Source organism: Plectonema cf. radiosum LEGE 06105, assembly GCF_015207665.1.
Classification (GTDB): Bacteria; Cyanobacteriota; Cyanobacteriia; order Cyanobacteriales; family Nostocaceae; genus Rivularia; species Rivularia radiosa_A.
Map to the genome: position 1 here is coordinate 1 of NZ_JADEWL010000056.1, position 40,885 is coordinate 40,885.

General features: G+C 37.3%; 35 protein-coding genes. 14 read left to right on the forward strand and 21 right to left on the reverse strand.

The window, feature by feature from the left end:
- Positions 1–227 precede the first annotated feature (227 nt).
- From IQ247_RS16810 to IQ247_RS16830, 5 genes are all read right to left on the reverse strand, one after another.
- Positions 228–800 carry a DUF3727 domain-containing protein gene (locus IQ247_RS16810; RefSeq protein ID WP_193921928.1) on the reverse strand — a complete coding sequence of 191 codons (573 nt, stop codon included), beginning with the start codon at positions 798–800 and terminating at the stop codon, positions 228–230.
- A 153-nt stretch (positions 801–953) separates the two neighbouring features.
- The gene (gene ruvX, locus IQ247_RS16815; RefSeq protein ID WP_322745516.1) at positions 954–1,451 is read right to left on the reverse strand and encodes a Holliday junction resolvase RuvX; all 498 of its coding nucleotides are present in this window, start codon (positions 1,449–1,451) and stop codon (positions 954–956) included.
- A gap of 4 nt (positions 1,452–1,455) precedes the next feature.
- Complete coding sequence (locus IQ247_RS16820; RefSeq protein WP_228059806.1) at positions 1,456–2,700, reverse strand: GNAT family N-acetyltransferase; 1,245 nt, start codon at positions 2,698–2,700, stop codon at positions 1,456–1,458.
- Positions 2,701–2,944: 244 nt separating this feature from the next.
- Positions 2,945–3,160, reverse strand: coding sequence for a hypothetical protein (locus tag IQ247_RS16825; protein WP_193921932.1), 216 nt, complete (start codon positions 3,158–3,160; stop codon positions 2,945–2,947).
- A 261-nt stretch (positions 3,161–3,421) separates the two neighbouring features.
- Positions 3,422–4,996, reverse strand: coding sequence for a pentapeptide repeat-containing protein (locus tag IQ247_RS16830; RefSeq protein WP_193921934.1), 1,575 nt, complete (start codon positions 4,994–4,996; stop codon positions 3,422–3,424).
- A 580-nt stretch (positions 4,997–5,576) separates the two neighbouring features.
- Here IQ247_RS16830 and IQ247_RS16835 point away from each other — a divergent pair.
- A complete protein-coding gene (locus tag IQ247_RS16835) occupies positions 5,577–8,558 on the forward strand; it encodes a zinc-dependent metalloprotease (protein WP_193921936.1) in 2,982 nt (993 codons plus the stop codon).
- A 153-nt stretch (positions 8,559–8,711) separates the two neighbouring features.
- Here the strand turns inward: IQ247_RS16835 and IQ247_RS16840 are convergent, their stop codons facing one another.
- From IQ247_RS16840 to IQ247_RS16855, 4 genes are all read right to left on the reverse strand, one after another.
- Positions 8,712–9,131, reverse strand: coding sequence for a DUF488 domain-containing protein (locus IQ247_RS16840; RefSeq protein ID WP_193921938.1), 420 nt, complete (start codon positions 9,129–9,131; stop codon positions 8,712–8,714).
- A 28-nt stretch (positions 9,132–9,159) separates the two neighbouring features.
- Positions 9,160–9,933, reverse strand: a complete 774-nt coding sequence (locus tag IQ247_RS16845) for a DUF8758 domain-containing protein (RefSeq protein WP_193921940.1) — start codon at positions 9,931–9,933, stop codon at positions 9,160–9,162.
- Between the two features lie 244 nt (positions 9,934–10,177).
- Positions 10,178–10,912: a DUF1995 family protein gene (locus IQ247_RS16850; protein WP_193921942.1), complete on the reverse strand. Its 735-nt coding sequence runs from the start codon at positions 10,910–10,912 to the stop codon at positions 10,178–10,180.
- Positions 10,913–11,145: 233 nt separating this feature from the next.
- On the reverse strand, positions 11,146–12,303 hold the full coding sequence (locus IQ247_RS16855; protein WP_193921944.1) for a cysteine desulfurase family protein: 1,158 nt from the start codon (positions 12,301–12,303) through the stop codon (positions 11,146–11,148).
- Positions 12,304–12,559: 256 nt separating this feature from the next.
- On the opposite strand from IQ247_RS16855, the gene IQ247_RS16860 reads away from it, so the two are divergent.
- Entirely contained in the window at positions 12,560–14,185 is a 1,626-nt protein-coding gene (locus tag IQ247_RS16860) for a DUF655 domain-containing protein (RefSeq protein WP_193921946.1), read from the forward strand.
- A gap of 421 nt (positions 14,186–14,606) precedes the next feature.
- On the opposite strand, the gene IQ247_RS16865 is transcribed toward IQ247_RS16860, so the two are convergent.
- Together IQ247_RS16865 and IQ247_RS16870 are read right to left on the reverse strand one after the other, a co-directional pair.
- Complete coding sequence (locus tag IQ247_RS16865) at positions 14,607–15,272, reverse strand: Uma2 family endonuclease (protein ID WP_193921948.1); 666 nt, start codon at positions 15,270–15,272, stop codon at positions 14,607–14,609.
- A 178-nt stretch (positions 15,273–15,450) separates the two neighbouring features.
- Complete coding sequence (locus IQ247_RS16870; protein WP_193921950.1) at positions 15,451–15,600, reverse strand: hypothetical protein; 150 nt, start codon at positions 15,598–15,600, stop codon at positions 15,451–15,453.
- On the opposite strand from IQ247_RS16870, the gene IQ247_RS16875 reads away from it, so the two are divergent.
- A complete protein-coding gene (locus IQ247_RS16875; RefSeq protein WP_228059807.1) occupies positions 15,599–16,036 on the forward strand; it encodes a transposase in 438 nt (145 codons plus the stop codon). The two genes, IQ247_RS16870 and IQ247_RS16875, sit on opposite strands and share 2 nt — an antisense overlap.
- A gap of 264 nt (positions 16,037–16,300) precedes the next feature.
- Here the strand turns inward: IQ247_RS16875 and IQ247_RS16880 are convergent, their stop codons facing one another.
- The gene (locus IQ247_RS16880) at positions 16,301–18,016 is read right to left on the reverse strand and encodes an AAA-like domain-containing protein (RefSeq protein ID WP_322745517.1); all 1,716 of its coding nucleotides are present in this window, start codon (positions 18,014–18,016) and stop codon (positions 16,301–16,303) included.
- Positions 18,017–18,340: 324 nt separating this feature from the next.
- On the opposite strand from IQ247_RS16880, the gene IQ247_RS16885 reads away from it, so the two are divergent.
- Positions 18,341–19,528: an NAD(P)/FAD-dependent oxidoreductase gene (locus IQ247_RS16885; RefSeq protein ID WP_193921952.1), complete on the forward strand. Its 1,188-nt coding sequence runs from the start codon at positions 18,341–18,343 to the stop codon at positions 19,526–19,528.
- A 126-nt stretch (positions 19,529–19,654) separates the two neighbouring features.
- Positions 19,655–20,302, forward strand: coding sequence for an HAD-IA family hydrolase (locus tag IQ247_RS16890; protein WP_193921954.1), 648 nt, complete (start codon positions 19,655–19,657; stop codon positions 20,300–20,302).
- Positions 20,303–21,121: 819 nt separating this feature from the next.
- Here IQ247_RS16890 and IQ247_RS16900 read toward each other — a convergent pair.
- Positions 21,122–21,835: a Crp/Fnr family transcriptional regulator gene (locus IQ247_RS16900; RefSeq protein WP_193921958.1), complete on the reverse strand. Its 714-nt coding sequence runs from the start codon at positions 21,833–21,835 to the stop codon at positions 21,122–21,124.
- A gap of 291 nt (positions 21,836–22,126) precedes the next feature.
- A complete protein-coding gene (locus IQ247_RS16905; RefSeq protein ID WP_193921960.1) occupies positions 22,127–22,828 on the reverse strand; it encodes a Crp/Fnr family transcriptional regulator in 702 nt (233 codons plus the stop codon).
- 276 nt (positions 22,829–23,104) lie between these two features.
- On the opposite strand from IQ247_RS16905, the gene IQ247_RS16910 reads away from it, so the two are divergent.
- The 3 genes from IQ247_RS16910 (at position 23,105) to IQ247_RS16920 (ending at position 26,004) form a co-directional block, all read left to right on the forward strand.
- Complete coding sequence (locus IQ247_RS16910) at positions 23,105–23,242, forward strand: hypothetical protein (RefSeq protein ID WP_193921961.1); 138 nt, start codon at positions 23,105–23,107, stop codon at positions 23,240–23,242.
- Between the two features lie 741 nt (positions 23,243–23,983).
- Complete coding sequence (locus IQ247_RS16915; RefSeq protein WP_193921962.1) at positions 23,984–25,324, forward strand: efflux RND transporter periplasmic adaptor subunit; 1,341 nt, start codon at positions 23,984–23,986, stop codon at positions 25,322–25,324.
- A 218-nt stretch (positions 25,325–25,542) separates the two neighbouring features.
- Complete coding sequence (locus tag IQ247_RS16920; RefSeq protein WP_193921963.1) at positions 25,543–26,004, forward strand: hypothetical protein; 462 nt, start codon at positions 25,543–25,545, stop codon at positions 26,002–26,004.
- Between the two features lie 127 nt (positions 26,005–26,131).
- On the opposite strand, the gene IQ247_RS16925 is transcribed toward IQ247_RS16920, so the two are convergent.
- From IQ247_RS16925 to IQ247_RS16940, 4 genes are all read right to left on the reverse strand, one after another.
- Positions 26,132–28,837 carry a glycoside hydrolase family 10-like protein gene (locus IQ247_RS16925; protein WP_193921981.1) on the reverse strand — a complete coding sequence of 902 codons (2,706 nt, stop codon included), beginning with the start codon at positions 28,835–28,837 and terminating at the stop codon, positions 26,132–26,134.
- Between the two features lie 94 nt (positions 28,838–28,931).
- Positions 28,932–30,251, reverse strand: coding sequence for a TIGR03279 family radical SAM protein (locus IQ247_RS16930; RefSeq protein WP_228059808.1), 1,320 nt, complete (start codon positions 30,249–30,251; stop codon positions 28,932–28,934).
- Between the two features lie 57 nt (positions 30,252–30,308).
- Positions 30,309–31,121 carry an undecaprenyl-diphosphate phosphatase gene (locus IQ247_RS16935; RefSeq protein WP_228059812.1) on the reverse strand — a complete coding sequence of 271 codons (813 nt, stop codon included), beginning with the start codon at positions 31,119–31,121 and terminating at the stop codon, positions 30,309–30,311.
- Between the two features lie 218 nt (positions 31,122–31,339).
- Positions 31,340–32,176: an undecaprenyl-diphosphate phosphatase gene (locus tag IQ247_RS16940; protein ID WP_228059813.1), complete on the reverse strand. Its 837-nt coding sequence runs from the start codon at positions 32,174–32,176 to the stop codon at positions 31,340–31,342.
- Positions 32,177–32,761: 585 nt separating this feature from the next.
- Between IQ247_RS16940 and IQ247_RS16945 the strand changes: the two genes are divergently transcribed.
- From IQ247_RS16945 to nadB, 3 genes are all read left to right on the forward strand, one after another.
- Complete coding sequence (locus IQ247_RS16945) at positions 32,762–33,439, forward strand: DUF3120 domain-containing protein (protein ID WP_375341234.1); 678 nt, start codon at positions 32,762–32,764, stop codon at positions 33,437–33,439.
- 235 nt (positions 33,440–33,674) lie between these two features.
- Positions 33,675–34,115: a photosystem II complex extrinsic protein PsbU gene (psbU, locus tag IQ247_RS16950; RefSeq protein WP_193921987.1), complete on the forward strand. Its 441-nt coding sequence runs from the start codon at positions 33,675–33,677 to the stop codon at positions 34,113–34,115.
- Positions 34,116–34,311: 196 nt separating this feature from the next.
- On the forward strand, positions 34,312–35,988 hold the full coding sequence (gene nadB / locus IQ247_RS16955) for an L-aspartate oxidase (RefSeq protein WP_193921989.1): 1,677 nt from the start codon (positions 34,312–34,314) through the stop codon (positions 35,986–35,988).
- 15 nt (positions 35,989–36,003) lie between these two features.
- On the opposite strand, the gene IQ247_RS16960 is transcribed toward nadB, so the two are convergent.
- Both IQ247_RS16960 and IQ247_RS16965 read right to left on the reverse strand, forming a co-directional pair.
- Entirely contained in the window at positions 36,004–36,270 is a 267-nt protein-coding gene (locus IQ247_RS16960) for a hypothetical protein (RefSeq protein ID WP_193921991.1), read from the reverse strand.
- A 649-nt stretch (positions 36,271–36,919) separates the two neighbouring features.
- On the reverse strand, positions 36,920–37,096 hold the full coding sequence (locus IQ247_RS16965) for an Asl3888 family RNA-binding protein (protein WP_193921993.1): 177 nt from the start codon (positions 37,094–37,096) through the stop codon (positions 36,920–36,922).
- A gap of 676 nt (positions 37,097–37,772) precedes the next feature.
- On the opposite strand from IQ247_RS16965, the gene IQ247_RS16970 reads away from it, so the two are divergent.
- The 3 genes from IQ247_RS16970 to IQ247_RS16980 all read left to right on the forward strand — a co-directional run bounded on the left by IQ247_RS16970 (position 37,773) and on the right by IQ247_RS16980 (position 40,249).
- Positions 37,773–38,267 (forward strand): NUDIX hydrolase, encoded by a 495-nt coding sequence (locus IQ247_RS16970; protein WP_193921995.1) that lies wholly within the window; start codon positions 37,773–37,775, stop codon positions 38,265–38,267.
- Between the two features lie 141 nt (positions 38,268–38,408).
- Complete coding sequence (locus IQ247_RS16975) at positions 38,409–39,227, forward strand: alpha/beta fold hydrolase (RefSeq protein ID WP_193921997.1); 819 nt, start codon at positions 38,409–38,411, stop codon at positions 39,225–39,227.
- 332 nt (positions 39,228–39,559) lie between these two features.
- On the forward strand, positions 39,560–40,249 hold the full coding sequence (locus tag IQ247_RS16980) for a hypothetical protein (RefSeq protein ID WP_193921998.1): 690 nt from the start codon (positions 39,560–39,562) through the stop codon (positions 40,247–40,249).
- Between the two features lie 11 nt (positions 40,250–40,260).
- Here IQ247_RS16980 and IQ247_RS16985 read toward each other — a convergent pair.
- On the reverse strand, positions 40,261–40,885 hold a 625-nt coding region (locus IQ247_RS16985; protein WP_193922000.1), incomplete at its 5' end, for a pantothenate kinase.

The following is a 40,885-nucleotide window of genomic DNA, read 5'->3' on the forward strand; positions in this document are numbered from 1 at the left end:
GGTTAGGAGTTAGGAGTTAGGGGTTAGGAGTTAGGAGTTAATTTAATTCCGATTCTTTGCGCTTGATGATGTAAATGTTTGCTGAGATATTATTCATTTATATATAAAATAAACTCTTGTGGTACGGTGATTATCGCTCGTTTTTCATCATGTTTTATGCATTAAAAAGACGTAGCAGTGCTACGTCTCTACATTGGTTCAATTAACAACAAAAATTTGAATAATTCTTAATCAACCTCGTTAAAAAGATGCTCTTCTAAGAATGGTTGGAATTCGCGAAACTCTTCTGGTGAGAGCAACTGCGGTTTTCCTTCTGAAGATATGCGAGCAAAAAATAGCAATGGATCTAATGGTGTATAAATTGCGTATTCTTGTTCTTCGTAATAAAAACTTGCGAGTAACTGTAACTGTTCTGGTTCTAAATCTGTTCCTTCGTCTTCAATTTCTAAGGTAAAAATATCTGACTCTTCAATAGGAGGCAATTCACCCGAAGCTGTTAAAGCGTAGGCTGTGTTTTTTAACACTAAATTTTGTTCGGATAAAACAGCTTGGGCAGTACTAAAAATTCTTTCGATTGTAGCATCATCCTCTACAAGAACGGCTTCTTCTGTCTCACCGTCGGTTTCCCAAGCAAAAATTTCTACAGGTGAGTCAACAGGAAGCAATAAAAAGTACTCTTGCTCATCTACTTCAAGTGAATGCTCAACATAACATTCAAGTGACCTTCCAGCTTCATCAGTCAAGGAGATGGAACTTTGATTGGAACGCTCGTTGTCTTCAGGAAATGGAGATGGATACATAGCCGAGTAAAAGCACAAAAATTAATATCAGCTTGAAATAGATTACTCTATCATTCAGCAAAAATTCTTAACGACAAATGGCTGACGATAGAAAAATGCTGACTCTTATTCTCAGAATATCATGACAAAAGCTATCAAAATTAACCGTTTATTTTAAGGGGTTTTTTCTCTATCCGATTTTTTTTTCTGTCTTCTGATATCCAACCATTGTTGCAGAATTAAGGCTGCGGCAAATCTATCAATTAATCCTTTATTACGAGAAGGAGAAATTTTTTGGGCAATGATCATTTGTTCCGCTTGATACGAGGTTAAACGCTCGTCTACGTATTCTACTGGTAATTGCAAAATTGTTGTTAATCTTTTCGTAAATTTCTGGACATGACGTGCTTGGAAACCCAGGGAACCGTCCATAGAATAGGGTAGCCCAACTACCAAAACCTCGACATCTCTTTCTTGGATTATTTGCTTGATTTGTTCGACATCTCGCTCGAAAGAACTGCGGTGTAATGTAGTAATTCCACTGGCAATTAAACCAGTGCGATCGCAACCGGCTATCCCAATGCGTTTATGACCAACATCCAATCCTAAAGCCAATACATCAGAAGTTGCTTTTGTGCTGCTTGGGGCTTCTCTTCCCTCTGACTCCACCACATTACTACTCCTCCTGAGTATCGGTTGAAGGCGTTGAGGAACACCCTTCTACGCTACCTTTTTTGTAAGATAGAGCAATACTATCTGGGATAGATTTTTTTAATTTGGCTCTATCTAAAATTTTTTGCTGGATTTTTTCTTGCTTCCACAACATTCCCCCTGGTATGGGTTTGCGTGCGGGTTGCAATCCTTGCAGCATTTCCGGTAGCTGAATTCCTTCTAAGGAAACAAATTTTGATTCCCTTACTTTGTGCCATACGGAGCGAGACATGATTAATGTGTGTTCTATGCGACTTGCTCCGATTTGCTCCAGATATTCTTCCCCTTCTGGCTGATAATCTGCTGAAGCCACTTTCAGCGAAGCAGCAGGAAAATCTTGGGTAATGCGAGCCATCTGAGATAGTAACTCTGGATACAGCCAAGTATATGCTGGATGAACAGTTAAGGTGGCAATGTGGAATGTTTGTCCTTTGCGATCGATTTTCAGTTGAAAATAGCCAATCGCTGCTTTTCTTTGGGGTTCAAATACGTAACCGCTAACTACTTCTGATTTTGTTAACCACTGTTTGAGTGCATCAGCTAAAGCACCGAATAAGCCAGTTTTAAAGTCATGGGTTTGACGATCAAATACTTGACGCACCAAAGGCGGCATTGATGCGGTATCGAGCTGATACAACAACTGAGCATCTGCATTGCTTACGGGTAGCAGATTGGGTAAATCTGGTTCGGCTTGTGCCAATAACGCTAATAATTCTGGTTCAATTTGCCAATATGTCATTTCAGCCAAACGCTGAAACCCATTTTGACGATAAAGAGCTAGAGCTTCTTTATCATTGACATTTGCTTCCAAAATCCAGGTACGAGCTTCTAATATTGACTCAAAGCAGTAGCGCAAAAGTTGAGAACCGATGGTTTGCTTGTTAAGAGTTTTCTCTAACATTACTCTGTCTACGCGCCAAGTACTGCGTGTTTTATTAAATGGTGATACTTGGATAATCCCTAACATAGTACGTCCTTGTTCTGCTACATAAGCGCAAAGACGATGTTGTAAAGGATTCGGAAACCAACTGAGAAACTTTAGCAATCCAAAATTACGACGCAGTTTTTGCGACTCCTGAGTCGCAAAGTGTTCTTCATTCGGGTTTTGGGCTGCGAATGACTCTTGGGAGAGACGCTCGATATCATCCAAGTCCCGGTATTGAACTGGTCGAATAACTATATTAATATTCTGAGAAAGTAATGATCTCATTTTCATCTTTGTCCGCTATTAAGCCTTAATTAAATATAAATAATCTGAGTAGGAGGGAAGTGCTGCAATTATATTAACGGCTTTGGGCTATTAGCCGTTGCGTCAAAAGAATGATTTTGATAAATTTTACGATTAAAAGCAGTCCCTAGAGAGAATAACACGTAAATGTTCTCCCTACTGAACTGCTTTTATTGTATTTTAATTTAGTTAAGTTTTGTATAAGTTTGTATAACTTTGTATAAGCTTAAATTGCTTGCCGAGATTGGCGAGAAACCAGCTTTTCAAAATCAACCTGGGTTTGATGAAGTAATTCACCCCGGCTATCTTTTGATGTTTGTTTTAGGCTTGGAACCAGGTTACGAGCTTGGCATATCATATGGAACTGTAAATGAGCCACATATTCGCTAAACTCTTCATTTACTGGATTATTTCCCCTGCGGGTATTTGATTCCGTTGCCACAATATTCTCCTCTTGAATCACGATGCTTTTAGAGCATATCAGAACTTAGTATTTTATTTCATCGAAGATATTTATTTTGCAATGAACTTTAACGGTTTAGAGAAAAACTATGGCAAAATGTAAATATTAATTAACTTATGTTAAGTAGGTAGAAAAATGTATCGTGCCTGGACAAGAAAGTAGAAATAAGTCCTTGAGAGGGGTTTACATTTTGTTACACAGTAATATTAATTTGTGCTTACCGACTTAACTGATAACTGTTCACTGCTGAGATTTTTCCTTTAAAGCTTCGGGGAGATTTACAGCTTTGTCCAAACCCTGAGCATTTTCCCATGCTGAATTTTCATTCCAAGTCACGTCTTGCAAATTCGCTTCACTTAGATCAGCACCGTTTAAATTTGCTTGGTTAAGAGTTACTCCACTCAAATCGGCTTTTCTAAGAATTCCTTGACTTAAATTGACATCGCTGAGGTCTGCACCTAAAATAATTGCTGAGTGTAAATTTGCACCTTGAAGGTTTGCACCGTTGAGTTTGGCGTAACTGAGGTCTGCTGCAATTAAGATAGCTTCTCTAAGGTTGGTACTAAATAAAATACAATCGCTCAGATTTGTACCTTTAAGAGTAGAACCCCTCAAGTTAGCACCACTCAGGTCGGCACGACACAAATCAGCGTAACTGATTTCTGCGCCAATCAAGTTGCTCTCGCTCAAATTTGCGCCGAAGAGTATGGCATTTCTCAGGTTAGCGCCACTTATTATAGCATCTCGAAGATTTGCACTGGTTAGGTTGGCGTTACTCAAATTCGCACCGCTCAAATTCGCACCGCTCAAATTCGCACCACTCAAATCCGCACCACTCAAATCCGCATCACTCAAATTCGCACCGCTGAAGTTAGAGTGAGTCAAATCGCTACGAATTAAATTTGCTTCTCTAAGATTTGCTCCGCTCAAATTCGCATCACCAAGATCAGCATTACCAAGATTGACTTTTTTTGCTTGTAACCCAGTCAAATTAGCATTACCTAAATAAGCTCCCATCAGGTTTGCACTGCTAAAATTCACTCCTGTAAGGTTGGCATCTCCTAAGTAAACACCTTCTAGTTGAGCATAATTGAGAAATGCACCTACTACGTTACTAAAATTACCAATTTCAATCGAATCGCTGTAATTAATTACTCGCAACAGCTTAGATGTAAAAAAGTTGCTATTATCTGGCTTTGTTGAGGGGTAAAAACTAATTTCTGTTTGCAGATGATGATTTTGCGATCGCAATCTTTGATGTATTTCCAAAAGCAAAATCATTACATTTAGTCCAGTATTTATATCTACTTGTCGCAGCCCAATTACCACATTTTGTGCTTGTAATTGCAACATTTGCTTTTGAGGTAAGTTATCAGAGGGTGCAGCATCAATAAATTCACCATCACACCAACGACGATAAAAATCTTCTAATTTTCTAAACAGAATTACCGGGTTTGTATTTTCACTATCAATAAACCTGAGAATTACTGCTGCGACAATTTCTGGTTCCAATGTAATGTTACTAAACATCGCGTAAATTTCTTCCCAAAACTGTCGCTGATTTAAATTCAGATTAGCTCTCCAACCACTGCTTGTTTGCCCCCAACTGATTAGACTTTCTTGCAGTTTCTCCTCAAAAGTTAATTCACCAAAATCTTTTTTCGCAATTTCAACTTTTTCTTGTTGTTGGCGATCGCTATTTACTGCAATCAAAATTTTTGTGGTTTCTCCCGATGCTCTATGCCGCAACTCTTCCAACCACGATTTTCTCACACAAGTTCTCAAAAGCTGTTTAAGAAGTTCTATCTGCACCATTTGTATGTTTTTACACTATATTATGAATATTGTTAAACAAGCTTAGCTGAACATTTTATTCGTCTCAGTAAGTTTTTCAACCACAGTCAGCTAGTATGATTTACTACTATTAAATAATTGAATATTGGGTATAATAACGGTTATTACTGTGGAACAATGGGTAAGTCCTCCTATTTTGAGTAAAATCTCGATTTAAATCTTTTTTCGTGTTTAAAAAACACAATTGCCGATATTTGATTGTTATACTATTTTGCCAGTATATTTTCTGTTAGGTTTTGAGGATGATAGGTATTACTTGCAACTATTGCAATTGTTAGGAAGAATACTACAGCAAAAAGGGACAAAAAATTCAAAAATGTTATATTAACCTGACTTAAAAAGTTTTCTGCTTGATATTAGACATTTAGTACAAAAATTATCCTCTTTTCAGCCATTTTGAATGGTAGTGTTATTTTCGCCGACAGGAGCGGGAGCGATTGGAGGAAGTTATGAGGAGCAAATTAGTAGAGAAAGGCTCCCATAATTTAAGGGACTTAAAAATTGTAAATCAATTGGGTATGATAACCTGGAGATGATTTGGATGAGAAAGAAGAGCATTTATGATTATATAAATATAATTCTGTTGCAGGGTTTGTATTTAGCAACAGCCACTTTTGGAATTAAATCGCTGGTTGCAACCGCTCAACAAACCACAACGCGATCGCGAGTTGGAGAAGAAAACATTTTGAATCATCAACCGAATCGTCATCAAATAATAGAAAAATTGAATAATGCTTCTGTGATAAACGAAGTTAATCAAAAGTATCGAGAAAAACTACCATTAGGGAAAGTATGGGTAGTTGGTGAACAAAAAGAAGTACGACCAGAATCATTTACTTGGGTAGTAAATGACACAAGAAAGGCAGCGCAACAGCCTTATTTAGAATTAGATAAACAACAGAAGAAACCTGAAACTAAGCCATCGACAACAGCGAAACCAGCAGCGAAAGATAGTTTTAAAAATTTTGATACTGTAATTAAAGATACTGATATTTCCAAAGGTTTGTTTACTCTTTATAGAGATAAAGAAAAAAATAAAATATATTTAGAAGTTCAGCCAACCCAGCTTAATAAAAATTATTTAGCAACAGCAACTTTAGAATCGGGTATTGGTGAAGCCGGAATTTACAGCGGAATGCCTTTACAAGATTTTCTATTTTACTTTGAACGAGTAAATAATAATTTAAACTTTGTAGTTCGTAATGTGAACTTCCGTACTCAGGAAGGAGATCCCCAATCACGTTCTTTGGCAAGGTCTTTTAGCGATTCTGTACTTTATCGAGTTAAAATTCAAAGTATTCATCCCCAACGTAAAAGTATCTTGATCGATTTAGGGGATTTACTACTTGCGGATTTAGCTGGATTATCTGGGAGTTTGGGAGTTCCGGGAACCCAAGAGGAATCTTATTTTGGTAGTGCCAAAGTTTTTCCTGAAAATATCGAAATTCAGTCAATTTTGAACTTTTCGGGGGGTAGTAGTAAGACAAAAAACCCCAAATTGATGACTTTGGCTGATAAACGTGGTTTTACATTAAAGCTACATTACAGTCTTTCTCAACTACCGGATAATAATTATCGTCCCCGTTTAGCCGACGAAAGGGTGGGTTATTTTATTACTGCTTATCAAGATTTATCTAGTAAAGATCCGAGGGATTCTTTTGTGCGCTATATAAATCGCTGGAATTTAGAAAAAAAGTATCCCAATGCAACGATTTCCGAACCAAAGAAACCGATTGTTTATTGGATAGATAACGCTACACCCTATGAATATCGGGAAGCAATTAAAGAAGGGGTTTTAATGTGGAATCGAGCCTTTGAAACGGCTGGGTTTAAAAATGCCATAGAAGTTAAGCAAATGCCTGACAGTGCTACTTGGGACCCCTCAGACATCCGTTATAATACCATTCGTTGGATTAATACCGTAGATGGATATTTTGCCATGGGACCATCTCGTGTTAATCCTTTGACTGGAGAAATTTTAGATGCGGATATTTTGCTCGATGCGAGTTTAGTTACTTCTCTTAAGAAAGATTATCAACAAATTGTTCAACCGACGCAATCTGAAAATCGGACTTCTTTATCAGCAATGATGCAGAATCGTCTGTTATGTAAAAATAGTTTGAATGTAGAAGATACCGATTCCCAACAGCTTGGGGAAATCGAGGGATTTGTAGAGCGTTTATCGCAATTAGCGGGTAAATACGACCTTTGTTACGGAATAGAAGCTACAAACCAATTTGGTTATGGGAAATTAGCACTTTCGCTGCTCAGAGATTTACCACCAACGAGTCAGCAAACTAAAGACTATATTCATCAATATTTACGTCTAATTGTTGCTCACGAAGTTGGTCATACTTTGGGTTTGAGACATAACTTCCGGGGTAGTACAATGTTATCTCCTAAAGAAATGAACGATAGGAGTATTACTAGTATTAGGGGTCAAGTTTCTTCAGTCATGGACTATATTCCTCCCAATATTGCTCCTGAAGGTGTTAAGCAAGGTGATTATTTTCCCAGTATTATTGGACCTTATGATGCATGGGCAATTAAATATGGTTATGCTGAGTTTAAAGCTACATCTACCACTGCTGAAAAGCCATTTTTACAAAAAATCGCCGCAGAATCTTATAAACCAGAGTATAGTTATTCCACAGACGAAGATGTTTACGATTTAGACCCTACTGCCGACGCATGGGATAATAGTTCTAATGTGTTGCTTTATTCTAAGTGGCAGATGGATAATGCTCGCCAAATGTGGGATAGAATAAATAAGCGCTATCCTTTGGAAGGAGAAAGTTACAGCGATGTACGTGACCGATTTGGTGCAGTATTAAGTAACTATTTTCAACAAGTTTACTATACTTCAAAATACATCGGTGGTCAGTCATTCTACAGAGTTTACGCTAGTAAAGACCAAAATCGACTACCATTTGAACCTGTAGCTGTAGAAAAACAACGGCAAGCTTTAGAAGTTTTACAAAATTATATTTTCGCCGAAGATGCTTTAAACTTCTCCCCAGAATTATTGAATAAATTAGCACCATCTCGCTGGAGACATTGGGGAAGCAATCCTCAAGTTGGTCGTTTGGATTATCCCATCCATGATTTAATTTTATTCATGCAGAACATGGTTTTATCTGATTTACTTTCTAGCGATCGCCTTTCTCGTCTCAAAGATATTGAGTTGAAGAGTGAAGAAGGGGAAGCTCTGAGTTTACCTGAATTATTTAATACGCTTCAAGATAGTATTTGGACGGAAGTATTGAAATCTAAAGATAAAAATTTGGAAATTTCGAGTTTGCGTCGGGGTTTACAGCGAAAATATTTAGATATTTTGACTAATATGGTGTTGCGAAAAGTTAGTGTTCCCGAAGATGCTCGGACATTAGCATGGTATAAATTACGTCAATTGAACGATAAATTAGAAGAAGTTAATTCCAAAGATGAATATACCAAAGCGCATTTATTAGAAACACGTCAGAGAATTAATAAAGTTTTAGATGCTCCTTTACAAACTAATTAAAAAGTAAAAATATAGATACAATTACATATCCAAGACACTGATATATATGTTTTCAGTGTCTAAAAAATCTATTAATATCAAAATTTTGTTTTTAATTCAATTATTTAACCTCAAAATATAATTACTGATATATGAACAATTAATTTGAATACTCTATTCTAAATGTTTAACAGGAATTGTTGTTAATTGTTCTAAACAACTAGCAACCTCAGTTCTGTGACAACGTTCTGGATTCATTTCAGCACACAATATTAAAACATTACTTTTTTGAACAATTTCTGCAATTTCTTGTAAATCTTCACTCGCAGCTTTTTGATTTGCAGGAATCCAATTTTTATTACCAGATGTGTTACCTAATGCTGTTTTCGATATATATTTAATGTCGTTTTTTTGACATAGGTCACTGATTTTTTCTCCATACCATTGACGACTCCAAGCACGTGGAACTGTTCTTACGTCAATAACATACTCAATATTAAATTTTTTTAAATAATCTAAAAAAATATCGTAACTTTTACGATTTCCGTATCCAAATGTCAGGATATATCTACCTGAAATATCTGTAATATTCATCTGCCCTTACCTTTATATTTTAATTGGTTTATTTCAACATAGGATAAAATATTCCAATAATCATAAAACTGTTTTTATGATTTTTTAAGTTCCCTACTATAAAGTATAAATCTTTTTTTACTAAAAATTCATCCTCCAGCTTTTGCCGTACTTTTTCTAAGGCTTCTTTTTCTTTATTTTCTAGAGTTTCTTCATTTGACCTATCTCTACAGTTTCTATATAGTTGTTGTATTTCCCAATCACTTATTGTAAGCCTATGTTTGTCATCATCTTTAGAGATAAACTCATAACCAAAACTATAAGGAATTTTATCTAACTCTATTGAAGGTTCAAACAAATCCCCTTGGTCTAGAATCGCTTGTTGTTTAAGACTCCATTGTCGTGCTGTAGACTTACAAAAGTATTTATTTATACTTTTTGGTTTAATAATTCCAAGGGATTTACCTTGTTCTTTAATCTCTCGGATAGATTTAAATTCTAATGGAAGAACTAATGATTTTCGTTCTTCCCAGTTTTTCTTTGTATCAATTTTTCGTACTATTTCAATTGAAGAATCATCTATACGAAAACTCTCTTCTCTATAATCCTTATCATTTCTTTCTATTTTTGCACTTATAATAGACCATCGAGGGTATTTTTTGTCAAAATCAAGTTGACGAAAACGAATGGGATAAATACGAATCCATTGCGTAGGTTCTTCATTTTCATCTAATAAAATTCCGGCTGTACATACGCTTTCTCTGTATTTTCTACTAATTGAAGGGTATGTTTTTGTTGCAATTAAAATTTTTTTTCTTTCCATAATTGTAATCTATTGTTACGCAATCAGAAATACAGCAAATTTTCGCTACGAGGTTAACAAATAACCGAGATAGAGGCTTATTTGCTCTCTGTCTATTTAGTGTTTGTAGCATTCGAAAAGCCATTACCCTACAAACCACGAATATTTACAACCCAATTAACGGGACTACTTTTTTCGTTTAAGTCCCGTTAATAATTGCTCCACCCTGTCGTAGTTTACTCTTGTGTTAAGAATAGGTTTTGTGTCAAGTTCTCAAAGCCCTAACAAAACGTTGCAAACCTTTAAATATATTCTGACTTTTGGCTGCTACAAATTCACCTTCACCTTGTGGTTGTCCGTCGGATATAATTGCATCCAATTCATCACCAGAAGGTTTTTTGGGTAATTCAGCAACTTTTTGATAATCACCGTCTTTTTCTACCCAAACTGACCATAATCCAGGATAACAACGAAATACCGCAGCTTCTTCAAATATGGGACGAAGATAATAACAAGATTCAATCGTATTAATAAAACGTTGGCGAGTTTGTCTTGCTGTATAGCCAATACCGACAATACTCGCATCTTCCAAACGAGGAGCAAATATCACAAAAGGACGATTTTCGCCGATATATTCGCATATTTTTTCTAACTGCGGTACTTCCACCGAGGTAGGTTGAACAAACAAGAAAATTTCATCTTCTGGTTGAACTTTTGACTGTAACGAAGCCATCCTACCAGTACCAATATCTAAAAGTTGAAAAGGTACGTCATTCCAATCACGACGAGCCAAAGCTGCACTACCAGCATCGGCAAATAAAATCTTTAACTTATCACCATATTCTGCAAAAGCTGGTAAAAATTGTTCTGCGACTGGTAATGCTTTTAATTCCGGAAACAGTAACTCAACTTGTAGACGAGTATAACCATCTGCAAGAGCGGCTTGAGTTGCTTCACGAGCTTGAACAATTGCCTCTTCTAATGTTCTGGGAAGTTGCATTTTTACTGTTGATAGTTGATAGTTGATAGTTGATAGTTGATAGTTGATAGTTGATGGTTGATAGTTGATGGTTGATAGTTGATGGTTGATAGTTGATGGTTGATAGTTGATAGTTGATGGTTGATAGTTGATGGTTGATAGTTGATAGTTGATAGTTGATGGTTGATGGTTGATGGTTGATAGTTGCCTCTAACCTTTGACCTTTGACCTATAACCTTTAACCTAAATTAACCTTAGACCAAAATGGGACTTTCAAGACGACTCATGACTTGCTGTAATACCATTGCTACCCAGTCAACATCTGACATCGTAGTGTAACGTCCCAGGGTAATACGAATACCTCCCATTGCTGCACCTCTAGAATAGCCCATTGCACTTAGTATGGGGCTAGGACTCAGTTTACCACTATGACAGGCTGAACCGGCACTGATGCCTATTCCTGCTAAATTCAGTTGACGCACAATGGTTTTACCGCTGAGTTTTTCTCCATCAGCATATTCCAAGCAAAAACTCGCATGGTGCGGTAAACGCTGCATCAAATCACCTGTAGGCATTAAACCGTTGACATCAGCTAACTGTGAAAAAAGGCGATCGCGCAATTCGATTAACCGGGGTGTTTCTATTGGTAATTCTTGGGCTGCTAATTCTGCTGCTATCCCAAATCCCGCAATGATTGGTACAGCTTGAGTACCGGAGCGCGATCGCATTTCTTGTCCACCACCACACAGTAATGGTACTAACTCGATTCCCGGACGAATGTACAATGCTCCAGTACCTTGAGGACCATATATTTTATGACTAGAAAGACTAAGTAAATCTACAGGCAAATTTTGCAAATTTATGGGCAATCTTCCCGCTGCTTGTACCGCATCTGTATGAAACAAAACTCCAGCACTACGAGCAATTTTACCTAATTCTTCAATCGGCTGTACTGTACCAACTTCACTTTGTCCATAAATAATTGAAATCAAAACGGTGTTGTCTTGCAAAGCAGCTTTTAATTCGATTGGATTGACTCTACCTTTAGCATCAACACTCAAACGAGTAACTTGCCAACCCCAGCTTTCGAGCAACTTTGCAGGCTCTGAAACCGCAGAATGTTCAACGTTAGAAATAATTATATGTTGGGGTTTCGCATATGAACGAGCAACTCCCATAATTGCTAAATTATTGGCTTCCGTACCCCCGGAAGTAAAAACAATTGATTCGGCAGGAGCATTAATTAAACTAGCAACCTGCATTCTCGCTTGTTCTAAAATAGTCGCCGCTCGTTGTCCCCACTCATGTAAACTAGAAGGATTTCCCCATCCTTGAGTTAATACCGCTTGCATCATCTCAATCGCTTCGGGACGAGTTGGGGTTGTAGCACTGTAATCTAAATAAATTTGCATAAAAATTCGGTTATGACATTGGAAAAAGCTGCTTTTTTCAGCTTATATAGTTTTACAAGAGAAATTCTTGTAGATATCTTCTTTTTAAGCCAAGTATGGCTCAGTTTTCCGTAAAGATTCTTTAAGGTTCGTAGTTGGGCTTGAGCGCTCTTCCCAAGTACACCAGGGCAAACTGATTCCTGCACTTAGAAATTATCCCCTCAATTTTGGGAAAGATAAATTTATTAATTTAGTATCTATCTTTCTTTAGAATCCCGTGCAAATTTTCTTTATTCATAAGCGTCTATATTCTTTATTATTACTAATATTTTCTCTCACTGGTTGTCAACAACCAAAATCTCATAATCAAACTTTAAAACCATTGCCCCAAGATTCATTAATAAAAGTTTATTTTAATCATTCTCAAACTTCTGAATATCAAGAACCTTACCGTCAAAAATTACGTGCAGGAGATAATCTAGAACAAATAATTATTGAAGCTATTTCTCAAGCAGATTCTACAATAGATGTCGCTGTACAAGAGTTACGTTTACCAATAGTCGCTCAAGCATTAGTTAACAAACAACAAGCAGGAGTCAAAGTTAGAGTAATTATGGAAAATAACTATAGTCGTTCTTGGAGTGATTTTACACCGCAGGAATTAGCAAAGTTAACACAAAGAGAACAACAGCGATATCAAGAGTTTCAGAAATTTGTCGATACCGATGAAGACGGTAAATTATCACAACCAGAAATCAATCTTCGAGATGCTTTAAAAATCTTACAGAATGCCAAAATACCTTTAATTGATGATACTGCTGATGGTTCAAAAGGTAGTAGTTTGATGCATCATAAATTTGTGGTTATAGATAACCGTTTCGTAATTATCACTTCGGCTAATTTTACATTATCAGATACTCACGGCGATTACAGTAATTATGATAGTTTGGGTAATGTTAATAATCTACTTAAAATCGATAGTGTAGAACTAGCTGATATTTTTACAAAAGAGTTTAACATCATGTGGGGTGATGGAGTTGCAGGAAAATTTGATAGTAAATTCGGTTTACAAAAACCTCAACGAGATTTTCAACAAGTTGTTTTAGGAAATAACAAAGTTACGGTTGCTTTTTCTCCAACTTCTCCAACCTTACCTTGGATTGAAAGCAGTAATGGATTAATTGGTAAAATGTTGAATTCAGCAGTAAATTCTATTGATGCAGCATTATTTGTGTTTTCAGCCCAGCGTTTGAGTAATATTCTAGAAACACGGCACAAACAAAAGGTGAAAATTAGAACTTTATTAGAGCCGGATTTCGCTTATCGCTCTTATAGCGAAGGTTTGGATATGGTGGGTGTAGCTTTGAGCGACAAATGTAAATATGAGCTTAATAACCAACCTTGGCAAAATCCGATTAAATCTGTTGGTGTTCCTTTGTTAACGAGCGGTGATTTACTACATCATAAATATGCTGTTATCGATAAAAAAACAGTTATTACAGGTTCTCATAATTGGACAGAAGCAGCAAATACAGGTAACGATGAAACTGTTTTAGTTATTGAAAATCCCCAAGTTGCCGCTCATTATGTGAGAGAGTTTGAAAGGCTTTATAGTAATGCTGAATTTGCTATCCCTCAAAGAGTAGAGAAAAAGGTTAAGCAGCAAGAAAAAGAATGTAAAGAAATCAAAGCCCCATCAACCTTTGTCGAAAAGGAAATTATTAATGTAAATACAGCTACGGTGGAAGAATTGGTTACGCTTCCTGGGGTAGGGAAGAAGTTAGCGCAGCGGATTATTCAAGCACGTGAAGAAAAACCTTTTGATTCTTGGGAGGATTTGGAGAGGGTGAAGGGTGTTGGGGGTAAGATGCGGGTGAAGTTGGAGGAGAGGGTGAGTTTTTGAGAAAATTAACCTCACCCCCTTCCCCTCTCCTTATTAAGGAGAGGGGTGTCCGAAACTTTGGTAGGTTGGGTAGAGCGATAGCGAAACCCAACATTATGCGGATTTTGTTGGGTTGTGCCTTCGGCACACCTACGGTGAACCTTCCTGCTATATAAAAACTAGACAAGTCTAGACTTTTATTTCTTGTTTCAACGGGGGCATGGGAGCGGTTAACCCTCAACAAGCTTACACGGTTAAGCCATCCGCGTGATTGTTAAACATCTTGATGTAGCTACGGTTTTTGCATATCAATCAAGAAAGCTTTTCTAAGATTTTAGCAAAAAACGAAGCATAAAATACATCAAAAAAATATAGACAATTGTCCCGAATTGACATTGCTTGTCTACAAAAAAGGTTACTAGTCAAAGCTCAACCCAACCTACTAACTTGCAGCTGAATCAAAAACTTGTTGAGCAGTTATATTTAGTTGGGGAAAAGTAGGAGAAACGATGCGATTATCGCCAGTAAAAGCATTCATTTGATATTCGTTATCGATTAATTCGCATACAAAAATAGTTGGTTGCTTTGGATTGCCAATAAACTTACGTCCACCCAACGCTGCATAATCAACGGACACTTGCTTCAAGCCGGGGAACCCGTCCAACGCAGTGTCCTCAGCAATCCAATATTCGGGAATGCCCATTTCTTCATAATCCCCAAATTTATTGTAGTAGTCGTCGCGCCAATTGGAACTAACTACTTCAATTACTAATGGAACAGATTCGGCTTGAGTAACCGTGGATGACTTTTTCCACAAAGGTTCTGAAGCAAGATTATGGAAATTCAACAGTAATAAGTCAGGTAAGTAAGCTGATTCGGCAGATGGTGTTTTAACGTAGCCAGTTTTAGGAATTCCGTATGGTAAGTTAAGACGGTCAAACTCTACAGTTAGTTTACGTGATAAAAACGCAATAACTTTTTCATGTTCTCCGCTCGGTGGAGGCATCTTAACAATTGCTCCTTTATGTAATTCGTAGCGTTTGTCGTCGTTTGGAAGCCATTCGATAAATTCATCAAAGGTTAGGAGTTTGGGTAAAGCTTGAGTCATGGTTAACGCTTCCGAATATATTTAAATTTATCAATACTCTCTAATTTAAGGTTAGTTTTTTAAACGCAGAGGAGCGCGGAGGTAAACGCGGAGGTTCGCGGAGGTTTTTTAATGTCATTGCGAACGCTTCACTATCTCCTTCGGACACGCTTCGCTAACGTTCCCCTGGCAATGACGATTATTTGTGTCGTTGAACTTTCAACTGCACTGCTTGACGAATACAATTCCAATCTTGCTCGGTTAACGGTGTTGCAATTCCAGAATTTAAGCCATCTAGTAATAAAGTCTCTAAACGTTGCACTGTGTTAAGTTTTTGGTCTTGACTCATGTCCAGAAAACCCCGCGATATTAAACCCGGATACTGCTACCACATTACCACTCGCTGTAATAATCGTGAATTCAAATTAACCCGTCACGAATGTCGAGAGGTGTTTCTCTACGCTATCAAAAAAGCGATCGATAAATTCAATTTCAAGCTTTATGCTCTGTGCATAATGTCGAATCACGTTCATTACTTGCTCGAACCAAATCAACCAGAAGATTTACCCAAAATCATGCACTGGCTCAACTGGTACACTGCTATGTGTTTTAACCGGATGCTCAACAGAACTGGTCACTTTTGGGAAAAGCGATATCACAGTACGGGATTTGCTAATACCGATAAACGAAGAGCTTTAAATACTCTACGTTACATCCACGCAAACCCCAAAGCTGCGGGAATGCAACAAGGTTTGTTCTACGATTTTAGCAATTACAGGTTGTAGATAGCGAAGTGAGCCAGGTAGCAGAAAAGTTTGTGATGGCTAATTGTTATGACCCCAAAATTGCGGCTCAGTTTTTCGACGATGCTTGAGTAATTGAGTCACAAGTTTAATAATTTTGACCTTTGACCTTTAACCTTTGACCTTGTGGCGGTTGTGGCTAACGCCACGCTGCGCTAACAGCAACGCCTATTTTTAAACCCGTGTAGACGGGTTTCGTTTGTGTAGCTGCGGTTTTAACCGCCAGATTCTTAAAGTTAAACAACATTACAACACCCGACGGAAATAATCGCGATATAGTTGACACCTTGGTGTTACATGATTGTTCTCACGAATCACCAATCCTAAACTGTGTAATTTATAAATTTCCATAGAATCTAATTCCACTCCCGCAGTTGAGTTAACTACTTGTTTAAAAGCTTGTACTAAATCCGGTGCTGAACGTAGTATATCTAATACATAACGCAGGTGATTGCGATAAATTCCAGCTTCTGTTGTTGCCGATCGCAATAAATTTTCTAAGGTTGTCTTTCCCGTTACAATGTCATACATTGCCAACCGTAACAGATAGGGATGTCCTCCGATCATTCTGATTAATTCTGGGAGCATACTATCTTGGGAATTAATACCATGTCTTATTGCTAAATCTTCTACTTGCTGCTGATTAAACTCTTCTAATTCCACAGGTACACCTGCATTAAAGGGTGATTGATGGTAATCCAAGGGAATATAAACTTCGGTAGAATGAGCTAACACCAACCGCAGTTGTTTCCAAAGTTCAGAAATCTTGCCTTTTTCATGCCAAGAGCGCAACATCCCGAAGAAATCTTCTACTATTTCGCTATAGGGAAATAATCTATCGACTTCATCTAAAACTAATACTAAAGGAGAATTTATTGGTTTTAAGATGTACTTTTTAAAATAAGCCGTACAGTTGTCATTACTGCCTAAAAATGCTGTATTCCAAGCATTATCGACTTGATTATCTAGCTCAAGCTCTAAAGATACTTTGCTACATAACCAGCGGAGAAATTTATCTAGATTGGTAATTACTTCCTTATTTACCCCACCCAAATCCAAATAAACTGCTTGATAATTCAGTTTTTCTCCCTCAGCAACAATCCGTCTTGCCAGAGAAGTTTTACCCATTAACTTTGGCGCTTTGATCCGAATTAAGGCAGCAGATTTTTCTAAAGTTTGATAACAAAGAGACTCAATCCCATTTCGTTCTAAATAAAAAAGAGAATCAAGCGCTACAGCACCATCCGGATATTCCAACGACTGCATACAAATATTACTCCCTTCCCGCAATCTCTCTTCATCTCTTGCCTCAGCGCCCTCAGCGTCTCTGCGGTTTTTTACATCCAAAATAATTCCATCTTTCGCTCGCATATACAGTACTGGTGTCGCAAAATCCCGCTTATCAAGTCCGACTTCCATCGAAATCGCATTGCGAGTTGATTGAATAGCTGCATCAACCGGATATCCTAACGCTAAAGTACGGTAAAACTCCGAAGCGAACAGCTTGGCAGTAGAATCAAGTATAGAATATTGCATTGCTACAACTGCGGGTATTCCCCGACGGACTAAATTTGGTGCTGTACCTTTCATAGCTTGATTTGAAGATACCGTCGCACCTTGACAGGAATTGAGAATAACCAAACCAATATTGCGATCGCCTAAAAAGAAATTGGCGAAACTCTCATCATCCAACAATTTGGATTTACCATTATTATCTACAAGCGCAATGAAGCCTTGATTATTTTCAAATACACCATGTCCGATAAAGTGAAAGACATTGTAAGGCTTTTCTCGCAGCTTTTGGTTAATATTTTGGATAGTAGCAGCTTGTAAAATATCTAACTCAATTCCACCAGTTTCTATATGCTTCCCTAGTGCTTCACGGATTAAATTTTCTTCACCAACGGCGTCTAAGCTCGCTAAATCAGTGGGAGTTGAGATAACTCGCTGCGCTAACAGCACCCTACTTTTGTATGTAAAGTGTAATTTAATACTTTAACTGGCGACTATAAGTCGCGGCTACACAAACAAAACCCGCCTGCGCGGGTTTTAAATTAACTAGTCCACGCAGGTGGACTTTGTTTGTGTAGTAGCGGTTTAAACCGCCGGATACTTTTTAAACTTGAAAATCCAACATTCCTTTCTTATTAATGGGTTCATATTTCATCAACTTATGCACTTAAGGGATGAAAATAAGAAAAATAGTAATTCTCGGTTAATGGCACAACACAGACACAAATAATTACACTAATAGTACTCCCATTAGCTTGCTGACCTATTAAACCGATGACCGAAAAATCTAGAATTTGTATCCTTGGTGGTGGCTTTGGTGGACTTTACACCGCTTTACGCTTAGTTCAACTGGATTGGGGAGAATCCCAGAAACCGGAAATTGTCCTAATTGATCAAAATGACCGCTTTTTATTTTCCCCTCTGCTATACGAATTACTTACCGGGGAAATGCAAAGTTGGGAAATCGCTCCCCCCTATGAAGAACTTTTGCAAAATACAGGTATCCGCTTTTATCAAGCAACGGTATCTGGTGTTGATGCTGACCAAAAACTAGTATATTTAGAAGATGGTGCGGATATTCCCTACGACCGTTTGGTATTAGCTATGGGTGGGGAAACACCTTTAGATATGGTACCAGGAGCCGATAAATATGCTCATGCTTTCCGTACTCTGGCTGATGCTTATGCTTTAGAAGAAAAATTGCGAATACTCGAAGAGTCTGACAAAGAAAAGATTCGTGTGGCAATTGTTGGTGGTGGTTATAGCGGTGTGGAATTAGCTTGCAAATTAGCTGATAGACTTGGGGAAAGAGGACGTTTCCGATTAATTGAAATGGCTAATGAAATTCTCCGCAATTCTCCAGAATTTAACCGCGAAGCTGCAAAGAAAGCTTTAGATGAGCGGGGTGTGTGGATTGATTTGGAAACGAAGGTAGAATCTATCGCTGCTGATGATATTTCTTTAGAATACAAAGGTGTTGTAGATTCCATTCCTGTAGATTTAGTAATTTGGACAGTAGGAACAAGAGTAACTCAAGCGGTACAAAATCTTCCTGTTAAACATAACCAGCGCGGAAAAATCGCTACCACACCAACTTTACAAGTAGTAGATAATCCCGATATTTTTGCTTTAGGAGACTTAGCAGAAACATTTGACGCAGAAGGAAAACAAGTTCCCATAACCGCGCAAGCAGCTTTCCAACAAGCTGATTATGTTGGCTGGAATATTTGGGCAAGTCTTACCAATCGTCCTTTACTTCCCTTCCGTTATCAACATTTAGGCGAATTTATGTCCCTGGGAGTAGATAACGCAACCCTTACAGGTTTAGGGATAAAAATGGAAGGAACATTTGGATATATTGCCCGTCGTCTTGCTTATCTTTACCGTCTCCCAACTCTAGAACATAAACTAAAAGTTGGTTTTAATTGGTTAACTCGTCCTATTATAGAAACACTCTTGTAAATTGGTAATGGGTAATGGGTAATGGGTAATGGGGCATTGGAAAAATTATTTAACAACTATCCACTATCCATTAACTCCGACTCTTTTAATCTAAAATCTAAAATCCAAAATCCGAGTCACAGGTGGATGAAACAGCCGAAAGTTATTTTTTTAGATGCCGTAGGTACACTCTTCGGTATTAAAGGTAGTGTTGGTGATGTTTACAGTCAAATCGCTAGGGAATTTGGCGTGGAAACCTCCCCGGCAACTTTGAATCAAACCTTTTTTCAAAGTTTTAAAGCTTCACCACCTCCGGTTTTCCCTGATGTACTAGAACAAGATATTCCACAACGCGAGTTTGTATGGTGGGAGCGGATTACTCGTACCACCTTTGAACAAGCTGGTGTTTTACAAAAATTCGATGACTTTTCGGCTTTCTTTAGTGAAGTTTATATTCATTTTGGTACGGGTGAACCTTGGTTTGTTTATCCCGATGTCCAAAAAGCTTTAAATAACTGGCAAAAAAAAGGAATAGAATTAGGCATATTATCCAATTTCGATTCCCGAATTTATTCTGTTTTACAATCTTTACAACTCAGAGACTATTTTCGTTCCATCACCATTTCTACCCAAGCAGGTGCAGCTAAACCCAATCCAAAAATATTTGCGATCGCGCTCTCCAAACACAATTGTTTACCCGAAGCTGCATGGCATATCGGTGACAGCGTAAAAGAAGACTACGAAGGAGCTAAAACTGCTGGGCTTAGAGGTATTTGGCTAAATCGAAATCAGTGAACAGTTAAATAATTTGTCAAATAAATATTCTGTATTTTCTCAAGCTTCTTGTTAAATTACCTTTGTATGGGGAACCAATTGGCTGAAGCTTGCTTTAATTCTGTTAAATTATATTTCGATTTCCAACCGCAGTTAAAACAGTGAAATCCAAATGTACGATTTGTGATATATTCAAAATATTTTACTTTATTAGAACTGCAACAGGGACAAGTTCCCATAAGTATCAGTGATTTTAATTCTTCTTGTTTCTCCTGTTGGTGTTCGGACATCTATCTATCCTTCTAAATTTCATTGTGGCTCGTTTATTTCAGCTACAAAATTTGGCTGAAAATCATTATGTTGATTAACAGATTATTCGCAAAGTGATGATTTAAGTTTATGATCTAAGTTGATTATTTAATTTTTTTTATTTAAATTCAAAATTTTAATTGAGAAATATCTCATCCATGAAGATAAACTGGAATATGAATTGTTCTCATCCTCACTATGCCCAAAAAATCATGTTTTTATGTAGGTAAAATTTTTATTGATTGATTTATTTCGATTTTACCTACTGTAAAAGTATTGCCTATTTGTGAATTTACTGAATTTACTTGAACTTAACATACAGCATATGAACGAGTCGGAGTTAATCTAATTAAAGATATTTCTCGCTTTTCATCAGTGAGAACTATTTTCCTCTTTTTTGTCATTCAAGAATAGTCGAAATCAAAAATATTAAAATTTTAACCTTTAATCGTGTAAATCGATTTAATGATTTCTTTAGAATCCCATAATGATTTCCCAGGTGTCTGTACGCTAACGTACTTAGTGACGGGATTATTTGGATTTAAGCAAGCGATCGTACTCATTTTTAATTGCGTGATAGCACTCACAGGCTGTAGATTTAAGCGCAGTGCGGTTAAGAATGCTAATTTTGCCCCGCGTATAGCTAATCATTCCAGCTTGTTGGAGAGTACCAGCTGCAACTGTAACACCAGAACGACGAGTACCCAACATATGAGAAATAAATTCTTGGGTGAGGTGCAATTCATCTTTCATAATACAGTCTTGTGCTGTGAGCAACCAACGAGCAAGTCTTTGTTCTATATTATGCTGTCGATTACAAGCTGCATTTTGGGAAGCTTGGGTAAATAATGCTTGTGCATACAGTAATAGCAGTCTTTGTAATTCTCCTCCTCTTTTGAACTCGCTTCTGAGTACGTTAGCATTTAGTTTCATCGCAGTACCATTCATCTGTACAATAGCGCGGCTGATGGTCGAACAACCCCCCAAAAAAACAGGTAAACCCACCATACCTTCTTTACCTACTAAACCAATTTCTGTTGTGGAACCATTTTCCATGATTGAAACTAAGGAAATCATTGCTAAGGTAGGGAAATAGACTTCTGTCATTGTTTCTCCGGGTTCGGATAAAACTTCCCCAGCCATCAAATAAATATTCTCTAAATGAGGAGCTAGGTGTTGGTAATCCTCTGAAGGTAAAGCTGCTAGTAATTGATTAACTATTGCACCATCAATATCTTCGGACATATCAAATAACACAATCTTCTTGGTTGAGTCGCATCTGGAAAATTACCTAACGACACAAGAAGACCAAAAAAACCTATCTGCTGATGTCCAAAGGTATTTTCCTTGGAGAAACTACAGTACTAGCATTTCGTCAATACCAGCTTGAAAAAAGAATTCTACAGGTAGATTCCCCTAAAACCAGACTTTTCGCTGCTCTCACCGTATCTCCGTATACAAAAGAATACCTCGATATCCTAAAAAAACAGTACGTTATCGTACATATAATGGTTAAAGTTTAAGAAAATATAAAATTTAAGAGTTCGGGCTGTCATTTAGCAACCGCCTAAACTCGTTTTTGATTAAGCTATAACATTCGCAGGCTGCTTGTTCTAGCTCTTTTCTCTTCAAAATGGTAATAATTCCTCGACTGTACTTGATTAATTCTGCTTTTTGCAGCGCGATCGCAGCTTCTGTAACGCTAGCACGACGAACTCCGAGCATTTCGGAGATAAACTTTTGGGTGAGCGGTAGCTCATCTTGGTTTACGCAATCATGAACTGATAGCAGCCAGCGAGCAAATCTTTCTTCTATGAGATGATGAGATTTACAAGCGGCTATTTGAGATACTTGAGTTAATCTTGCTTGGGTATAAAGCAATAAGTTTTTCTGTAATTTTTCTCCTCTAGTAAATTCTCCCCGCAATACATCAGCATCCATTTTCATGGCATTTCCTTCAATTTGGACGATGGCACGATTTGTAGTCACATTACCTCCTAAAAACACGGGAATACCCACCATTCCTTCATTACCTACCAAACCGATTTCTGTAGTTGAACCATCTTTCATCATAGAAACTAAAGAAATCATTGCTCTATTGGGAAAGTAAACTTCTTTTATTAGTTGGTATGGTTCGTAAATCACTTGTCCCAAAACTAGATTCACAGGTTTTAGGTAAGGAATAAGCCGCTGATATTCCCCAGGAGGTAAAGCCATCAGTAGTTTATTTTTCAACATAGTAAGGCAAGTCAAACATGGGGATTATAAAGCTCTTTTAGTTGAAGTATAATCCTATTGTTGATTTTAGCTATATTGGTTGACATCTTTTAATTAATTTATCTAATTTATCTAATTTATCTAATTACTATTTATTCTATTAATAAAATAGCATTTTTCTCAGATAATCTAGCAAGTTTACATTACAATAAAAGTAAGGTGTGAATGCAATATTCAGTTAATAATTTGCATTTTCATCGATTTTTTGTTTTGTGATATTTTTTTTAGTTGCTAAATATGGCTGATAAATCTGACCGTCAAACGCGAATTATGGAGCATCTTGCTCGCAGTACAAACGACTTTATTAAACCTAAGCTCAATTCTAATGAGCGAAAACAGCAAATATTAGAACATATTCGCTTAACTAAAGGTTAAAAAATTTTCAAGGTGGGAAATTCCCGCCTTTTTTTATGTTTTCTATAGTGATAATTGATCAATCAACCTTACTTTCGTTGGTTTTTATAGCATTTTGCAGATAAATGAGGTACAGCATTATATTATAAAGCAATGCGTGGGATGGAGAGAAAATAAGCGGGAGATGTTCTTCCCTTGACTTGTAAGCCGCACCCTTGCAGGTGAAAGGAGTATCCCTGCCCGTCCGAATCTGCCTCATAAAGATGAAATATGCTGTAAGTAAGTCCTACTTTTAAATAAGAAATCTGAGTAGTTATTAATTAATTATTTGCTTTGACTAACTAATAAGTAGTTTTACCATAAATAATGTCTTGAATATTGCAATAAAATAAATTTATGATTTTTATTCTGATTTTTATTATTTATATGCAAATAAATCATAAATTTTAGATAAAATGAATTTATAAAAATATTTAATATTTTGCGTCAGGGAAAGTTGACGGTTGTTTTATCATGCTTTATTTAAGTTAACTGTATCTTTTTATATATTTACATTTAGAATTTATATTTATTTGTGCTAACTAATAGTTTCTAAGCAACTTACAAACTAACCTTCTTGTGACTATTGCGTTTTTTTTCTTCAAAACTGAGAATTGATGATTAAAATCTAGGTTATAACCAATACAAAATAGTAACTTGTTGATCTAAAAATTCAATTTTCAACTTAGTAGCGCTTCAATTGTCATCAGTTATCAAAAAGCCATGAAAACTCCAGAATCTCAAACCAAACTTCAAGGAAACAACCCGGAGAAACCTGCGCGATCGCGACGTTTATGGCAGCGTTTACTTTTAATATTGTTACCAGTAACGTTAACCGTTGGTGGAGTTGCGATATTGTGGTATTTGCTTGCTTACAAAAACAATTCGTCTTCAACTACCACCGTACAACAATCAGCAGTATCAGTCAAACTAGCTGAAGTAGAAGCAGGTGAAATAAAAGAAAGTTCGGAATTTATTGCTAGTCTACAATCCTTACGCTCGGCTAGTCTCCAAGCAAATACTCAAGGTAAAGTATCTCAAATATTCGTAAAAGTTGGCAGTCAAGTTGCAGCACAAGCACCTTTATTAGAGATAAATTCCAACAATCAATCTATTGAAATTAGTAATACAACTAGTAGTAATCTTGCTAGTCTACAAACCACTGAGCAACAATTACAAAACGCTAATAATCAGCTTCAAGTATTAGAATCTCAACGGTTATCATTACTGAAAAATGTCAGATTAAATCAAGAAAAATACGAAAAATATTCTAACTTAGCTGCACAAGGAGCTATATCAAGACAAGCTAAAGATGAATACGAACAACAACTCACAGCAGCTAAAACAAACTTGAATAATTTAGATACCCAAATCAAAACACAGCAAGTAACAGTATCTAATTTAGAAAAAATTCTGCAACAACCACAGATAAATCCTCAAAGTAAAATTCCACAGCCAACACCACAGCAGCTTCAAGATTATAAAATTAATGCTCCCTTCGCGGGTACCGTAACAAATATTTCAGTAAAAGTTGGAGATTTGGTAAACCCTGCAACTCGGATTGCTATCGTCACTCAAAATCAACCTTTAGAAGTTGATATCCCGGTTTCCTTTGAAAAGAAAACACAACTACGTAAAGGAATGCCGGTAGAATTAATCAATGCTCAAAGTGAAAATATTGGTACAGGGAAAGTATTTTTTATTGCTCCAGAAGTTAATCAGGATACTCGCACGGTACTAGTTAAAGCTTTGTTTGACAATAAAGAAGGCAAGATGGAAGCGGGACAATTTGCTAGAGCAAGAATCAATTGGAGTCAGGATTCTGGCTTGTTAATCCCCACTGAAGCAGTGTTTCGTATTGCTGGGGAAGCCTTTGTATATGTAGCCGAAAAATTAAATCCCACTCTCACAACCCCCCAATTAGTAGTTAAGCAAAAACAGGTAAAATTAGGTAAAGCTGTAGACAACAAATTCCAAGTAATCGAAGGATTGCAGCCAGGAGAAAAGGTTGTTGTTTCCAAATTGCTGAATATTAAAGATGGTGAGATTGTAATGGCTCAGTAGTGAAAATTATTATAAATAAGTTTTGTGCGAATTTTGATCGGTATCTTACCATAATTCTCATACAATTTGATTTTCACAATGCCATGCAGTCATTACGATTGAGCGTTCTAACAATGGTGTAAGTTCTTTCCATCGCTGCCCTCGTTCAAATGTGTCCGCGAAGAGTCTCTTAATCGCCAAAAGCATATATCATACAAATAAATTAATAGAAATTAACAATGGTAGAACGTCCAATTAAAAAATCCGAGCGTCAGGTAAAACCCGATGTTGAAATTAGTTCTGAAATTAGTACTGAAATTAGTTCTCAAACCAGTACTGAAATTAGTTCTCAAACCAGTACTGAAAAACGAAATTTTGTCCCTCCTGTAAAAAAAGATCGCGATCGCGAACAAGAGAATCCTAGAGATAGAGGAGAAGGTAGAGGAGAAGGTAGAAGAGAAGGTAAAGGTAAAGGTAAAGGTAGAGGTAAAAAATCATCTGATAGAGATGAAATCAAAGCCCCGCTCAATCCGGCTTTAGCACGCCCTCCCAAACCTTCCAAACCTCCTGCTAAAGTTGAACCGGAACCCGAAGAAGTATTAGAGACTGTTGCTGAAGAATCTCAAGATACAACCGAAGCAACTTCTGTTGCTGTTGCAGAAGAATCTCAAAATTCTAGTGATGAGCAAAATAATTCCTAATATTTTGTGCTTGTTATAAAGTTATTAGAGACGCGATGTATCGCGTCTCTACAAAGTTTTTGGGTTGCTAAATTTTTTGATCCGAATCGTATTAAATCTTAACTCCTAACTCCGGTGGTACTAACTCCTAACTCTTGTTAATTGAACGTTCTCCGAAATTGATTAATCTTTCAATGGTGGCAAGACGATTTTCCCATACTCCAACTTGATAGGAATTATTTAAAGCGTGTTGACGCATAAATATTCTAAATTGAGATTGAAAGCGGGTTAATGATGCTTTCGTGGTTTGTAAATTCGCTGTTGATGGAGAGGTTGCAAGTTGAGTTAAAGCGTTTTCTAAGATTTCTGCTTGAGCGTTAAATTCTGAAATACTGCTGTTAGACATTTGTAACTGCTTGTTTTGCAATACAAATTCCCATTCTTGTTGTAGGGAAGTGTAACGCAAAGCAGCGGTTTTAAATGGTTGACGATAGGGAATTGGTTCTTGTGTTTCAGTTCTACCTTGAGTAGTCTTAAAAACTTGCTGTAGCTGCTGATTTTGTAAATTTTCCGCAGCAAATAGGGCATAACCACCTACTGGTAAATCCCTAATTAATTGTAATTGGTCAAAGGCTCCTAAAGTTGGTAAATTTAACAAACGAATTCCAGGAACTAATAAGGCAGAACCCAATTTTCTTGATATAATCCAAGGCTGTGCTAATCTACTGAAAGCTGGGGTCTCCAAAGCATAAGTCATGGGAACAATTAAGTCTATATCGCCTCGATTTGCCCAAACTTCCCAATGTTGTTGTAATTTTTGAATTCTTTCTTGTTCTGGTAATGGGAATACCGCTACAGACATGATTAAATCGGGTTTCTTTTGACGCATTTTTTGCGAAACCTGACTGACAAAACTATCAACTTGTTGGGTACGAAATGCTGTCCATTTTTGCCACATATCCCGTTGATTCGGTGTAATTTGTAGCGGATCTACACCATAACTTTGTTTAAATTGCGATCGCGCTGCTTTGCCATACCCGTAACTACGGTTGCGCTGATGGTCTTGGAAAGGATAGCGGATATAATCTAAATGTAAACCGTCTACGTCGTAGTTGGTAATAATTTCTTCATACTGACTTAATAAATACTGACGTAATTGAGGATTTGCAGGGTCAAAAAACGGCTTGGTTTGACCTTGAGGAATCATCTTTCCTTGTCTATCATAACCAGCCCAGTCTGGATGAGCAGCAAGCACTGGTCCGGGATAATTCGAGTCAATATTCAAAATCTGATTGTGTCGCTGGTTCCCGGCTGCAAAAACCCACACCCAAGCGTGTAATTCCATTCCTCTATCATGAGCTAATTTGACAGCCGATTTTAACGGGTCCCAATTACGTGTTAAAGGATTCTGCTGGGGTGCAATTTTGCTCGGATAAACTGTATAACCAGCATTTACCGTTTCAAAAAAGACTGTATTAATACCCGCTTGGGATAATCTATCAAAAACTTGTGCTAATCCTTGCTCGTTTCTAGCGTTGACAATCGTGCCTCGATCGAGCCAAATAGCGCGGATTTCTGGTTGAGCTAACTTGCTATTGACCGGAAATTGATTCCATAAACCAGTTTTGGCTGTTAACCATTGTTTACGAGCTTCTGCGTATTTTTTCTGTGCTACCAACTGGGGTATTTGCTTGACAATTTCATTTGCTTGTGATATTGCTTGCTGACTATTGACAGTTAATGTACCTGGTTGACTGGATGCAACTTCTACTGTTTGGGCTTTTGCAGATTGAAAACTTCCGGCGATCGCCGCAGCTGACAAGTTGGAGCTTTCAACTCGACCAATTAACTTTAGTAGTTCTTGTTGTAGTGCAATTACTTCGTTACTACTAATCGGTTTACTGGAATTGGGTTGGATATCTAGACGTACATTATCCTGTAAATGGTCGATTGCTTCATCGGATAACTGATCGGAACGTTTAAAATTTACATTGGGAAGGGCATTATTGGGAATGACGGCGGTAATATTGAAAGAAGATGGGGAATTGGTATTTCTTGGAGAAATTGGATTTTGTGTGACTGCTGAATTAGCACATTCGGGAGAACCACCAGGAACAGTGTTAACAGTAGTTGGGGTTATGTGTCGTTTCAAAGCAGCTTGCAACCAAGCACTATCCAACTGTGGATTTGCTGCGGTATCCACTCCCCAGCGCCAACCAAAGAAAGTAGAGCGTTGGGTGGCTAAAACTGCTGAAGAATTATTTTTATTATCCCACACAGCAGCTTGATAGGAAACATCATCGGGAACTACAACAGCACCCCGTACTTCTCCCATTAATTTTGCACCGCTCGCCCATCGCTGTAACTTATTAGTAGAAGGTTGCAGTTTATCGGGTGCTTCCAAACTAAATCCCCAATAGCCTCCCAAAATATTTTGAATTAATCGACGTACCCCTGGTGCAGATAAACTTGCCACGGGGCCGCTAGCAATCACCTTCCCACCTCTACTTACCCATTCTTCCAAGGTAATTGCTTGTGATGGCGTTAATGTTTCAACGTTAGGTAGAAATAATACCGTGCGGTTTCCCCAATCAGCAGTACTTTTGACGCTATTTAAAGAAATCACACAGTAATTAACTCCTGCGGATTGCAAGCGATTAGTAATACCTTCCCATTGACCAGAATTTTCGCGACTTTGAACCACACTGATCACAGGTTCAGTTGCTGCCGCAGCCGGTAAAATATTAAATACGTTAAATAAAATATAAATTAAAAACTGACAATTAAATAATAATAAGTCCTTTTTAATCGACCTTAATTTGATTCGTCTGATTCCTTTTATTTGGTATCTCACTATTAGCCCCTTATTCGATTTTGGATTTTAGATTTTGGATTTTAAATTGACGATTCAATATTTAGGTCAAAGGTTAAAGGTTAAAGGTTAACTGTCAACTAACACAAACTTGAATTAATTCTTCAACATTTGCTACCGGGAATATTTTGACTTTTAAAGTGCTAGCAACTTCTTCCACGGTTTTATCATCCAGAAATATTAATTCTCCATGTTTTAACATGACGCTCGGTAACAAAATTCCCTCTCCTAAATCTTCTTCTTGCAATTTTAAAATTAAATCTTGACCCGTCAATAAACCAGTAACACTAATCTCTTGCCCCCAATAATCGCTAGATAAAGCCTGCATATTCACAGATAAACCTTCAACGGAATTTAACTGTTTTACAAGAGGTTTAAAAGCTTGCTCAACAGCATTTCCCACAACCCAAGTTAATTTTTTTGGTTCAATTTTGTCTGGTAATAATTCTTGTGCTGTTTGCGTAAATTGCTTGATAAATAAACGAATTGAACCGACACCATTATCAATTTGAGGATAATCCTCATATTCCGCTTCACATGGTAGTTCCTCCCCTGCAATTAAAAACCATTCATCAGCTAACCAAATGCAATTAGAACCACAATTTGCTTTTAATTCTTGCTGCAACTTCCGCACTTGAAAAATTACTTCTCCTGCTTTTTCCCGCGTCACTGGGATTAATTCATCCTCTTGTGGACGAAATCGCGTCAAACCCACTGGTACAACAGCCACTGACGCTACAGCAGGCAAGTCACTGGTATGAAAAGACGCTAAATCGCGTAGAGTTTGTTCCAAGTGTACGCCGTCATTGATACCAGGACAAACTACTACTTGTGCGTGAATTTGCAGCCGCCGTTCTTGAAACCACTTGATATGCTGTAAAATTTCTCCTGCACGCTGATTTTTTAATAATCTAATTCTCACTTCGGGTTCTGTGGCATGAACTGATACATACAAGGGCGATAACCGCATCTGTTCAATTCTGTCCCATTCCCGTTGCGATAAATTAGTTAAAGTCAAGTAGGAACCATACAAAAAACTTAAACGATAATCATCATCTTTGAAGTACAAACTAGAGCGTTTATCTGGTGGTTGTTGGTCAATAAAACAGAAAGGACAACGATTATTACATTGAATTAAACCATCAAAAAGCGCTGTTTCAAACTCTAAACCCAAATCATCATCATAATCTTTTTCAATTTCAATTTGATGAGTTTTTCCCTTATCATCTAAAACTTCTAATTCTAAAAATTCATCAGCACATAAAAATTGATAATCAATCAAATCCCGGGGACGCATACCATTAATACTAACGATGGCATCACCGACATCAAATCCAATTTCTGCACCGATAGAATCGGGTAAAACTTTTGTAATGCGAGCGGGACGAATGTTCATAATTTAAAAGTGAATAATTAGTTGTACAGACGTAGCATTGCTACGTCTCTACAAATCCTAACTCCTAATTCCTACTAATATCACGAGTCCGAATATTAGCCTATACCACACAAATATCCAGGTGCTTTGAGTTTTGAGAAAGCGGAGCAAACCCGCGATCGCAATATAAGAAAATATCGTCGATGAAATTATTCCTGCAACTAAGGAAGCTATCTGACTACCATCAATTCCTGCTGCAAAGAAATCTTGTAGTTGAACTAACCCAGCTAAAGAAATTGCGGGAATACCCAGTAAAAAGGAAAATCTGGCTGCGGTTTCCCGTTCTAAATTTAAAAATAATCCTGCTGTCAAAGTAGAACCTGAACGAGATACACCGGGAATCAAGGCTAATACTTGAGCAATACCCATTAACAATCCATCTACCATTACCAAATGTTCAAAATCCCGCTGACGCTTGCTGAATTTTTCCGCTAATCCTAATAATATTGACATGATGATAGAAGCAATGGCGATCGCCTTCATACTCCGGAGCGGTGAGTTATCAAAATCGGGAATAAATATTTTGATGATAATCCCGCTTAATACTATGGGTAATGTGCCAAAAATAATACCAATACACAAGCGAAAATCAAAGTCCATGTAGTCAGAGAGAACCATAGCTCTAGTAGCGCTTTTAACAATTCTGGACAAGTCTTTCCAGAAAAACCACAACACCGCTGCAATACTTCCTAATTGAATTACAGCACTAAAAGCAACTCCTGGATCTCCCCAACCGAGGGCTACGGAAACAGCTTTTAAATGAGCGGTACTACTAATTGGTAGAAACTCCGTTGCACCTTGCACAAAACCTAAAAAAATCGCTTGCAACATCTTGATTTTTTGCACCCCTTCTGCTGCACTCGGAGATTGAGTTGCCAAAGTTTTTAATGGGTGTACCGCAATAGTTAATATGGCAGATGCTACGGTTAAAAACCAGAATAATTGACGTTTAAAAAAAGTCATTAGTTTTGCTCACGGATTGATTCCTGATGGAACGGATTTAATTTTCCATTACCCATTCCCCATTCCCCATTCCCCATTACCCATTACTATATATTTTCAAGCACTCCCAATGATAAACCAGCTAATATAGCGATACCAAATATCAGACGATACCAAACAAACACCCAAGTGCTTCTGGTTTTAAGAAATTTCACTAACCAAGCAATTGCTAAATAAGAAAATATGGCGGATGATATTATACCTGCTATCAAGGTAGGCATTCCCGAATTACCAGTACCTACTTCTAACAAATCTTTGAGCTCTACTAATCCAGATAAAGTAATCGCGGGAATCCCTAATAAAAAGGAAAATCTTGCCGCTGTTTCCCTTTGCAAACCCATAAATAGTCCCGCTGTCAAAGTTGAACCGGAACGAGAAACTCCCGGTATTAAAGCCAAAGCTTGAGCGCAACCCATTAATATCCCATCACTTACTGTTAATTTTTCAAAATTGCGCTGTTTTGTACCCTTTATTTCTGCTAACCCTAACAACAGTGCCATGACAATTGACACAATTGCGATTACCGTCATGCTTCGGACAGTATTTTCGTAAAATTCTTTAAACAAATACTTGACTAAAAGTCCCAAAAATACTATCGGAAATGTCCCGATGGCAATCCCTAGGGCAATGCGGAAGTCGGTATTTTGATAATCTTTTCTGGCGATCGCAATCCATGCACCTGTTAGCACTCTTGTCAAGTCTGCCCAAAAGTACCAAAGTACAGCCGCAATACTACCAAGCTGAATCACCGCAGTAAAAGCAACTCCTGGATCTCCCCAACCAAGAGCGACTGGTACGGCTTTTAAATGTGCTGTGCTACTGATAGGCAAAAATTCTGTTGCACCTTGCACAAAACCTAAAACTATACCTTGCCATAAATTCATTTGCGAACCCCCATCCACTACAGGGGTACTCCCTTGACTCAGAACTTTTAACGGAAATGTCGCTACTGATAAAACACTACTTCCTACCATCAACAAAGGAAACAACAAACGTTTGGATAGAGCCATGAGTACACCTTATCTACTTGTAGTTACGAGCTATTACACATTCAACCGCTTCTCTAACGTTTACAGGAAGAAAATAGAGCAGTTGAAAAATTCCTTTCCCGTTTACTCACAAACGTAAACCCCAATTCTCGATACAGCATACCTGTAAACTTTGCTTTATTTTTTGTGATTTCTTTAAAGATTTCATCCCTGACTACAATTGTTGTATTATGAATATGCCCCCTAGGGGGATTTGCAAGATGAATACTCCAGTGAGTAAAACAATCTGATATCTTAAGAAAAGTAAAGTAAAGTAACGGAATAATAAAAATTTTGATTAATAATACGTTATATTCAAATACAGTTTTTAACCCCGTGATTCAAACCGTTGAAAGTCTGGAAGCCTTAGAAATAGAGTTAAACGCCAATCAAAATGTGATTAGCACAGCAATCCCCCTAGGGAGAGAGAAAAATGAGAAAATAACATTTGTTCCCTTAATAGCTTCGTGGTTAAAGGTAACATCTCGACAAGGTTTACTCATATTCGCAGCGGCGGTACTCTTGGTATCGGTACCAGTATTTATTGAAGCACCATTAGTGAGAGTGCTGCCGTGGTTAAGTGTGGGTTTGACGGCAGTATGGGTATGGTTAAGTAAGTTGTTGATGTCGCGGAGTAGAACCTATATTTGGGGTGATTTACTTTTAGGTTTTAGCTGGAGTTGGTTAGCAGGCTCGATATACTGGGGCTGGTTGCGGTGGGAACCGTTATGGCATTTACCTGTAGAATCAATAGGTTTACCCTTTGCCATTTGGTGTTTGTATCGTAATTGGGGCAAAGTAGGAAACTGGTTTTATTTTGGTTCTCTACTAGGTACGGTGTTAACCGATATATATTTTTACATAGTGGACTTGATACCTTACTGGCGGCAAATTATGGTTGTAGAGCCAGAATTTGCTGCACCAATATTGCGATCGGCACTTGCACAAGTAAAAACACCATCCGGAGTTGCTTGGGCAGTTGTTCTAGCTGTAGTTTTATTAACTGTAGGGATTGTACCTTTAAAATACAAGCAGTTGCACTGGTATGCCTTTAGTGGCGCGGTTTTGAGTACAATATTAGTAGACAGCTTATTTTTAATCGCTGCTGTTGTGGCTTGAGGCTATGCAATGGATAATGATTTATTTTTAATAATTTTTTGTAAAAATATTGCTCAAAGTCCTCAAGAGTAAATATTACAGATATTGATAAGCTGTATAGTAGTTTTTGATGACTGCTGTGTTTTGCTAGCAGCTAATGACTATGAACAAATGTCATTTATCCATAATTAATGGCATCTGAAATAGAGTTAGCTAAAAGCTTTTATGTAAGTTTGATGGAAAGAGGTAGAAAATCGTGAAACGATTGGCGCATTTAGTAACAGTATTTAGTTTATTGATCGGATTTTGGGGATGGTTGGGCAACATAGACTTAGCCCAAGCAGCAAATTTTGATGCATTTGCCGTTAACAAAACTCCCGTACTCGCAATTGATTCATCTCGAATATTGCGAAATCGAGCAGATGATAGACTTGCAGATGTTTATGGTGACAAAATTGACTTAAATAATACGAATATAGGGGCTTTTCAGAGATATCGAGGACTATATCCGACACTTGCGAGGAAGATAGTCTTTAATGCTCCTTACGAAAACGTAGAAGATGTCCTGAATATTCAAGACTTAACGGAAAATCAGAAAAAACGTCTGCAAGCTAACTTAGATAACTTCACTGTTACCAAAACTGAAGCTATATTTAATGAAGGCGCTGAACGCATTAATAACGGCATTTACAGATAAGTCATGGATCAGTCGTTAATTATCCCAAAATTAACTTAGTGCTGCGCGACGGGTTTGTGTTGAATTGAACCAATTCTGAATAAATGTAGAGACGTAGCATTGCTACGTCTCTAATAGTATATTTTTTCATAAAAAGCCGTTTTTTTTAACCCATTGTCCCTAAAATCTAAAATCCCATATTACCCCATCTACCACCTTGTCGGAAATCACTCTTCACAACCAATTTGATGTTTTAGTAGTGGGTGCTGGTGCAGCTGGACTGTATACTGCCCTTTGTTTGCCTCAAGATTTACAAGTAGGCTTAATTACTAAGGATACTATTTCTTTATCTGCTAGTGAATGGGCGCAAGGAGGTATTGCAGCGGCAGTTTCACCCGAAGATTCTCCCCAATTACACGTTGAAGATACCATCGCTGCTGGTGCTGGTTTGTGCGATCGTTCTGTAGTTGAATTCCTTGCTCAAGAAGCTTCATTATGCATTAAATCTTTGGTAGATTTAGGTGTAGCTTTTGACCGTCGGGGTAATGAATTAGCCTTAACTTTAGAAGCCGCTCATTCTCGTCACCGGGTTCTTCATGCTGCTGATACCACGGGTTCCCAAGTAATTACTACTCTTAGCGCTCAGGTATTGCAACGCTCCAATATTACAGTTATTCAACAAGCTTTAGCTTTAGATTTATGGCTGCATCCGGACACTAAACGCGCTCAGGGAATCAGTTTATTTTATCAAAGTCAAGTGAGATGGATTCAGGCTGGTGCAGTGATACTCGCTACAGGTGGTGGAGGCCAAGTTTTTGCTCAAACCACAAACCCAGCTATCAGTACTGGTGATGGTGTAGCTATGGCTTGGCGTGCAAAAGCAATTCTGAGAGATTTAGAGTTTGTGCAGTTTCACCCTACTGCTTTAACTAAACAAGGTGCTGACCGATTTTTAATCAGCGAAGCGGTGCGCGGTGAAGGAGCGCATTTGATTGACAATCAAGGACGACGTTTTGCCTTTGATTATCATCCATCTGGCGAACTTGCACCCAGAGACATCGTTAGTCGCGCTATCTTCACTCATCTGCAAAAAACAGAAAATGACCCGGCAACTGCCAATGTCTGGTTGGATATGCGTCCTATTCCTCCAGACAAAATTCGTTATCGTTTTCCCAATATCGTCAAAGTTTGTCAGCGCTGGGGAATTGATGTATTTTCTGAACCGATTCCCGTCGCACCCGCAGCCCACTACTGGATGGGTGGTATTCAAACAGACTTGATGAATCAAACTAATATTCCGGGTTTATACGCAGTTGGAGAAACAGCCAGTACGGGAGTTCATGGAGCAAATCGTTTAGCAAGCAACTCTCTGTTAGAATGTATAGTTTTTGGCGCTCAAATGTCTCGTCTTCAGTTAGAAAAAAATCAACCTGTACAAACTGCACATCTATCTTTGGACAGATTTGAAGTTGATTCCAAAGAAATAGATGATGAATATCAATATTTAAAAGAATTACGCAGTGAAATACCGCGTTTGGTTTGGCAATCCGCTGGAATTTGTCGCCAGCAATCGAGTCTAAACAAGGCAATTTCTAATATCGAATCTTGGCAGCAACAATTCAGCGACCTGAAATTGAGTAAATTTTTATCGTCTTTACATCCGCCAAACCCAGCTTATTTTACATCGAGCAACGCTCAACAATATCTGAAGCTGTGGACGCAAGTGCATAATTTACTCGATATTGCTTATCTGATTCTTAAAAGTGCTGCCTATAGAACTGAAAGCAGAGGAGGACATTATCATTTAGATTACCCTCACTCAGACCCTAACTGGCAAGTTCATACTTTAGTACAGAATCATCATTGGTGGAAAGAATCTGTTCGTAATCACTGAGTAACTTTCCCTGTATCAGCGTGTACCCGTACCATAAACACTTGCTGGACGACCAAAATCAGGTGGTTCATACTCATTGAATGAATCTTGATGATTCGCCTTGTGTATACCGAAGTTGCTTTTTACCGCCCGAATCGAATCTCTAGGTACTATATGATTCAGAGTTCCTGTTGCATCTGCAATCTTGGGTATAGCTAAACAAGCTCCAATAACAAGAGCTATTGCGCCGCTGATGCTTAAACTTTTCTTAATAAAGATGGGTGTATTAGATTGGCTATTCATAAAACAATTGTACTTATGTGTATTTACTTATTTTTTCTTTAAGATTTATTTAAACTTAAACTAGTTTTTGTCAAAAGCGAAGAATTACTTAAGATTTAACTTTTACCAGAAAATTAGACTTGACATTTTCTTCAAAATCAGAAATTTGTTTAAACAATTATTAATGCTAATACATATTTCTTTGCATCTATCTTTGGTTAGACAATCGGACAGCAATTGATTAGAAGACCATCTAGTTGAAAATTTTCTTCAAATTATCTTAATATTTTAAGTAGCATTACGGTGTGTTCCCAACGACAAAACATAAATAATTATATTTTTTGATATTTTTACTACTCTATAATTAAATATTCATCAGAGAAAATAACTAAAATTTAAACCCCAATGTTGCCATTTAGGCATTTTGTTACAAAACTTAATATTTTTAAATAAATAAGCTAGTATTCTACATAGTTAAATTACTGATGTGGGACTTACAAAAGCTTCGCTCTAAAAGCCCCGTACTGACTTTGACAGGCTCAGTAACCTTCTAGGAAGGACAAAAGTAAAAGTGGAAATGTGCAGCTCTCAATAAAAAAAGCATTCGCGGAGCCTTTATATGAAAGCTCCGCGAATGCTTTTTTTGAAAACAAAGATTGGAATTAGGAAACTAATCAATTGCAGCTGCGCCAGTATCAGATGCTGAATTCTCATCTTCTTCAGATTTCGGCATTCTTTGCTGGAATCTTCTTTGATAACGTCCTGTAGTAGTCCGTTTACGAAACTTTCGGGCATATGCCTGGTTTCGTAGCGCCTTTTCTTTCTTCAGGTTACGGCGCTTAGCCATATTCACCTCATAAATAAACAACGTTTAGCTTGCCGGTTGGCATCACATAGATAATTGTAACTATCTAGTTTATGGTATTGATACAATTTTAGCCTAAACCAGTATCCGGCAATTTTAAATAGCAATATATTATATCGTATTTATTTTATGATGTCAATTATTTGGATTAAGATTGTGGAGTTTGAGGTTTTATGTTGCGTGTATAGTTGGTGAATTACGAATAAGTGATGGAGAAAACTTATATAAATGAGTTGTAAATATATAAATAATTTATCTTGATGGAAAAGCCGATATTAAAGGAGCCTGTTGTTTGTGTAATAAATTAATTTGAATAATTGTTAAATTATGCATTTTGAGAATTTATTTTTAGTTTATTTCCTGATAAGTAATTAGTTTCCTGGACTTCTAATTATTGTAACACCGATTACAACTCGATTATTTTTTATCAATTACTGCGGAGAAAGTATAGTTATACACAATATATATTAAGTCTTTGGATGGTAAAATTAAGCTGTTCTACGAACATCGTTGTATGAGATGATAATCGTCAGAAACGTGTATTAATAATAAAAGCCTAACTCACAAGTAATTTTGTATCAAAGCTACTGCTAAGACAGTAGTTTTACGAATATTGCAGTGGGTGAGACTAAGCAAGTAAAACACAAGAATTTGAACATTGAACGTTGCTGCTTTATTCGGCTCAGCCGTACAGTCCACTCGGACTTTATGGCGCTATGGACAAACGATACTGGGTATCATATTTCGTCATCCGATAACCGGAACAAGTGTCATTCCGATACTTCCCGACGGGCGGATTGTACTGATTAGACGACGAGACAACGGTCTCTGGGCTTTACCTGGTGGAATGGTGGATTGGGGAGAGGATATTCCTACTACAATTAAACGTGAATTAATGGAAGAAACCGGACTGGAGTTAGTAAAAATTAGGCGTTTAGTTGGAGTTTATTCAGCACCAGATAGAGACCCCAGAATCCATTCAATTTGTGTTGTGGCTGAAGCGGAAGTAAGGGGGGAAATGAAGATTCAAGACACTTTAGAAGCGATGGAAATTCAAGCTTTTCTTCCCAATTCTTTACCAGGAGAACCTATGTCTCACGACCACTATCGCCAGTTACAAGACTACTTAAATAACTTGACAATATTGGCGTAAAATTATGTACTAATATTCAGATTTTAGGTTTTGGATTCACTCTAAAATCCCGGACACTTGTTGTAAAGCGACGACAGTCGTGCAACCCAGTGTCCTTAAAATCTCTTAAAGTTAACTACTAAATTAAATTCAATATTCAATATGGATACGATGTTATTTCGGAATTCCCGAAGAAAGCTTTCTCAAGGGTTATTATTTTGGCGTGAAGTCGGTAATGGTATTCCGGTAGTTTTTTTACATGGTAATTGGTACGACAGTAGTGAATGGGTATCAACAATGGAATTAATATCCCGAAATTTCCATTGTTTTGCCCCGGATTTGTTAGGATTTGGCGAATCAGAATATCCTAATATTCATTACAGTATTGATTTACAAGTTGATTGTTTGTTTGAATTTCTGCAAGCTTTAAAATTAGATAAAGTATATTTAGTAGGACATTCTTTAGGAGGATGGATTGCTGCTAGTTGTGCTTTGAAGTATCCAGAGAAAGTTCAAGGTTTAATCTTATTATCACCTGAAGGTGTGGAAATAGAAGGGTTGCATAAACATTGGCAAAAAATGCAACGTTTAACGAAAAGCCCATCACTTATATTTAGGCTTTTAAAAATATTTCGTCCCTTAGCAAAAATGCTTGGTTTGGATGTAAAAATAGAGGAAGATTTGCAGCAAAGAAAAATATTGTTAAATAATCCGACAGCAACTCAACTTTTGTATCAGCGTCAGTTCCCAGAAATCGCAGCAGAATTATTACAATATAAATTGGATTTACTCCAGATTCCGGTATTGATATTGCAAGGTGAAAAAGATGAGCCAGATGCTTTAACAAGAAGTAAAATTTATGCCAGATCAACTCCTCAAGCACAATTGAAAATAATCGCTCACGGAGCAGATAATTTACCTCAAAAATCCGCTTCTGTTGTCGCTGAAGAAGTTAGCGATTTTATTAAAGCTAATAATTAAAATAGTTAGTACCACCGGAGTTAGTACCACCTTAGTTAGGAGTTAAGAGTTAAGAGTTAGAAATAAAATACTACTTTTAACTCTTGATTTTTTACTATATTTTTTATAAATTTTAATTAGTTAAAGAAAACTGAATATTTTAGATACTATAGGAATTAATCAAATTTTTCTAAATAAAAATCAAATAAAACAACAAAAATATTATTGTTTGGATGATTGATATATGGTTATCTAAATAGTATTAATTGATTGTTGACATTAATTAACACTTTTATGAGCATCTTATTTGATGCAAATAAAATGAATATTGTAATTTTTATTTATTTAGATGTATGCAAATTAAACAATTAATGATAGCTGTTGGTGGAGTAGTATCTTTAGGTTTAGGGACTGTTCGTATTGCACCAGCACAAGCAGCTTTATTAGACTTTAGCTTTGAATCTGAAAATGGTGTACGTGGTTCTTTTACCTTGGATACAGATGCTCAAGCTTCTGATGTACCAGCGGATTTTGGATTTGGTTCGGGAACTTTGTATAGTAATGCTGTTTCTGACTACAATTTATCCGATTCCCAAAGAGGTTTGAATTTTAGTAGTGAAACTGCTGACTATCAAATTCTTACTAATCCCACTCCACCTGCTGCTGATTCTTCGGTAACTCCTCCGGATGGTGGGCCCCAATTTCCTCCAGGAACGATTCTCAGCGGTGTTGTTTATCCATCAGGATGTTCCCAAGGAGTATTTACTTGCTCGATAACTGTGCCGATATTTTATAAAGGTGATGTAACAGAACTTCCCAAACTTTCGGATAATTTGAATTCTTATTCTATAGAAAGAGTTGAATTCTTTGATATAAATCCCCAAACCCAAAGTTTAGAAGTTACTCGCGATATTTTTACAAGTTCTAATATTATCTTTAGAACTGCTTCGGTTCCTGAAGCAAATTCTAGTTTAAGTTTGTTTGCTCTGGGAATTGTGAGTGCGGGTTTATTATTTAAAAACAAATTAAATAAGGCTGCTTGAATCATTAAATTTTATGCTCTGTCTGTATGAAATTTGTGGGAAGAATACATTAATGTTTTTTGTATTCCCCACAAAATTAAATGCTGTTCGACAATTATTTCTGCTGCGATTTCGGAAAATTGATATTTTAAATAAGTAAGTAATACATTGCGATCGCCACCAGTAATTACTATCTGACTTTCAGGGTAATCTTGTAACCACGCTGCAATAAAATCTTTGATTCCTGCAAGTAAGGTGTAAATTATTCCGCTTTGAATTGCTTCGGTTGTATTCAGAGCATATCGTTGCGGAAGTTGTTGTGGTAGTTCGACTTTTGGTAATTGTCCGGTTTTTTGGCTAAGAGTTGCAAGTTGTAAACCTAATCCTGGTAAAATTGCGCCACCAATTAAATTACGGTAACTATCAGCACCTGTAAAAGTAAGTGCTGTTCCCCCATCAATTACTAATATGGGAAAACCCCAGGTTTCACCTGCGCCAAGTAATGCTAAAGCGCGATCGATTCCTAATGTGGGATATGAGTTATTCAAAGGTATTTGTTTTAAGCTAAGAAAGTTAACGTTGGGATAATTTTGCCAAAGTTCTGTTTGTTCGGGAACTACGGAAGCGATGAAGAGAGGCAGGGGATGGGGGGATGGG

Excerpts from the sequence above, each read along its gene's own strand:
- IQ247_RS16810 (WP_193921928.1), bottom strand. The coding sequence starts at position 800 with ATGTATCCATCTCCATTTCCTGAAGACAACGAGCGTTCCAATCAAAGT.
- IQ247_RS16820 (WP_228059806.1), bottom strand. The coding sequence starts at position 2,700 with ATGAGATCATTACTTTCTCAGAATATTAATATAGTTATTCGACCAGTT.
- IQ247_RS16830 (WP_193921934.1), bottom strand. The coding sequence starts at position 4,996 with ATGGTGCAGATAGAACTTCTTAAACAGCTTTTGAGAACTTGTGTGAGA.
- IQ247_RS16835 (WP_193921936.1), top strand. The coding sequence starts at position 5,577 with ATGAGAAAGAAGAGCATTTATGATTATATAAATATAATTCTGTTGCAG.
- IQ247_RS16840 (WP_193921938.1), bottom strand. The coding sequence starts at position 9,131 with ATGAATATTACAGATATTTCAGGTAGATATATCCTGACATTTGGATAC.
- IQ247_RS16845 (WP_193921940.1), bottom strand. The coding sequence starts at position 9,933 with ATGGAAAGAAAAAAAATTTTAATTGCAACAAAAACATACCCTTCAATT.
- IQ247_RS16850 (WP_193921942.1), bottom strand. The coding sequence starts at position 10,912 with ATGCAACTTCCCAGAACATTAGAAGAGGCAATTGTTCAAGCTCGTGAA.
- IQ247_RS16855 (WP_193921944.1), bottom strand. The coding sequence starts at position 12,303 with ATGCAAATTTATTTAGATTACAGTGCTACAACCCCAACTCGTCCCGAA.
- IQ247_RS16865 (WP_193921948.1), bottom strand. The coding sequence starts at position 15,272 with ATGACTCAAGCTTTACCCAAACTCCTAACCTTTGATGAATTTATCGAA.
- IQ247_RS16875 (WP_228059807.1), top strand. The coding sequence starts at position 15,599 with ATGTCCAGAAAACCCCGCGATATTAAACCCGGATACTGCTACCACATT.
- IQ247_RS16870 (WP_193921950.1), bottom strand. The coding sequence starts at position 15,600 with ATGAGTCAAGACCAAAAACTTAACACAGTGCAACGTTTAGAGACTTTA.
- IQ247_RS16885 (WP_193921952.1), top strand. The coding sequence starts at position 18,341 with ATGACCGAAAAATCTAGAATTTGTATCCTTGGTGGTGGCTTTGGTGGA.
- IQ247_RS16890 (WP_193921954.1), top strand. The coding sequence starts at position 19,655 with ATGAAACAGCCGAAAGTTATTTTTTTAGATGCCGTAGGTACACTCTTC.
- IQ247_RS16900 (WP_193921958.1), bottom strand. The coding sequence starts at position 21,835 with ATGTCCGAAGATATTGATGGTGCAATAGTTAATCAATTACTAGCAGCT.
- IQ247_RS16905 (WP_193921960.1), bottom strand. The coding sequence starts at position 22,828 with ATGTTGAAAAATAAACTACTGATGGCTTTACCTCCTGGGGAATATCAG.
- IQ247_RS16910 (WP_193921961.1), top strand. The coding sequence starts at position 23,105 with ATGGCTGATAAATCTGACCGTCAAACGCGAATTATGGAGCATCTTGCT.
- IQ247_RS16915 (WP_193921962.1), top strand. The coding sequence starts at position 23,984 with ATGAAAACTCCAGAATCTCAAACCAAACTTCAAGGAAACAACCCGGAG.
- IQ247_RS16920 (WP_193921963.1), top strand. The coding sequence starts at position 25,543 with ATGGTAGAACGTCCAATTAAAAAATCCGAGCGTCAGGTAAAACCCGAT.
- IQ247_RS16930 (WP_228059808.1), bottom strand. The coding sequence starts at position 30,251 with ATGAACATTCGTCCCGCTCGCATTACAAAAGTTTTACCCGATTCTATC.
- IQ247_RS16935 (WP_228059812.1), bottom strand. The coding sequence starts at position 31,121 with ATGTTGCAAGCGATTTTTTTAGGTTTTGTGCAAGGTGCAACGGAGTTT.
- IQ247_RS16940 (WP_228059813.1), bottom strand. The coding sequence starts at position 32,176 with ATGAATTTATGGCAAGGTATAGTTTTAGGTTTTGTGCAAGGTGCAACA.
- IQ247_RS16960 (WP_193921991.1), bottom strand. The coding sequence starts at position 36,270 with ATGAATAGCCAATCTAATACACCCATCTTTATTAAGAAAAGTTTAAGC.
- IQ247_RS16965 (WP_193921993.1), bottom strand. The coding sequence starts at position 37,096 with ATGGCTAAGCGCCGTAACCTGAAGAAAGAAAAGGCGCTACGAAACCAG.
- IQ247_RS16975 (WP_193921997.1), top strand. The coding sequence starts at position 38,409 with ATGGATACGATGTTATTTCGGAATTCCCGAAGAAAGCTTTCTCAAGGG.
- IQ247_RS16980 (WP_193921998.1), top strand. The coding sequence starts at position 39,560 with ATGCAAATTAAACAATTAATGATAGCTGTTGGTGGAGTAGTATCTTTA.